The 51,897-nt window shown below is 46.1% G+C and carries 44 protein-coding genes and 4 tRNA genes; 31 read left to right on the plus strand and 17 right to left on the minus strand.

Features of this window, described 5'->3' with window-relative positions; genetic code table 11:
- The 3 genes from V5298_RS06365 to V5298_RS06375 form a co-directional block, all read right to left on the minus strand.
- Positions 1-730, minus strand: a 730-nt coding sequence (locus V5298_RS06365) for a DUF4340 domain-containing protein (protein WP_332930635.1), incomplete at its 3' end; no start/stop codon positions are given.
- The gene (locus V5298_RS06370; RefSeq protein WP_332930636.1) at positions 731-3,613 is read right to left on the minus strand and encodes a Gldg family protein; all 2,883 of its coding nucleotides are present in this window, start codon (positions 3,611-3,613) and stop codon (positions 731-733) included.
- The gene (locus tag V5298_RS06375; protein WP_332930637.1) at positions 3,606-4,520 is read right to left on the minus strand and encodes an ABC transporter ATP-binding protein; all 915 of its coding nucleotides are present in this window, start codon (positions 4,518-4,520) and stop codon (positions 3,606-3,608) included. The genes V5298_RS06370 and V5298_RS06375 overlap by 8 nt, the downstream gene beginning before the upstream one ends.
- Positions 4,521-4,634: 114 nt before the next feature.
- Between V5298_RS06375 and V5298_RS06380 the strand changes: the two genes are divergently transcribed.
- Complete coding sequence (locus V5298_RS06380; RefSeq protein WP_332930638.1) at positions 4,635-4,871, plus strand: hypothetical protein; 237 nt, start codon at positions 4,635-4,637, stop codon at positions 4,869-4,871.
- Positions 4,872-5,063: 192 nt separating this feature from the next.
- On the opposite strand, the gene katG is transcribed toward V5298_RS06380, so the two are convergent.
- Positions 5,064-7,304, minus strand: a complete 2,241-nt coding sequence (gene katG / locus V5298_RS06385; protein ID WP_332930639.1) for a catalase/peroxidase HPI — start codon at positions 7,302-7,304, stop codon at positions 5,064-5,066.
- A 308-nt stretch (positions 7,305-7,612) separates the two neighbouring features.
- Here katG and V5298_RS06390 point away from each other — a divergent pair, with 308 nt between their 5' ends.
- Positions 7,613-8,635 (plus strand): zinc-binding alcohol dehydrogenase family protein, encoded by a 1,023-nt coding sequence (locus tag V5298_RS06390; protein WP_332930640.1) that lies wholly within the window; start codon positions 7,613-7,615, stop codon positions 8,633-8,635.
- 131 nt (positions 8,636-8,766) lie between these two features.
- Positions 8,767-10,386 (plus strand): methyl-accepting chemotaxis protein, encoded by a 1,620-nt coding sequence (locus V5298_RS06395; RefSeq protein ID WP_332930641.1) that lies wholly within the window; start codon positions 8,767-8,769, stop codon positions 10,384-10,386.
- A gap of 13 nt (positions 10,387-10,399) precedes the next feature.
- Here the strand turns inward: V5298_RS06395 and V5298_RS06400 are convergent, their stop codons facing one another.
- The 4 genes from V5298_RS06400 to tsaA form a co-directional block, all read right to left on the minus strand.
- A complete protein-coding gene (locus V5298_RS06400) occupies positions 10,400-11,335 on the minus strand; it encodes a phospholipase A (protein ID WP_332930642.1) in 936 nt (311 codons plus the stop codon).
- Positions 11,336-11,351: 16 nt separating this feature from the next.
- On the minus strand, positions 11,352-12,191 hold the full coding sequence (locus V5298_RS06405) for an MBL fold metallo-hydrolase (RefSeq protein ID WP_332930643.1): 840 nt from the start codon (positions 12,189-12,191) through the stop codon (positions 11,352-11,354).
- A gap of 65 nt (positions 12,192-12,256) precedes the next feature.
- Complete coding sequence (locus V5298_RS06410; RefSeq protein ID WP_332930644.1) at positions 12,257-13,963, minus strand: proline--tRNA ligase; 1,707 nt, start codon at positions 13,961-13,963, stop codon at positions 12,257-12,259.
- Positions 13,964-14,089: 126 nt separating this feature from the next.
- On the minus strand, positions 14,090-14,806 hold the full coding sequence (tsaA, locus tag V5298_RS06415; RefSeq protein ID WP_332930645.1) for a tRNA (N6-threonylcarbamoyladenosine(37)-N6)-methyltransferase TrmO: 717 nt from the start codon (positions 14,804-14,806) through the stop codon (positions 14,090-14,092).
- Between the two features lie 309 nt (positions 14,807-15,115).
- On the opposite strand from tsaA, the gene V5298_RS06420 reads away from it, so the two are divergent.
- Genes V5298_RS06420 through V5298_RS06440 form a run of 5 tightly spaced genes read left to right on the plus strand, consistent with a single transcriptional unit; the run spans position 15,116 to position 19,614 of the window.
- Entirely contained in the window at positions 15,116-16,057 is a 942-nt protein-coding gene (locus V5298_RS06420) for an ABC transporter ATP-binding protein (RefSeq protein WP_332930646.1), read from the plus strand.
- The gene (locus V5298_RS06425; protein WP_332930647.1) at positions 16,054-16,788 is read left to right on the plus strand and encodes an ABC transporter permease subunit; all 735 of its coding nucleotides are present in this window, start codon (positions 16,054-16,056) and stop codon (positions 16,786-16,788) included. Before V5298_RS06420 ends, V5298_RS06425 begins: the two co-directional genes overlap by 4 nt.
- A 2-nt stretch (positions 16,789-16,790) precedes the next feature.
- The gene (locus V5298_RS06430; protein WP_332930648.1) at positions 16,791-17,669 is read left to right on the plus strand and encodes a GldG family protein; all 879 of its coding nucleotides are present in this window, start codon (positions 16,791-16,793) and stop codon (positions 17,667-17,669) included.
- A 5-nt stretch (positions 17,670-17,674) separates the two neighbouring features.
- On the plus strand, positions 17,675-18,640 hold the full coding sequence (locus V5298_RS06435; protein ID WP_332930649.1) for a Gldg family protein: 966 nt from the start codon (positions 17,675-17,677) through the stop codon (positions 18,638-18,640).
- On the plus strand, positions 18,637-19,614 hold the full coding sequence (locus tag V5298_RS06440; RefSeq protein ID WP_332930650.1) for a DUF4340 domain-containing protein: 978 nt from the start codon (positions 18,637-18,639) through the stop codon (positions 19,612-19,614). The genes V5298_RS06435 and V5298_RS06440 overlap by 4 nt, the downstream gene beginning before the upstream one ends.
- 2 nt (positions 19,615-19,616) lie before the next feature.
- On the opposite strand, the gene V5298_RS06445 is transcribed toward V5298_RS06440, so the two are convergent.
- The gene (locus V5298_RS06445; protein ID WP_332930651.1) at positions 19,617-20,171 is read right to left on the minus strand and encodes a DUF1415 domain-containing protein; all 555 of its coding nucleotides are present in this window, start codon (positions 20,169-20,171) and stop codon (positions 19,617-19,619) included.
- On the minus strand, positions 20,168-21,022 hold the full coding sequence (gene folD, locus V5298_RS06450) for a bifunctional methylenetetrahydrofolate dehydrogenase/methenyltetrahydrofolate cyclohydrolase FolD (protein WP_332930652.1): 855 nt from the start codon (positions 21,020-21,022) through the stop codon (positions 20,168-20,170). Before folD ends, V5298_RS06445 begins: the two co-directional genes overlap by 4 nt.
- 226 nt (positions 21,023-21,248) lie before the next feature.
- Here folD and V5298_RS06455 point away from each other — a divergent pair.
- From V5298_RS06455 to V5298_RS06505, 11 genes are all read left to right on the plus strand, one after another.
- Positions 21,249-21,325: transfer RNA gene (locus tag V5298_RS06455), tRNA-Pro, on the plus strand.
- 23 nt (positions 21,326-21,348) lie between these two features.
- A tRNA-Arg gene (locus V5298_RS06460) sits at positions 21,349-21,425 on the plus strand.
- A 75-nt stretch (positions 21,426-21,500) separates the two neighbouring features.
- Positions 21,501-21,576: transfer RNA gene (locus tag V5298_RS06465), tRNA-His, on the plus strand.
- 99 nt (positions 21,577-21,675) lie between these two features.
- Positions 21,676-21,752 (plus strand) — tRNA-Pro (locus tag V5298_RS06470).
- A 280-nt stretch (positions 21,753-22,032) separates the two neighbouring features.
- On the plus strand, positions 22,033-23,340 hold the full coding sequence (gene tig, locus V5298_RS06475) for a trigger factor (protein ID WP_332930653.1): 1,308 nt from the start codon (positions 22,033-22,035) through the stop codon (positions 23,338-23,340).
- A gap of 96 nt (positions 23,341-23,436) precedes the next feature.
- A complete protein-coding gene (gene clpP / locus V5298_RS06480; RefSeq protein WP_332930654.1) occupies positions 23,437-24,063 on the plus strand; it encodes an ATP-dependent Clp endopeptidase proteolytic subunit ClpP in 627 nt (208 codons plus the stop codon).
- A 75-nt stretch (positions 24,064-24,138) separates the two neighbouring features.
- The gene (gene clpX, locus V5298_RS06485; RefSeq protein ID WP_332930655.1) at positions 24,139-25,413 is read left to right on the plus strand and encodes an ATP-dependent protease ATP-binding subunit ClpX; all 1,275 of its coding nucleotides are present in this window, start codon (positions 24,139-24,141) and stop codon (positions 25,411-25,413) included.
- Positions 25,414-25,608: 195 nt separating this feature from the next.
- Entirely contained in the window at positions 25,609-27,963 is a 2,355-nt protein-coding gene (gene lon / locus V5298_RS06490; RefSeq protein ID WP_332930656.1) for an endopeptidase La, read from the plus strand.
- A gap of 312 nt (positions 27,964-28,275) precedes the next feature.
- Positions 28,276-28,548, plus strand: coding sequence for a nucleoid-associated protein HU-beta (gene hupB, locus V5298_RS06495; protein WP_216030080.1), 273 nt, complete (start codon positions 28,276-28,278; stop codon positions 28,546-28,548).
- A gap of 245 nt (positions 28,549-28,793) precedes the next feature.
- On the plus strand, positions 28,794-30,686 hold the full coding sequence (locus tag V5298_RS06500; RefSeq protein ID WP_332930657.1) for a SurA N-terminal domain-containing protein: 1,893 nt from the start codon (positions 28,794-28,796) through the stop codon (positions 30,684-30,686).
- Between the two features lie 397 nt (positions 30,687-31,083).
- Entirely contained in the window at positions 31,084-31,395 is a 312-nt protein-coding gene (locus V5298_RS06505) for a hypothetical protein (protein ID WP_332930658.1), read from the plus strand.
- Positions 31,396-31,451: 56 nt separating this feature from the next.
- Here the strand turns inward: V5298_RS06505 and V5298_RS06510 are convergent, their stop codons facing one another.
- The 3 genes from V5298_RS06510 to rpsT all read right to left on the minus strand — a co-directional run bounded on the left by V5298_RS06510 (position 31,452) and on the right by rpsT (position 34,481).
- Positions 31,452-33,170 (minus strand): lysophospholipid acyltransferase family protein, encoded by a 1,719-nt coding sequence (locus V5298_RS06510; protein ID WP_332930659.1) that lies wholly within the window; start codon positions 33,168-33,170, stop codon positions 31,452-31,454.
- 80 nt (positions 33,171-33,250) lie between these two features.
- A complete protein-coding gene (locus tag V5298_RS06515) occupies positions 33,251-34,051 on the minus strand; it encodes a UDP-2,3-diacylglucosamine diphosphatase (protein WP_332930660.1) in 801 nt (266 codons plus the stop codon).
- A gap of 169 nt (positions 34,052-34,220) precedes the next feature.
- Positions 34,221-34,481: a 30S ribosomal protein S20 gene (gene rpsT, locus V5298_RS06520; protein ID WP_332930661.1), complete on the minus strand. Its 261-nt coding sequence runs from the start codon at positions 34,479-34,481 to the stop codon at positions 34,221-34,223.
- 269 nt (positions 34,482-34,750) lie between these two features.
- On the opposite strand from rpsT, the gene murJ reads away from it, so the two are divergent.
- The 11 genes from murJ to V5298_RS06575 all read left to right on the plus strand — a co-directional run bounded on the left by murJ (position 34,751) and on the right by V5298_RS06575 (position 48,822).
- A complete protein-coding gene (murJ, locus tag V5298_RS06525; protein ID WP_332930662.1) occupies positions 34,751-36,310 on the plus strand; it encodes a murein biosynthesis integral membrane protein MurJ in 1,560 nt (519 codons plus the stop codon).
- Between the two features lie 90 nt (positions 36,311-36,400).
- Positions 36,401-37,339: a bifunctional riboflavin kinase/FAD synthetase gene (gene ribF / locus V5298_RS06530; RefSeq protein ID WP_332930663.1), complete on the plus strand. Its 939-nt coding sequence runs from the start codon at positions 36,401-36,403 to the stop codon at positions 37,337-37,339.
- Positions 37,340-37,390: 51 nt separating this feature from the next.
- Entirely contained in the window at positions 37,391-40,210 is a 2,820-nt protein-coding gene (ileS, locus tag V5298_RS06535; protein WP_332930664.1) for an isoleucine--tRNA ligase, read from the plus strand.
- A complete protein-coding gene (gene lspA / locus V5298_RS06540) occupies positions 40,203-40,703 on the plus strand; it encodes a signal peptidase II (RefSeq protein WP_332930665.1) in 501 nt (166 codons plus the stop codon). Before ileS ends, lspA begins: the two co-directional genes overlap by 8 nt.
- Before the next feature lie 10 nt (positions 40,704-40,713).
- Entirely contained in the window at positions 40,714-41,169 is a 456-nt protein-coding gene (gene fkpB, locus V5298_RS06545; RefSeq protein ID WP_332930666.1) for an FKBP-type peptidyl-prolyl cis-trans isomerase, read from the plus strand.
- A gap of 14 nt (positions 41,170-41,183) precedes the next feature.
- The gene (gene ispH, locus V5298_RS06550; protein ID WP_332930667.1) at positions 41,184-42,128 is read left to right on the plus strand and encodes a 4-hydroxy-3-methylbut-2-enyl diphosphate reductase; all 945 of its coding nucleotides are present in this window, start codon (positions 41,184-41,186) and stop codon (positions 42,126-42,128) included.
- A gap of 128 nt (positions 42,129-42,256) precedes the next feature.
- Positions 42,257-42,877: a pilus assembly protein PilV gene (locus V5298_RS06555; protein WP_332930668.1), complete on the plus strand. Its 621-nt coding sequence runs from the start codon at positions 42,257-42,259 to the stop codon at positions 42,875-42,877.
- On the plus strand, positions 42,874-43,713 hold the full coding sequence (locus V5298_RS06560; protein WP_332930669.1) for a PilW family protein: 840 nt from the start codon (positions 42,874-42,876) through the stop codon (positions 43,711-43,713). Before V5298_RS06555 ends, V5298_RS06560 begins: the two co-directional genes overlap by 4 nt.
- Positions 43,713-44,285 carry a PilX N-terminal domain-containing pilus assembly protein gene (locus V5298_RS06565; protein ID WP_332930670.1) on the plus strand — a complete coding sequence of 191 codons (573 nt, stop codon included), beginning with the start codon at positions 43,713-43,715 and terminating at the stop codon, positions 44,283-44,285. The genes V5298_RS06560 and V5298_RS06565 overlap by 1 nt, the downstream gene beginning before the upstream one ends.
- A gap of 11 nt (positions 44,286-44,296) precedes the next feature.
- The gene (locus V5298_RS06570) at positions 44,297-48,355 is read left to right on the plus strand and encodes a pilus assembly protein PilY (protein WP_332930671.1); all 4,059 of its coding nucleotides are present in this window, start codon (positions 44,297-44,299) and stop codon (positions 48,353-48,355) included.
- A 14-nt stretch (positions 48,356-48,369) separates the two neighbouring features.
- Complete coding sequence (locus V5298_RS06575) at positions 48,370-48,822, plus strand: type IV pilin protein (RefSeq protein WP_332930672.1); 453 nt, start codon at positions 48,370-48,372, stop codon at positions 48,820-48,822.
- Here V5298_RS06575 and V5298_RS06580 read toward each other — a convergent pair whose 3' ends face one another.
- From V5298_RS06580 to V5298_RS06595, 4 genes are read right to left on the minus strand one after another with little or no spacing between them, the layout of a single operon-like run.
- Positions 48,823-49,371 carry a hypothetical protein gene (locus tag V5298_RS06580; protein ID WP_332930673.1) on the minus strand — a complete coding sequence of 183 codons (549 nt, stop codon included), beginning with the start codon at positions 49,369-49,371 and terminating at the stop codon, positions 48,823-48,825.
- Entirely contained in the window at positions 49,368-50,453 is a 1,086-nt protein-coding gene (locus V5298_RS06585; protein ID WP_332930674.1) for a hypothetical protein, read from the minus strand. The genes V5298_RS06580 and V5298_RS06585 overlap by 4 nt, the downstream gene beginning before the upstream one ends.
- Positions 50,443-51,051, minus strand: a complete 609-nt coding sequence (locus V5298_RS06590; RefSeq protein WP_332930675.1) for a prepilin-type N-terminal cleavage/methylation domain-containing protein — start codon at positions 51,049-51,051, stop codon at positions 50,443-50,445. Before V5298_RS06590 ends, V5298_RS06585 begins: the two co-directional genes overlap by 11 nt.
- Positions 51,045-51,557 carry a prepilin-type N-terminal cleavage/methylation domain-containing protein gene (locus V5298_RS06595; RefSeq protein ID WP_332930676.1) on the minus strand — a complete coding sequence of 171 codons (513 nt, stop codon included), beginning with the start codon at positions 51,555-51,557 and terminating at the stop codon, positions 51,045-51,047. Before V5298_RS06595 ends, V5298_RS06590 begins: the two co-directional genes overlap by 7 nt.
- A gap of 105 nt (positions 51,558-51,662) precedes the next feature.
- Between V5298_RS06595 and V5298_RS06600 the strand changes: the two genes are divergently transcribed.
- Positions 51,663-51,897, plus strand: a 235-nt coding sequence (locus tag V5298_RS06600; RefSeq protein ID WP_416351153.1) for a hypothetical protein, incomplete at its 3' end; no start/stop codon positions are given.

Here is a 51,897-nt window from a genome sequence, read left to right on the forward strand (position 1 = left end):
GAATATTGGCAAGGGTATCGGCCAGGTTGTTCACCGCATCACTATCAAGGTAGATGCCATCGGCTAAACCCACAGCTTGCCATGTTTTTGACTGTGTGGCGTCGGTGGATGCGTCTTCCTTACTGTCACTGTTATTGGCTTTAGGTTGCAGGGTTAAGCCATTAACGGCAATCTGGGCAATGGAGGATTTATCAATGTTAAGGAGTGATTTATCTTCCCAACCGCCCTTTTGTACCGGCACCTCATAAGACGACATCTCGATGGTGTAGATATCATCACTTTTTTCTTCCCTAGCATGAATAATACGCATACTCGGAGAAGTCCCTAGATAGATCCGCGCCAGGTTCTCACCCTTCGATGCCAAGGTAATGCGTCGTTCAAATTTATTGTCAGACACTTCAAAGCGTTCCTGGGCATTAGCACTGGTGGCTACCGGACGGGTTACCTGCACTGTTGCTAATTTATTCAACAGTTCGGTGATTTTTGTTTCGTTCGCAGGAAAGTTATCCTGTTGGGGAAGTACCCAATGATCATCCTGTTTGCGCAAATGGATTTCTTCATCCTCATCTGCGCCTTCCAGAACCATATTGTCGATGCTGTCTGGGTCAAAATTAACAAAAGCAACGGGTTTTGGTTTCGCCGTAACATCTGGTTTGCCGAGACTTATGCCCACGGCCAGAAGGATCTGAACAATCAGTAAGGCGATGAGAAAATTAACGGTGTTTTTCATTTATTTTACCTCCGCCAATATTGCGTCGTATTTACGGCTATCCGATGCCGCTACACTGCGGCGCCAACCCCAAATAAGGATAAGTGCGAATATCGCTAGCCCATAGTTAGCCCATTCCCACCAACGTTGCTCATCGGGTGTCATGGGAAGTAGGGTCCGTGCCAATTGGGTTTGCCCTCTCAGGGCGAGTAATCCCCGATCTTCTAAGGACCAATCAATGGTGTTTTGTACAAAATCCAACGGCTTGGTGTAGTAGGTATTTAGACTTTGAGATACCAGGTTCACCGCCGCATCCGATGCAAAGGTATTGCTTGCTACCACTGTGAGTCGGGCAGATGACACAGAACGGTTGATGACACTGCCAATGGCCGATTTAGTCTCGTTTTTATCTGCTTTTTCTGCATCGTCTTTATCCTTGTCAGCCTCGTCTTGACTATTAAGAAGAGGGGAGGGTTTATCTTTATAGAAGGAGGTAAAACGTCCCTCGATGGCAACGCCTAGAAGATAGGCATCGTGTTCATCTGCAGGCGCAAACCCTGAATCGGGATGTAATTCATAGTTGGGGATGAGGTTGAGATCATCCGAGGTCCAGCTGTTTTTTGAACTGCTGAGAAGTTTGGTAACCTGCCGATCTTTATTTTTGTCATCATCAATATGAATTGGGGAGGCCCAGTTGAGGGTTAATTGCCCCAAGGATGCCGTGATAGGATTATCGGGGTTAAGTCCGTCCCCTCGCAAATCAGGGAAGTGCGGGTAAGGAAGCATACGGATCTCCTGAATAGGAAGACCGCCGATATAGCGCTGTACCGGTACCGGAAGGGCGGTATTTTGTGGGTCAAGCACCATGGTTTCGTCAATCTTGATACCATAATGGGCTAACCAATCTTCCAATCCTGAGGTTTGTTTGCTGGCGGTTAAACTTTGAGCCGCCTGTACATTAAACGGCGAGGTCATCAGCACCACGCTTCCCCCTTGCATTAAAAATTGGTCGATGGCAAAGCGTTGTTTGTCATCTAAATCAGAAGGGGAGAGCACTAAAAGCAAATCACTGTCTTCGGCGACCTGACCGTCGCTAAGATCCTCTTCTTTGACACGGACATTTTCTTTGAGCACTTTTTCCAGAGCGCTATAGCCTTGTCCGTTAGCACCATAGGCGGCAGGTTTCACCACCGAGATGGTTTTTAACATGCCTGGTGTTAACCGCTGTAAGGCATTATCCAATGATCGTTTAAGGGCATTCTTATCTAAGCTTTCAGGCAAGGGAACCTGCACGGTTTCGCCGTTACTTTCAAGTACCATATAAAACCAAAAGGGTTTGGGATCTAGCAAACTGGCTACTTGAGGCGTAAAGCCATAATTTTGTTTTAATTCTCCCGCCAGTTCGCCGTTGTTGGCACCGGGATCGTCAAACTCAAGGGTCAGTTTGTCACCGGCCTGTTTTTTCCAGTCGTCCAATAGGGGATCTAGATCGGCCCGTAGGGATTGCAGTGACGAAGGCAAGCTGTCATTGGGAGAAATATAGCCGTGGAAGGTTACCTTGTTGTCTATCATATCAAAGGGGTTGCCGCTAGATTGATAGCTTCCGGCAACCTTACGTATTGCCCGAGTAATTTCATATTCTGGATTTTTGAGCACCACATCGAGGACTTTCCCGGTTTGGGATTTCACCTCGATAAGATCGCGAAAGCTTAAGGTTTCAAATTGATCACCGTAGGAAATCACTAAGTCAAAATAAGCACTGACAACGGCAGATTGATAGCGATCGGCGGTTTGAAAGGGCACAGGTTTAATACCAAAGCGGGAGGCTGCTTCTTCTTTGGCATCTTTATCCTGTGTCGGATCGACAAATTCAACATCAACACGGCCACCACTATTGACGGCATATTCTTTCAGCAAGTCTTGCAGTTGGGGAACCAATGGTGCAAGTAATGGATGGGTTTTAGCCGAAAAGTAGCCGCGAATATGCAGGGGCTCCTGAAGGGAAGCAAGCTGGTTTTTGGTGGCTGCAGATAACGAGTATTGTTGTCCCTCAGTGATGTCTGCTCGGGCCCAGGTCACGGCGCTTAGCCAGCAATTGGCGACGATGAAATTGGCTATAGTGAGCACAACGAGGTACTTATACAAACGGTGCTGACGTGAAACGGGATTTCCAGCCCAACGTAGACGTTCCAGGGAATAGAGGTTAAGGGTTAAAAATACCCCCATAATTGACACGTAATAATACAGGTCACGAATGTCTAATACGCCACGAGTAATAGACTCAAACCGACTGCCTGTCCCCAATAAGGTCAGCACGCTGCTTACTTGACCGCTGAACAAGTTGGTGAGTGTCGTTGAGCCAACAAAATAGAAGAGACCACACACAATCACCGTAAGAATAAGCGCCACAACAGGGTTATCGGTGCGGCCACTCATGTACAGACCAATGGAAACATAGGCGGCGGCGAGGAATATGGTTGCGAGATAACCGCCCACAACCGGTCCCCAATCCAAGGGGCCTAACAATGATACGGTGATGGGAAGCGGCAGAGTAAGAATAAGGGCGAGGATCACCAGGGCCATGGTGGCTAAAAATTTGCCCATAATTAATTGCAGTGGTGATACCGGTGAGGTCAGCAGGCTCTCCAGAGTGCCGGCTCGACGCTCTTCAGACCAGGCGCGCATGGTTAATGATGCAACAAGGAATATCAGTAACAGCGGCAGCCATTGGAAAAGGGGCCTTACATCGGCAATATTGCGTGCAAAAAAGGTTTCAACCCAGAAAAAGACAAATAAGGTTGCGGCCATAAACCCACCTAGAAAAAGATAAGCGGCGGGTGTTGAGAAAAAACTGCGAAATTCTTTTCGGTTAATTTGCATCAGTGTGGATGAATAGTTAGACATGTTTTACCTCTTCATTAACCTGTGAGAAAAGGGTTTCAAGGTCATGACGTTCTGTGGTGAGTTCATACAGTGCACAATTTGCACCGTTAACCGTACGGGCAATGAGGGGCGCATTGTCGGGCTGGGTAGCTATACGGTAACGTTTGCGATCTGCTGACGAGGGCAGTTCTTCCACCTCGTTCACTTGGGGTAAATCACACAAGATCTGTTTAATATCATTGTTGACCGTCAGTAACAGCGCGTCATTTTTTTGCAGTTCGGCAAGTTTTGCGTTAACCACAAGACGACCCGCCCGCAGTATGAGTACCCGTTCACATACGGCCTGTACTTCCTGCAAAATATGGGTCGATACAATCACGGTAGCGGTTTTGGCCAGCTCGCAAATTAAGCTGCGCATGTGTCTGATTTGGGTAGGATCCAAGCCATTAGTGGGTTCATCAAGGATGACAATTTCAGGCTCGTGTAAGATGGCCTGGGCCACACCTACCCGCTGTCGGTACCCTCTGGATAAGGTTTGAATACTTGCGGTGGCCTTGTCTTTAAGGGCAGTACGGCTAATGGCTTTGGCAATGGCCGCTTTGCGCGCTGTTGGTGGGATATTATGCAGCGAGGCCTGATAATCGAGGTAGTCGATGACGGTCATTTCTGGCCATACCGGACAATTCTCGGGTAAGTAGCCCATTTTCGCCTGAATGGCTTTGGTTTGTTTGCCAACGGCCAAGCCATCAACCAAAATTTCGCCGGCTGTGGGTTCGAGATAGCCGGTGAGCATTTTCATAATGCTGGTTTTACCTGCGCCATTATGGCCAAGTAAGCCGACGATTTCGCCGCGTTCTATATTAAAGCTAACATCGTTAACAGCGTGAAAATCGCCATAACGACGTTCCAGGTGCTTTACCTGAATCATGGAGTTTCTCCTAAGTTAGCATTTTACATTTTATGTTGGACAGTATTTGTCTGACCGCCCCCGAAAGGTCGGTGAATGACGTTTTGTGGATAGTTGTCTAAGGCTTGATTGACAATGACAGGTGAACAGTTAATGGTGTCAATAACACGGGCAAGCGGGGTTGCCGGAAAAAAAAGAGAAGAGAAATTAACACAATTACGATTTATTCTATTCATAAGCCATCTAATCAAGCAAACTCACCAGAAACATGTCCGTATGATGAAATTTCTAAAAAAAGGGTTAGTAATCGACCGCCGTGTTGTTAATCAACTGTTTATGAAATGGGCGATACCAACGCGTTTGCCAAAATAATCACGGATGCATGGAATTTCAACGGTAGGGAGATCGGTTTACGGCTAATGGGATGGTGGGCAAGGCAAAGCGTCATTAATGACAGGGATTTTTAAAGGGTGACGGTGACTGTCTCTGCAAATAAAAATCCGGTATCCCAAATGGCATACCGGATTTTACTTACACTGAATGGGCTAATGTTTCAGCGTGTCATTACACATCGTGTTTTAAATCAAAACGATCATTGCGCATTACTTTAACCCAAGCTTTAACAAAGTCGGCAACAAATTTCTCTTTTGCATCTGCCGAGCCATACACTTCAGCAATGGCACGCAGTTCGGTATTAGAACCGTAAATCAAATCAACCGGAGTAGCGGTCCATTTTAATTTGCCGGTTGCCCGATCCACACCTTCGTAAAGGCTGATATCACTTTCGGATTTCTGCCACTTTATTCCCATATCCAACAAGTTAACGAAGAAATCGTTGGTTAGTTGACCGGGACGGTTGGTGAGAATGCCGTGATCTGAACCATCGGCATTGGCATTTAAGGCTCTCATTCCGCCAAGTAATACCGTCATTTCAGGAACGGTTAAGTCCAGTTTGTCAGCCATGTCTACCATTTCTTCGGTAGGGGAGCGGTGGGTACTTGGCGTATAGTAATTTCTAAACGCATCAGATTTAGGCTCAAGCAAGGCAAAGGAATTGACATCCGTTAATTCCTGGGTCGTGTCTGCACGGCCTGGAATAAACGGTACTTCAATCTCTATACCCGCATCTGCCGCCGCTTTTTCAATTGCGGCATCACCGGCCAGTACAATCATGTCAGCCAAAGAGACTTTCACATTTTTCGATTTCTTGTTGAAATCAGCTTGAATGTCTTTTAGCTCAGCAAGCACTTTTTGTACTTCTCTGGGGTTGTTGATTTCCCAATCTTTTTGCGGTGCCAGAGCAATACGTGCTCCATTTATACCACCACGCATATCTGTGGCACGGAAGCTAGCTGCTGCTGCCCAAGTCACACGAACCAGTTCGGGTACGGTAAGGCCGGTATCCAAGATTTCGTCTTTAAGCATGTCCGCTTGTTTGGCAGAAATCAGGTCATAATCCACATCTGGAATAGGATCTTGCCAGATCAAGTCTTCATCAGGCACTTCATCACCAAGGTAACGTGCTTTAGGACCGAGATCCCGGTGGTTCAGTTTAAACCAGGCTTTAGCGAAGGCCAGTTCAAATTGTGCCGGGTCATCGCGGAAGCGTTCGATGATTCTTCTATAGATAGGATCTTCTTTAAGCGCTATATCAGTTGTAAACATGATTGGTGAATGGCGTTTACCTTCGATGTGCGCATCGGGAGCCATATAGGCAGAGGCTTCAGAAGTGGGGATCCACTGCGTAGCTCCAGCAGGACTTTTGGTTTTCTTCCACTCAAAGCCAAGCAGGTTATCGAGGTAATTAGTTGTCCACTGGGTAGGCGTTACCGTCCAAGAACCTTCGAGACCACTTGTCATGGTGTCTTCAGCATTACCTTTACCGCATTTATTGATCCAGCCAAGGCCTTGCTCTTCAGTAGGTGCCGCAGCGGGCTCTTTACCAAGGCAATCTGCAGGTTTCGCGCCGTGGGCTTTACCAAAGGTGTGACCGCCTGCAATAAGGGCAACAGTTTCTTCGTCGTTCATCGCCATACGACCGAAAGCCTGGCGGATATCTTTGGCCGCGGCAAGGGGATCAGGGTTGCCATGGGGGCCTTCTGGGTTAACATAAATCAAGCCCATTTCAGTAGAGGCCAGAGCGTCTTTTAAGTTACCGTTTTCATCACGACGTTGGTCGGTAAGCATTTCTTCTTCGGGGCCCCAATACACATGATCAGGTTCCCAGTCATCAGCTCGTCCACCGCCGAAACCAAAGGTTTTAAAGCCCATGTCTTCCAATGCCACGTTCCCGGTTAAAGCGATAAGGTCGCCCCAAGAGATGCTACGGCCATATTTTTGTTTAAGGGGCCACAGCAAACGTCTGGCTTTATCAAGGTTGGCATTATCAGGCCAGCTATTTAAGGGGTTAAAGCGTTGTTGCCCCCCGCTGTTTCCACCTCGGCCATCAATGGTTCGATACGTTCCCGCCGCGTGCCAGGCTAGACGTATAAAGAATGGACCATAGTGACCATAGTCTGCGGGCCACCAAGGTTGTGAGGTGGTGAGGGTCTTGCGGATATCCGCTTCCACTGCTTTAAGATCCAGCTTTGCAAATTCCTCAGCATAGTTGAAGTCGGGGCCATAAGGGTTGGATTCACTGGCTTGATCACGCAGTGGGGTGAGGTCAAGTTCATCAGGCCACCAAAATTTGTTACTTTTTGGGGTTGTGGACATGACTTCTGTGGTGTCATGTGTCGCAGCAGCTGAAAGGGCAGGCAACCCCATTGCAACGGCGACAACTATGGTTAAATGCTTAAGTTTCATATGTTGGTATCCTCTCGTTTTTACTTTTAGTACCTTGATGTAAGCAAGGTAAATATGGTTGACAAAACGAAAAGGTGATAATGGCTTTATTCGATTACGTTAATCTATTTTTAACATGGATTAATCGTTCGGTGGTCAAATTGCTATGCGAGAGGCAATAACTGTGAGCTATTGCGGGATTTTTTTGAGCTTTTCTTCCCAAGCAGGTAGGCTTATCTTTAATCGATTTTTGCGTGGCAGATACCTGCGTCAGTCTATTTTCTTTATTCTTACGTATCTGTATGTAAATGACTTGGTGAGGATGTTTTATGCGAGCGTATGGTTATAAACAAGCATCAGAAACCCTTTCTGATACAACTATTCAGGCTGTGAATATTGCCAAACCCATTCCGGCTGGAAGGGATGTGTTAATTCAGATCCACGGCGTATCGGTAAATCCTGTAGATACAAAAATAAGAAAATCGGTCTCGCCGCCGGCGGATGAACTAAAAATATTGGGATGGGATGCTGTGGGTGTGGTCGCCGATGTGGGAAGTGGTGTCAGCATGTTTAAAAAAGGGGATCGTGTGTTCTACGCCGGGGATGTTTCACGTCCTGGAAGTAACGCCGAATATCAGCTGGTGGATGAACGTATTGTGGGCCGAGCGCCGTCCTCACTGTCAGACGAACAAGCCGTCGCTATGCCGCTGACATCATTAACGGCGTATGAACTGTTGTTTGACCGCCTTAACGTTACCAAAGGAAAGGAAAGCCAAGGGCAAACCATACTGATCACTGGCGCTGCAGGTGGCGTGGGATCGGTGTTAGTGCAATTAGCCCGTCAGCTTACCGGTTTGACCATAGTGGGGACGGCATCTCGTCCAGAAAGTCAGGCTTGGGTCAAACGCATGGGCGCCCATCATGTGATTGATCATAATGGGTCACTAACTGAACAATTTACTGAGCTCGGGTTATCCGGTGCCGATTACATCGCTAGTTTGACCCACACCAATGTCCATTTCGAAGCGCTAGCGGACATTGTAAAACCCCAAGGAAAAATTGGCTTAATTGATGACCCGGGTAGTTTGGATATCGGCTTGATAAAGCGTAAAAGCGTTTCCTTGCACTGGGAGTTCATGTATACCCGCTCGTTGTTTAATACAAAGGATATAGGTAAACAACAAGCGATCCTCAACGAGATCAGTCAAATGCTTGATACGGGTACGTTGATTTCTACCCTTGGACAACATTTAGGCCCGGTGAACGCCCAGAATATTATTAAAGCCCATCGGTTATTGGAATCGAATAAATGTATCGGAAAGCTGGTGTTGGCGCCTTTTGAATATGCCTGATCCCTCTTTTTACTAGGACTCACCTTTAGGGTGGGTCTTTTTCTGTTGTTGGTTTTCTTCTGTCATTCAACTGTCATAGTTTACTTTTCTAATGTTGTGCTCCATGTCCTAGCAATATCAGGATCTTTCCTTTGAAACATACCAGCATCAGCAAACTGCTAATGACGCCTGTCTTAGCGACAGTTTTTTTACTGATCACCCTTAACCTCGTCTCATTGTATAAATCCTACATGGTACTGAAACAATTTGAAGAATTAGAAAACAGTTTGATTCAGTCTGAGCGCGATGTAACGACGATTTTAATCACCTTTAAAACCCAGGTTCAAGAATGGAAAAATACCTTGATACGAGGCCATGATAAGGAGAGTCGTGAAAAGTATTGGCAACGGTTTGTGGCGCAGGAAAAAGCGGTACAAGACGGCTTTAATCACTTACTTAAAGAACCACATATTCGTGATGGGATAAAAGCAGATATTCGGGCATTTTTAAAAGCCCATGAAACTATGTCTGTGCGCTATCGTGAAGGCTTTAATGCCTATGTGGCTGCAAACTTTAATGTGCAGGCCGGCGATAGTAGCGTGAAAGGCATCGATCGAGAACCGGCGCGTATGCTGGCATCGGTTACCCATGATATTGCCGAGCAGTCTGCCAACACCTTAGCGGCTTTGAAAACGAATACGCGCATTGCGCTTTGGAGCATAATGAGTATCGCGCTGGTACTCATTATTCTTGCTATCTACTATTTGGTTAGACGTTTGCAGGCGCAAATCATCAACCCGGTAAAAGAAATCGCTGCCTGTTTAGCTGGTCTTGCGCAATGCAATTATGCTTATGATTTAACTTATCGCAGTGAGCATGAATTAGGTATATTGGCCGATGCGGCGAGAGGGTTACAAAGTAAATTACGTGATTCTGTGGCCCAGTTGACCGTTGCCCAGCAAGACGTTGAAAACGCAGTGGATAACTTAGGGGAGGTGAGTCGGGGGATCGCTAACGGCGCAGAAGAACAATACACAACGAGCCAGACCTTGGGAAACAGTACCGAAAAGCTTCGAGAGATCGTGCAGAGTTTGGCGACTATTGCCAATCAGGTTGCTGTGGCAACGGAGCGTTCGCAACAAAATATTGGCCAGTGTTATTCTACCTTTGAGCATGCCAATACGGGGTTTAGTCAACTTGCCGTGACGGTAAATAATGCCGGTGATATCGTCAATGCGTTGAAAAGCCGCAGTGCGAATATATTAAAAGTGGTCAATGTCATTAATGAAATTGCTGATCAAACAAACCTGTTGGCGTTAAATGCAGCCATTGAAGCGGCGCGGGCAGGGGAACATGGACGTGGATTTGCGGTTGTGGCCGACGAAGTTCGGGCGCTGGCGGCGAAAACCCAGCAATCCACACGAGAAATCAACGACATACTCGGTGCCTTTGAAGGGGAAGCGGGGAATGCGGTAAGTGCCATGCAGGTGGGTGTGTCCTTAGCGAATAAAAATAAACAGGAAGCGGCCAAGGCATTGGAACGATTGAATTTTGTGGTCACGGATATTCAGGAAACCGCGAGTGTGGTAACTGCGCTTAATCACGCCACCACAGAGCAAGAACGGGTGTTAAAAGGGGTTGAAGAGGTGGTTAGCTCATCCATCGAGGCTTCCGAACGCTATCATGGATTATCAAGGCGTAGCGATATTTCCGATACCATGGGCCAGATGGCAATGAATGTGAAGCAGGTTGTTAGCGCCTTATCGCGATAGGGCGCGTTGGGTTTTACAAAAAGGTAAGCTGAAATCCAAGACCTATACGTTCCTGACTTCGATTGTAATCAATCATCGAATCGCCGTAGCCATTAAAATATTGCAATAAAAGGTCGTAACGATCAGTTAACGGGTAAGTGAGATCCACTTGAATACTGCCTCGGTTGGTACCGAAATTAAGATTGTTTCTTAACAACGCCATTATTTTGAAATTGCCCAACCGTGTGCCGTAACCCAATTCCATACGCCCGTAATAGTCGGAGATATCGGGGTTATCATCACCGGAGGTATCAGACTCATCTTCTTTTTCATCTTCAGGGATACGATACCAGGCTTTCAGGTAATAGACGTTATCGTAGTCGCTAAAAAGTACTGAGGCAAAAAGACGATTCCAACTTCGGGAACGATCCCCACTTTGTCCGTTAGACATGTGGTTAAAGCCCAGCTGTAACGAATTAAAATCGTAGCCTAAAATGGAAATGTCTGCCCGCCGTTGATAAAACAACTCTGGTTGATAATTGGTTTCTCTAAACGGCTTTGAGACCTCGCTGTTATAGAGCTGCCAAAAGGACGTGACGGTAAACCCAAGGTACATACCGTTGGCGGTATCATCTTGCAAATAAAGGGGCAATTTCACGCTGAGTTGAAATTTGGCTTCTTTGTTATCCACATTTTCCGGCGTAAGATCCTGATTACCTGCCGAATTTGGATTCGTTACATAGGTAAACGGCAATATATAATTTGGCTGGAGTTGGGTAATGGAAAAGCGATTATCCAATGCTTGTGAATCGGCTTGTAGTCTTGAGCTTAAAATACTCGACGATGGGAGCTGTGATTGTACGGATTCAGCATTTGCTTGTTCCTGTTCCTGAGTTTGTTCCTGCGCCACGGTATAAAAACTTACCAATAGGAGTAACAAAGTCACACTGATGCCTGTTCGTGAGGTCACGTTCTATCCTTGTGGTTTACAAATTTAACGTTAGGCCTTCCGATGCCGCGAAAAGCTCAACGTCAGACTCGGCAATGGTGATGTATTCGCTGCAGTGGGCGACAACGTTATCAATATCATCGTCAGTTCGCTCGGGATCGTGGCTATAAAGCGCCATGCGCTTAGCATTGGACGCCATGGCCAATTTTACCGCTTCCTCTGCTACAGAATGGCCCCATCCTGATTTAGCTGGCATATCTGACAGCATGTACTGGGCATCATGAATAATAATGTCAGCATCCCGGGCAAATTCGACAAAAGTAAGAAAGTCGGTTTCTTTTTTATACGGTGGATAAAGTTCGTTATCGGTAATATAGGCAACTTTCACCCCATTTTCGACGATGGTATAAGCGCTGCCTTTGCCGGGATGGTTCATGGGTAATCGTGTTATCGTTGCGTTACCGATGGTCCAAGAATCTATTTCTTCAGGAATGGGCTTTAAACAAATATTGGATGTTAATGCACTGGATGGAACAGGAAAAACCGACCCTTGCATTTGTTTTAATATTTGATCGTATTCCGGTAACGAGGTCAGGCCCGGCGTGATATTGATTTCTCTTCCTGCTTGATAAATAGGCGCAAAAAATGGAAAGCCCTGAATGTGATCCCAGTGATTGTGAGTCAGTAAAAGGTGGATAGGCGTTTGTTGACCTATGAGCTTGTTGCCTAATAATCGAATGCCAGTACCCGCATCCAGAATAATATCCGTGCCGTCAGATAGGCGTATATGAACGCAGGCAGTATTGCCACCATACCGGACGTATTCCGGCCCGGGGGTTGGAATTGATCCTCTTACGCCGTAAAAGGTAACTTGCATGCTTTCTCCTGATGCCCAAAAAAGTAAACCGGGCATAACGCCCGGCGGCTATCCATCTAGTAAGTTTATAGCGTGGCGACAAACTCGCCAACTTTATCGAGTTCCAGCAAGGTTTTTTCGCCAGTTCGGCGGTTTTTATATTCTACTTGCTGATTGTCTAGGTTGCGTTCACCTATCACAATACTGTGGGGAATACCGATAAGTTCAATATCGTTAAACATCACCCCAGGGCGTTCTTTTCGGTCATCGAATAACACTTCGATGCCTTGTTCACTTAAGGTGGCATACAGGGCTTCTGCCGCATCTTTAATGCGTTGGGATTTGTGCATGTTCATTGGAATGATGGCAAGGGTGAACGGTGCAATGGACTCCGGCCAAATGATGCCATATTTATCATGGTTTTGCTCGATGGCGGCGGCGACGATACGGGAAACCCCGATACCATAACAACCCATCATTAGGGTTTGATGTTTGCCGGTTTCACTTAACACACCACAATTCATGGCTTTTGAATATTTATCACCTAACTGAAAGATATGGCCAACTTCAATGCCGCGTTTGATTTCTAACACGCCGTTGCCACAAGGGGAGGGATCGCCGGCAACCACATTGCGAAGATCGGCTACCGTCACATCTTCTGCCCAGTTGGCATTGACGATAAAGGTATCGGTTTGACCGCCACCACAGGTGAAATCTGCTAAGGCTGCAGCAGAATGATCCACCACTGCCGCTACCGGTAAATCCAACGGGTTAGCAAACATTGGGGCGCAACCTAAAATTGCCGCTGCTTTTTCTTCACTCGCGATGACAAGGGGAGACGCCACCTGAGCGAGTTTTTCGGCTTTGATTTCGTTGAGGGTGTGATCATGACGCAGTACCAGCGCTACCCAGCTTTCTGGTTGGCCGTCAATGTCTTCACCTTTGACCAATACAACCTTAAGCGCATTGGCGCTATTTAATTGGTGGGCATCGAAAAAGGCCGCTAGTCCTTGATCCTTGGGTTTATTCAAGGTTTCTGTGGGGGCGCCGCTAGGCGTTGCTTTGCGCTTAGGTGCAAGCGCTTCGGCTAATTCCACGTTGGCGGCATAATCTGATGCAGAAGAAAAGGCAATGGCATCTTCACCTGAATCCGCCAGGACATGGAATTCATGAGACGCTGAACCCCCTATGGAGCCGGTATCGGCGATGACCGCACGATAGTCGAGACCAAGACGCTTGAATATATTGCAGTAGGCGGCGTACATTTTTTCGTACGTTTCCTGTAGCGAGCTTTCGTCAAGATGAAAGCTATAGGCGTCTTTCATGGTAAATTCACGACCACGCATAATACCAAAACGGGGACGTACTTCGTCTCGGAATTTGGTTTGAATTTGATAAAGATTGATAGGCAATTGCTTGTAACTGCTGATTTCATTGCGTACCAACGAGGTGATCACTTCTTCGTGGGTGGGCCCTAACACGAAATCCCGCTGATGACGGTCTTTAATTCTAAGCAGCTCAGGACCGTATTCTTCCCAACGTCCAGACTCCTGCCACAAATCAGCAGGTTGAACGACGGGCATCAACACTTCAATGGCGCCGGCTTTATTCATTTCATCGCGAACAATGTCGGCGACTTTATTTAAAACCCGCAGGCCACTGGGCAGCCATGAATACAAACCTGCTGCGAGTTTACGGATCATACCGGCTCGTAACATAAGCTGGTGGCTGGCAATTTCGGCATCCGCAGGAGTTTCTTTTTGCGTTGACAACAGATATTGGCTAGTGCGCATTACGGTGACTCATCCTATAACATCAAATATAAACCGCGCCATTCTAGCAGTATAAAAATAGGCGCAAAAGCCGTTTTTCTGGTTTATTGATGATGACGGGGATTTAGGTGATTAACTTCAGATAATTTAACGAATACGGGTTATGTCGAGAACATAAACGGTATTGTTTTTAACCTGCCAACTAATATCGGCATCATACAAAGCCACTTTATAGACTTTATCATCAACGTCTTGGCTTTGCCGGTAGGCGGGCCGCGGATCTTGAGATAATACGGCGCGGATCAGTGTGGCTAAATCCGGATGCTGGCCTTGCATCTTTTCACACTGCCGTTGCGCGGTGTGGGTAAATACCACCGAGCGGTTGGGAATGGTGCCGTAGCTATCGAGTTTATCCTGGGCATCGGGCAAACAGTCGGCATAGCGAATATAAGGCTTAATATCCAATATGGGCGTGCCATCAAGGAGATCCACACCATACACGGTTAACGAAGCCATGCCATCAGTGACTTCAATACCGCCATTTTTTACCACCGACAAACCGATATTGTTTGGTCTGTGGGTACTGCGACTGGCAAACACGCCCAGTTTGGCATTGCCGCCTAATCGGGGCGCTTTAACGCCAGGCTTCCAGCCGCGGTGGGCGGTGGCATGAAAATGAAATAGGAGCCATAAATGGCTAAATTCCTCAATTCCCTTAAATCCTTGGGGGTTGGCATAGGAGGCATGAAACTGTATTACCCCTTTTGCCTGTGCCAAATTCGGTTGTCGGGGAATGGCAAACTTTTGTTTGAAAGGGGTGGCGATGGTGCCAATGGGCGCGATGGAAGGCATGGGAATATTCACAGATTCATACAGATAAAATTAAACCAAGTAATGTCACAATTATCACATATTTTACGGTTAACGTATCTACCAGAAGTCGATTCAATGACGTGACATACGTTATTTAGACTTCTTCGTTTTCGTCCCTGGAATACGAAATTTTCGACCCTGCCTCATGTGCAGGGTTTTTTTTGGCTTTTTGTGATGTGAACAAGTGCTTGAAGTGCGTGAATGTGTCACTATTAATGGAAGGGGGATGGCGCCTATTACATCGTCAACACATAATGCCATCCGTTATCGCATATTATAACCAGTAGCAAATGGAACGCTATGATCGCTGTAGAAAATCTAAGCCGTTGCTTTCACGGTTTGACGGCCGTAGATGATTTAACATTTACCATCAAGCCGGGTGAAATTGTGGGTTTTCTCGGGCCGAATGGTGCAGGGAAATCCACCACGATGAAAATGCTCACGGGGTTTCTTGCCCCATCATCTGGCTCGGTAACCATTGAGGGGCTTAGCATGGCCTCTCATGCTAAAAAAATACAGCAACGTATTGGTTATTTACCTGAAGGTGCGCCGTTATATAACGATATGACGGTTTTTCAGTTCTTGTACTTTATTGCTTCGGTAAGGGGCTTAAAAGGCGCTAAGCGACGAGAACGGTTGAAAGATGTGATAAATAAAGTCGCCTTGCAAGGGGTACTAAACCGGCGAATAGAGGAACTGTCGAAAGGTTTTCGGCACCGTATTGGGCTGGCACAAGCCCTGGTTCATGATCCAAAGATCCTTATTTTAGATGAACCCACCGATGGCTTAGATCCCAATCAGAAACACCAGGTTAGGGAACTTATCCGGGCGTTATCGAAAGACAAAATTGTCATTATTTCCACCCATATTCTTGAGGAAGTCACGGCGGTTTGTAATCGGACAATGATCATTGCCCAGGGTAAATTACGCTTTGACGGAACACCGGAAGCGCTTCAGCAACGCTCTCGATATCATCAAGCCGTTACCTTACACTTCAGTTATGCCGCCGATATTTCCGGGTTAGCCGAAATAGAAGGGGTTGACGAAATGGAAGTGGATCGCCGCACTGGTGATGTGACGCTGTTTCCTGAGCCCGGTAATTTGATCATGAATGCGGTGGTAGAGCATGTTAATCATTTTCGTTTACCGGTTGATAAATTTACTGTAGAAACAGGACGTTTAGATGAAGTATTTAGAGAAATAACCCTCGAGGAAAATACACAAGGAGTGGTGACTGAATGAGTCGATGTTTTGCAATAGCCCAGCGGGAATTTGGTAGCTTTTTTGCTACCCCGGTGGCGTATGTCTATCTTATCATTTTTCTGGTGCTAAACAGTGTGCTGACCTTTTTTGTCGGTGATTTCTATCACCGTGGGCAGGCAGACTTATTTCCTTTTTTTAGTTTTCACCCCTGGTTGTATTTATTGTTAGTGCCGGCCTTTGCCATGCGTAGTTGGTCAGAAGAACGCAAATCAGGCTCCATTGAACTGCTGATGTCGCTGCCGGTTTCAGTGGCTGAGGCGGTGATGGGAAAGTTTTTCGCATATTGGTTAATTCTAGCACTTGCCCTCGTTATGACGGTGCCGTTGTGGTTGACTGTCAATTATTTAGGTAAGCCTGATAATGGTGTTATTCTCGCGGCATACATAGGTAGCTGGTTAATGAGCGGGGCGTTTTTGGCCATCAGTATTTGTATTTCGGCGTTAACACGCAGCCAAGTCGTGGCGTTTATTCTGGCAGTTATGATGTGTGCCCTTTTCGTGGTCAGTGGCTTTGAAATGATACTTGATACATTCAGAAATTGGGCCAGTACCACCATTATCGATACGGTGGCCTCACTGAGTTTTCTTACCCATTTTGATGTCATGTCCAGAGGCGTACTTGCCGCCGATGATGTGGTCTATTTTTTGTTGGTCATTGCTGTGTGGCTTTATGCCTGTTGTATCATTGTTGATGAAAACAGGGCGGCGTAGTGATGAAAAAACTCGATGCAATCATAAGTGTCACCCTGTTAGCCATTCTGTTTGTATTGCTGGTTTACATTAATAACGCCTATCTGGGACGTTATCGTGCAGATTTAACAGAAAATAAGATTTTTTCGTTATCCGCGGGCACCCAGCAGGTGATTAAATCTTTAAATGAGCCGGTGACCTTGTATTTCTTTTTTTCCGATACGGATACTACGGGCATGACGTCACTGCGCAATTATGCCAACCGTGTTGAGAGCCTGTTGCAAGAATATGTGCAGGCATCCGATGGCAAGATAAAGCTAGAGATCATGGATCCGCTGCCGTTTTCTGAAAGTGAAGATAAAGCCAATCAGTTTGGCTTGACCGGTGCTGCCATTGGCCATTTAGGGGAGACGATTTTTTTTGGTTTGGCGGGCACGAATTTATTGGATGATCAGTTTACTATTCCGTTTTTTGATCCTAAAAACGAACAATTTCTTGAATACGATATTACTAAGCTGATTTATCAGTTGACCGAGCCGGATACCATGACCTTATCCATCGTAACGGATTTGCCTGTGGCGGGCGGTCAAGATCCTGTCACCGGCCGTTATGTGGGCCCCATGGTTTTTTATCAGCAATTGTCCCAGCTTTATGATATTCACCTTGTTAGCGCCAATGATGCAGCCATTGCAGATGATACGGATGTGGTTGTGCTTATTCATCCCCAAGACCTGTCAGACAGTTTGCTGTATTCCATTGATCAGTTTGCCATGCACAAGGGGCGAATTTTAGCCTTTATTGACCCTCATTACGAAGCCGATGCGGTGGCGTCATTGCGTTTCCAGCAAGCGAATCCGTCGTCCCTGCCGCTATTAAAAGCCTGGGGGGTTAAAGCGATCTAACTAACGTGGTACTGGACGCTCAACTGGGGCTGGATTTTCGTGATGAATCCGGCACCCGGATAAAACATTTTGGTATATTAGGGTTAACGGCCCAGCAGCTGGATCGTAATGACGTCACGACGGCAAATCTGGAATCCTTAAATGGGGCTTCGTTTGGTGCCTTAGAGGCCATTTCAAAACCTGGGCTAACCATGACGCCGTTAATGCAATCCTCTACCAATGCCGGGCTAACCAATGCCGATGACTACGCGGCCACATTGAGGCCCGTTTCCTTGCAACGTGGTTTTGGCGGAAATACGCAAAATTATACCCTGGCAGCGCGCTACACTGGTAAAGTGCGCTCTTATTTTCAAAAGCCGGAATCTCCGGTTTTGGCTGAAAAATACAAAGGGGAAACCCGTGATCTCAATCTGATTGTTGTTGCCGATGCCGATTTACTTTCTGATCGCTTTTGGGTGCAACAATCTCCGTTTTATGGCGATACCTTAATAACGCCTTTTGCCAATAATGGTGATTTTGTTGTCAATGTGATTGAGAATCTCACCGGAAGTAATGCACTTATTGGTATTCGCGCGAGGGGCACCTTTGCAAGACCCTTTACCCGAGTGAAAGAGTTAGAAACCCAAGCGGAAGAAAAATACCGCGAACAAGAAGAATTACTGCAACAGCAATTAGCAGACAATGAGTCAAGGTTACGGACACTACAGGAGAAGACCGGTCAAGGTGGGAATATTGTCTACTCTGAAGAGCAGCAAGAGGCCATTGATGAGCAAATTGCTAAGCGGGGGGCCATTCGTCAATCCTTGAGGGAAGTGCGTTATAAGTTGGACAGGGAAATTGACCAGTTAGGAAACAGATTGAAAATTGCAAACATTGTTGTTGCCCCATTTTTACTGATTATACTGCTTACTTCGTGTGCCTATGTATGCAAACGACGGGCGAGTAAGTTTTACACCTCGGAGTCGTCATGAGTTTACGGATCCTTATTCTTGCGCTACTGACCTTCGGCGCGGGAAGTTTTGTCTGGTGGGTAGAGTATCAGACCCAACGGGAAGAACAGCAACATTCTGCCGAGCAATCTTTGGCCAAAGACATTGCCGCTGCGGCCAAAGACATTCAAAGAATCAAAATAGAAGATCACAGTGGTGTGCTTTTTTCCGCCGTTAAAGAAAATGATCAATGGTTATCTACACATTTAGATTCCATCATGACATTTCCCTCTGATACCGCAAAGTTAGCCCAGTTTGCCAGTGCACTTACCGACGTTGAGGTGGTTGAGTCGAAAACTGCCGATGCAGACAACTACTACCGCCTTGGCGTAGAAAGTGTGCGCAGTGAAGATGCACAATCGGTACTTGTGGAAATCGGTGGACAGCGGGAAGTCTTCTCACTGTTGGTGGGGCATAAAGCAAAAGGGCGACGAGGTAGCTATGTGCGCCAGCCTGAAGAAGAAACCAGTATGTTGGTCAGTGAGCGTATTCCTTTGCCCCAAACATCAGGAGACTGGTTAAGCCGTGACGTGATGCCCTTTAAAGAAAAAATGGTGGCAAAAATCGAAAGAGAAAGCAATAACTTGCCGCCCCTACAGTTTGTGCCAACAGAAAATGGGGAATGGTCTATTCCTTCTATTGATGAAAATCAGCTTTATCATCCCTCAGCAGTATCTGAAGCGGTGGCTGGGTTGATGCATTTTGATTTTGAAACCGTAAAGCCATTTCTGCAGCACGAATGGAATGAAGTCACCATTGCACAGCAGTGGGTTTTTACCTTGCATGATGAAAGTAAAGTCTGGCTGTATGTTTCAGCCCCTGATCCTAACGGGCAATCTCAATTGTGGATCCATACCCCAGATTCGCCCCAATGGATATCAGAATGGGTATTTATGTTGTCTGAATATCAGGTACAGCCCTTTTCTGTGTCGTTAGCAAATTTACTGCAATCCTAATCTTAATTAGGCATTGCTGCCTTTTTTATCTGACTAAGTAAGGCGTCGAAATGGGCAGAGCCTAGGGCATTAGCTTTACGAATGTTGCGTTCGTATATCGCACTGGCATCATCTTTATCTTTCATCGCAATGTCGATATCTGCTTCGCGGATAATATGCAACATGGGGTAGGGGCTTCGGTTGGTGTAGTTTGCCGGCGAATCTAATGGTTCGTCAGCAAATACATAATGGGGATGGAAACTGGCGAGTTGAAACTCACCGCTAAATCCGCTGCGCTCGATTAACGCTTCGGCCATCCCCAGTAAATCAAGATAGGTGTCAAATACCTCAAGACCATGGGGCAATATAATCAGTGTCGTTGTAATGTGGTCGGCTTGCTGTAATTGTTTGCACGCATCAAAAAGCGTTTCGAGTATCTCAGCAAAGTCGGGATTGGTCTGCACCACGTAAGCAATTTTTTCGGTAATAAATACCGGTTTTGCAAAGGGGCAAAAATTATAGCCAATGACCACTTTTTCTAACCACGCGCGGGTGACACGGATTATATCACTGTTCATGAATGGTATTTTACATAAGCTTCAAGGGTATTTTCTATCAAACTTGCCACTGTCATTGGGCCGACACCACCGGGAACGGGCGTGATCCAGCCTGCACGGGTGCTGGCTTTTTCAAAATCCACATCACCGACCAATGAGCCATCAGATAAACGGTTAATACCCACATCAATGACTATCGCCCCTTCTTTAATCCAGTCACCAGGAATGAAATTGGGTTTACCCACGGCAACCACCACAAGATCAGCCCGACGCACATGGGCTTGTAAATCCTGGGTGAATTTATGACAGGTTGTCACCGTACAACCGGCTAGTAATAATTCTAACGACATGGGCCGTCCCACAATATTACTGGCGCCAACAATCACCGCATCTAAGCCTTTCACCGGACGTTTAGTGGCTTCGATCATGGTCATGATCCCTTTGGGCGTACAAGGCCGCAGAGCTGGGATACGCTGGGCTAATCGTCCGATGTTGTAAGGGTGAAAGCCGTCCACGTCTTTTTGCGGCAAAATTCGTTCTAGGATGAGCTCGGCATTTAAGCCCGCAGGTAAAGGTAATTGGACTAGAATACCGTCTATTTCGTCATCGTGATTGAGTTCGTCAATTAATGACAGCAATGCCTCCTGACTTGTGTCTGCCGGAAGATCAAAAGAACGAGAAACAAAGCCAACCTCTTCACAGGCTTTACGTTTGTTGGCAACATATACCTGAGAGGCTGCATCACTGCCCACAAGGACAACGGCAAGGCCTGGACAGCGTTTATTGGCTTCTTTTAAGGAATCTACATAAGCAGCAACATGCTGACGAACTTGTTTGGCAATCACTTTGCCATCGATAAGGTGAGCACTCATTCATCGTTTCTCGTAAAAATCAGTTGCCTATATTGTTTCATAACTTGTTAGTCCATGACAAAGTGAAAATAGGGGGTAATGTAAGAATAATTGGCTAAAAAAGAGATAGATTGGACGTATTGTGAGCGGTTAGCATTTTTGCTGAAAAAAGTGTTTGACGAGGTTGGGTCTTGTCGGTACTATGCGCACCCCGTAACGGTAGTGAAGTTCACAACCGCTACACAGTCGGTGAGTGGCGCAGTTTGGTAGCGCACTTGGTTTGGGTCCAAGGGGTCGCAGGTTCAAATCCTGTCTCACCGACCATTTTGTAAGCTTCGATTCGTCGAGCGTCCGTAGCTCAGCTGGATAGAGCAACGGCCTTCTAAGCCGTGGGTCGCAGGTTCGAATCCTGCCGGATGCGCCATCGGCGAGTTGGCAGGAACTACTGACATTGCTAAAGCGATGAAGTAGAATAAGTTTGCAAAGCACTTTTACAGTGGTGGGCGTAGCTCAGTTGGTAGAGCCCCGGATTGTGATTCCGGTTGTCGTGGGTTCAAGTCCCATCGTCCACCCCACTTTCTCCCTTATTCAGGGTGAAAAAAGTGCATATCCTCTTAATTCGGTTTTATTAGCCGTCTAGACGCATATCATTTCGTCTTTGTTTTCTTTTTGTTCGGTGAGTGGCGCAGTTTGGTAGCGCACTTGGTTTGGGTCCAAGGGGTCGCAGGTTCAAATCCTGTCTCACCGACCATTTCCCCTAAATTCATACTATTTATTGAAAAAAATCATGCAAGTGACCTTGTAAGTGCTTTTTTATTCAAATTTCCCGCGATTTGTTTTAGTTCCCTCTCGACTCTGCTGAAACCTACTTGTATACTACCGCGTCTTTTTTTAACCAATGTGTTTAAACAACGGTTTAGCACTGTTGAATAATCACCTCTAACCCGGGCGTAAAACGCCTAGATATGGCAAGGACGGGAAAGGGGATACAAACAAAGCGTCATTTTAAGACGCACAGTTGAGGTAACATAATGCAAGTTTCAGTCGAGACGACCCAGGGTTTAGAACGCCGTCTTACTATTACCGTACCTGCAGATTCTGTAGATTCCGCGGTTAAATCGCGTCTTCAACAATTAGCAAAAACGCAGCGTATCAACGGTTTTCGTCCGGGTAAAGTACCGGTAAGCGTTATTAAAAAGCGTTTTGGCGCGGCCGTGCGCCAAGAAGTTGCTGGTGACGTAATGCAGCAAAACTTCTATCAAGCCATTGTTCAGGAAAAAATTAATCCTGCTGGTATGCCTAAATTTGAACTTGTCAAAGATGAAGACGGTCAAGATTTAGAGTTTGTTGCTGCTTTCGAAATATACCCGGAAGTTGAAGTTAAAGGTGTTGAAGAAATTGAAATTGAGAAGCCAGTGGTTGAAATTACCGATGCTGACCTCGATAACATGATGGAAACACTGCAAAAGCAACATGCAACGTGGAAAGAAGTACGTCGCAAAGCGAAAAAAGATGATCGCATTGTTATCGACTTTACCGGTACAGTAGACGGTGAAGAATTTGAAGGCGGAAAAGCGGAAGACTTTACCCTTGAATTAGGTAAAGATCGCATGATCCCCGGCTTCGAAGAACCACTGGTTGGTGCGAAGAAGGGTGAGGATGTTACAGTTGAAGTGACCTTCCCTGAAGACTATCATGCAGAAGCGCTAAAAGGTAAAGCTGCCGTATTTAGTGTGTCGGTTAAGAAAGTCGAAGGGCAAGAGTTACCTGAAGTCGATGAAGAATTTGCGAAATTGTTTGGTGTGGACGAAGGCGGTGTTGAGGCACTGAAAGCGGAAGTACGTAAAAACATGGAACGCGAATTGAGCCAAACGCTGAAAACAACGTTAAAAGAAGACGTTATCAGCAAGCTCATCGAGAAAAATGAATTTGACGTACCAGAAGCACTTATCGAGCAAGAAGTTAACGCATTGCGTGAACAGGCAAAACAGCGTTTCAGCCAACAAGCGGGTGGCGCGCAAAATATGCCAGAATTGCCGGCAGAGCTTTTTAAAGACAATGCATTGCGTCGTGTACGCATTGGCTTGTTACTGGGTGAAATCATTAAGCAAAATGAACTCAAGGCCGATGACGATAAAGTGATGGCATTAATTGAGACTTCTGCTTCTGCTTATGAAGATCCTCAGGAAGTTATCGACTATTATAAAGGTAACGAAGAACTGATGAACCAAATGCGCAATGTCGCATTGGAAGAGCAGGCGATAGAATGGGTATTGGAAAACGCCAAAACTCAGGACGTCACCAAAGCTTTTGACGAGGTTATGAACAAGCAGGCGTAATTGTTACCCCTGATTGACTTATCCTGTCAGCAACTGCTTAAATGCTCGGAAACTTCCGAGCATTGTTGTTTTTAACGCTAAGAAATCAAGGTAGATATGATAAACCCATTTGAACCACAAGATGCATTAGTCCCCATGGTCGTCGAGCAGACGTCTAAAGGTGAACGTTCCTACGATATTTATTCCCGTCTACTGAAAGAAAACGTCATTTTCTTGGTGGGGCAGGTGGAAGATCACATGGCGAATCTGATTGTCGCACAGATGCTCTTCCTAGAAGCTGAAAACCCAGAGAAAGATATTTATTTGTATATTAATTCTCCTGGCGGTTCTGTTACGGCAGGCATGGCAATTTATGATACGATGAACTTCATCAAACCTGATATCAGTACCGTGTGTATTGGTCAGGCGGCCAGTATGGGCGCATTTTTGTTGTCTGGTGGCACAAAGGGCAAACGTTATTGTTTACCTAATGCACGGGTGATGATACATCAACCTTTGGGTGGATTTCAGGGGCAGGCGTCCGATTTTGAAATTCATGCAAAAGAAATTCTCAGTATCAAAGAGAAGATGAATCGTTTGATGGCCCAGCACACAGGACAAGATTATGACACTGTCGCGAAGGATACAGACAGAGATAATTTCCTGAGTGCCTCTGAAGCCAAGGAATATGGCCTGATTGATCAGATTTTAACAAATCGATCTGACGCAGCCGCCACTAAGTAGTATAGTTATAGTAATCCTGAATTTGCGTAGTAACGCGTTTTATTGTTTATTCAGGAAAGGCAGAGGCAAAAAGTAATGAGTGACAAACAGAACGGTGACGGAGACAACAAGCTTTTATACTGTTCCTTTTGTGGCAAAAGCCAACATGAAGTCAGAAAGCTTATAGCGGGTCCGTCCGTTTTCATTTGCGATGAGTGTGTCGAGCTGTGTAATGACATTATTCGCGAAGAAATAAAAGAAATAGCACCGAAGCAAAAGCAGGATGCGTTACCTAAACCCCAGGAAATTCACGCGCATCTGGATGACTATGTAATCGGGCAGGAGCACGCTAAAAAAGTGCTGTCTGTAGCAGTATATAACCACTATAAACGTTTACGTAATGGTGATGTTCACGACGGTGTGGAACTCGGAAAAAGCAATATCTTGCTTATCGGTCCTACTGGTAGTGGTAAAACATTGCTTGCAGAAACATTGGCGAGGTTGCTCGATGTACCCTTTACAATGGCTGATGCCACCACCCTGACTGAAGCGGGTTATGTGGGCGAAGACGTTGAGAATATCATTCAGAAGTTGTTGCAAAAATGCGATTACGACGTCGAGAAAGCACAACGGGGTATTGTGTATATCGATGAGATTGACAAGATTTCACGTAAATCCGACAATCCTTCTATTACCCGGGATGTGTCCGGTGAAGGTGTGCAACAAGCATTACTGAAACTGATTGAAGGTACTGTTGCATCCGTGCCGCCCCAGGGTGGTAGAAAGCATCCTCAGCAAGAATTTTTGCAAGTGGATACCTCGAAAATTCTGTTTATTTGTGGTGGTGCCTTTGCCGGTTTAGACAAGGTCATTGAGCAACGGGCGAATAAAGATACGGGTATCGGCTTTGGCGCTTCAGTGAAGTCTAAAGACAACGAGCGGAAGGTTAGTGACTTATTTAAGAGAGTCGAACCGGAAGATCTGGTTAAATACGGACTGATCCCTGAATTTATTGGTCGTTTACCGGTGGTAACCAGCTTAGAAGAGCTTAGCGAAGATGCGTTGATTCAGATTCTCCGTGAACCTAAGAACGCCATCACCAAGCAATATGGCGCATTGTTCGCCATGGAAGATGCAGAGCTGGAATTTAGAGATGATGCCCTTCAGGCTATTGCCCGTAAAGCCATGCAACGTAAAACCGGTGCACGTGGATTACGCTCCATTGTAGAAGCAGTACTGCTTGATACCATGTATGATCTTCCCTCAATGGAAAATGTCAGCAAAATCGTTATTGATGAGTCTGTAATTAAAGGCGAATCCAAACCGATTTTGATGTACAAAAATGAAGAGAAAAAAGCTGCGTCAGAATAATGACCGGTAATGGATAATAAGAAGGCCCAGCTGGGCCTTTTTTTTTGATTTTTCTTTGGGGATTTAAATAAAAAGGTTGCACCCTTTTTAGAAATCGATAATGGTAAACAAACAGGGATGATACCGCTTTTTTGTTTGAACTTTGCCGTAACATCCCCATATAAAAAATACTTTTGAATTAAACAGAGAACACGTATGACAGTAGAGCGTGACGATCGCATTGAGATCCCCGTACTTGCCTTGCGGGACGTAGTTGTATATCCCCATATGGTCATACCGCTATTTGTCGGCAGAGAAAAATCCATTCGCTGTCTTGAAGCTGCTATGGAAAATGATAAACAGATTTTTCTTGTCGCGCAGAAAGACGCCAGTGTGGATGAGCCAGAAGCGGATGATATTTTCCAAATTGGTACCCTAGCAACCATTCTGCAACTTTTAAAATTACCCGATGGCACGGTGAAGGTGTTAGTAGAGGGTAATGTACGTGGAGAAATTCACGCCTATCAGCAATCAGAGCCGTTTTTTACCGCCGAAGTCTCCACCGTTAAAGATGAGTCTGTTGCTGAGAATGAACAGGAAGTCCTGATTCGCTCAGCGGTGTCTCAGTTTGAAGGCTATGTCAAACTTAACAAGAAGATACCGCCGGAAGTTTTGACTTCGTTAAATGGTATTGATGATGCTGCACGCTTAGCTGACACCATGGCAGCGCACATGCCACTAAAATTGGCTGAAAAGCAAAAAGTGCTGGAGATGAAAGGGATTAATGATCGCCTTGAATATCTGATGGCACTGATGGAAGGCGAAATCGATCTACTTCAGGTTGAGAAGAAAATTCGCACCCGCGTGAAAAAGCAAATGGAAAAAAGTCAGCGGGAGTATTATCTCAACGAACAAATGAAGGCTATTCAGAAAGAACTCGGTGAGCTTGATGATGCCCCCGATGAATTTGAAGCGCTGAATAAAAAAATAGAAGCGGCAAAGATGCCCAAAGAGGCCGAAGAAAAAGCCCGGGCAGAACTGCAAAAATTAAAAATGATGTCGCCCATGTCGGCAGAAGCCACAGTGGTACGAAGCTACATAGAGTGGCTGACTAATGTGCCCTGGCATAAACGTAGTGCGGTTAAAAAGGATTTATCCTTAGCGGAGAAAATTCTCGATGAAGATCACTACGGCCTGGAAAAAGTAAAAGAACGCATCGTTGAATACCTGGCCGTGCAAAAACGGGTGAAAAAGCTCAAAGGGCCAATTTTGTGCCTTGTGGGACCACCTGGGGTGGGGAAAACCTCGCTGGGCCAGTCCATTGCTAAAGCCACGGGCAGAAAATATGTGCGTATGGCCTTAGGCGGCGTGCGTGATGAAGCGGAAATTCGCGGCCATCGTCGTACCTACATTGGTTCGTTGCCCGGTAAACTGATTCAGAAAATGGCCAAAGTAGGGGTCAAAAATCCCCTGTTTTTGCTCGATGAAATCGACAAGATGTCTTCGGATATGCGTGGCGATCCGTCATCGGCATTGCTTGAAGTGCTCGACCCGGAACAAAACAGTAGTTTCAGTGATCACTACCTTGAAGTGGATTACGACTTATCGGATGTTATGTTCGTAGCCACCTCAAATAGTATGAATATTCCCGGTCCATTGTTGGACAGAATGGAAGTGATTCGTTTATCTGGCTACACCGAAGATGAAAAGTTAAATATTGCGATTAATCACTTGATTGCCAAACAGATGGAACGCAATGGATTAAAAGCAAAAGAACTGGATATTACGGATTCTGCCATCATTGGTATTATTCGCTACTACACCCGTGAAGCAGGGGTACGTAACCTTGAGCGAGAAATATCCAAAATCTGTCGTAAAGCAGTAAAAGATATTCTGCTCAGTAAGAGTAGCGAAAAGGTGGTGGTTACCCAGGAAAATCTAAAAGATTACCTTGGGGTACAACGTTTCGATTATGGCAAGGCCGATAAAGATAACCAAATTGGACAGGTTACAGGCTTGGCATGGACTCAAGTGGGTGGTGACTTGTTGACCATTGAAACCACTGCCGTGCCGGGTAAGGGGAAAATGACCTCTACCGGTTCCCTTGGTGATGTAATGCAAGAATCTATTCAAGCGGCCATGACCGTGGTAAGAAGCCGGGCAGAAAAGTTACGTATTAATGAAAACTTTTATGAAAAGCGGGATATTCACGTTCATGTTCCTGAAGGTGCCACACCTAAAGATGGACCGAGTGCGGGTATTGCGATGTGTACTGCTTTGGTGTCTACATTAACTGGTAACCCGGTACGATGTGATGTGGCCATGACAGGTGAAATTACACTTCGAGGCGAAGTGCTGGCTATTGGTGGATTGAAAGAAAAACTACTAGCAGCGCACCGAGGTGGTATTAAAACCGTCATCATTCCAAAAGATAACGAACGTGATTTGGAAGAAATTCCTGACAATGTTAAGGCGGATTTAGCCATTCATCCGGTAAAATGGATAGATGATGTACTGGATATTGCCTTACAAGAGCCCGTTGAATCGTTTCAGGTTGTCGCTAATAAGTGACGGCGGATGTAGGCTGAACCGCAATAAATTCGCGGGTTTCAGCCTTTCTCTCTAGGAATAGTTCAAAAAATAGACGTTGAACCGTAATTTTCACTATTTTTTTTGAATTTAGGGCTTTCAAGTCTTAGAAGTTGTGTTACCTTTACAACGTACTCGCTTGAAGCCTTGTCTATAAAGGGATTGCAGCGATTCATTAAACCTTAATCAATATAACAGTTAGCTTGATTGTAATAAGCAAGCTTGTTATAACGTTCCGACGACAATGACTGTTTTCGGACAAGAGTATAATAACAATCGAAGGGGATTATAATTGTGAACAAGTCTCAACTCATCGACCAAATCGCTGCTGGTGCAGACATTTCTAAAGCAGCTGCAGGCCGTGCATTAGATGCATTTACTGATGCGGTAACTGAAGCGCTTAAAGAAGGTGATCAAGTTGCACTGGTAGGTTTCGGTACTTTTGCGGTACGTGAACGCTCTGCGCGTAGTGGCCGTAATCCTCAAACTGGTGAGACTATTCAAATCGCAGCTGCTAAAGTTCCTTCTTTCAAAGCTGGTAAAGCATTGAAAGACGCTTGTAACTAAGCAGAACAAGATTCGACAAAAGGCGATGGTTTTAACCATCGCCTTTTTTATTTTTCCATCCTTAAAATTTAATCAATAATGGTTAATAGGCTTTAAGTCGCCACTAAATAGTTTAGATTAACGAAAAAGGCGGTGGAAAAGTCGCGTTTAAGGAATGGAGTCGATATAATCTTGCCTTATTTTTCCCTGCACCCATATAAAAAATCAGCGGGAAACGCAGTTAGCAACGGAGTTGAAATTAAGTCATGTTAGAAAGAATTAGAGAAGGTTCTCAAGGCCCCTGGGCAATGCTTATCATTGGTCTGGTGGTACTGAGCTTTGTCTTTGCCGGTATTGGGAGTTATCTGAATAGTTCTGGCCAGACAGTGGCTGCCACGGTTAATGGCGAAGATATTAGCTTAAGTGAACTGGAGCGTGCTTATCAAGCGCAGCGCAGTCGAATGGAATCTCAGTATGGCGACAGCGTTACCGCATTGTTCAGTGACGAAGGTTACCTGAAGCAATTTCGCCGAAGTGTACTGGATGACTTAATCAACGAGAAGCTGGTGCAGCAGAAGGCCGAAGAAATAGGTTTGCGTATCAGTGATGATCAAATCCGCAAAACCATCGTCAATATGCCTGAATTCCAAATTAGCGGCAAATTTAACAATGATCGCTATCTTGCTTTGTTACGCCAAAATGGGTTTCAACCGAGTGATTTTCGCGATTATTTGCGCACACAGTTAACCCGCGAGCAACTCACCCGTGCATTAGGTATTTCAGATTTTGCTTTGCCCGGCGAAGCCAAGCAACTGTATTCCATGCAGGCGCAAACCCGTGATGCACGTTACTTCATCGCTAATGCCGCTTCTTTTGCTGATAACGCCAGCGTTTCTGATGAAGAAATTCAAAGCTATTATGATGCTCATATAACGGCATTTGATACGGAAGAAGAAGTGAACGTCGCTTATGTCACCTTATCTGTGGATGATCTAAAAGAAGATGTGACGGTTACCGACGATGAGATTGCCAAATGGTATGAAGAAAACCAGGATCTATATCGTAAAGATGAGCAGCGCCGTGTTTCCCATATTCTGATTGAACGGGGCGATGATGCCGCGGCTGCAAAGGCGAAAGCTGAAGCATTGCTAAAAACCATCAATGAAGGGGCTGACTTTGCCACAGTGGCAAAAGAGAATTCTGATGACACGTTTTCTGCTGAAAATGGCGGGGATTTGGATTATATCACCCCAGGCTTAATGGAAGATGCTTTTGATAAAGCGGTTTTTGCATTACAAAATGTGGGTGATGTATCAGATGTTGTGGAGACAGAATACGGTTACCACATCATCACCTTGACCGATATTAGACCCGAATCGCTGAAAACCTTGGATGAGGTTGCCGATGATATTCGTGATAACCTGCAAAGCGACAAGGCCACAGAGCTTTTCTATGACCTTCAATCCCGTATGGCGGAAGTGGCCTTTGAAGTGCCTGACAACTTAGACGAAGTTGCGGCCATTGCCAATCAACCAATCAAAGAAACGGGGTTATTTGCCCGTAGTAAGGTGCCCGCAGAGGTGGATTACCCTCAAGTTATCAGTGATATCTTCTCTCCTGAACTTATTGAAGAGGGCGTTAACAGTGATGTGATTGAGCTGGACGATAATAATGTCATGGTTGTGCGGGTAAAAACCCATGAGCCACAACGAACCAAGTCATTGGATGAGGTGAAAGGAGACATTCTGGCCTCGTTACGGGACGAAAAAGCACAACAAGCCGCACAGGCTTGGGCCGAAGAACAATTAGCCGCACTCGCTCAAGGCAATACCATTGATGAGGTGCTGGCGGAAAAAGGCATTAGCTGGAAAACCGCTGAGAATGTCAATCGTGCTAATAGCGAGTTACCACATAAAGTGGTTGAGACCTTATTTACCCTTGCACCTTCATCAGAAGGCGCACGGGAAGTCACGTTACTTGGCACAGGGGATGTTGCCCTTGTGGAGCTAACGGCGGTTAATTCAGCGCCTACGGTTGATGAGGTCACCCTTGCCGATATTCAACAACGTCTCGGCGCTTCCTATAGCCAATCGCTTTACGATGGCTATGTCAGCGCGCTGCGCAATGAAGCGGATATCGCGATCAACGCGAATCAGTAAGGGATATCAAAACCAAAAAAGTGCGCTTAATGCGCACTTTTTTTTGGGCGAAATTTAGGTGTGGGTTAACACCATCATCACCGAGTAAAAAAGCGCTATAGCCGTTGATATAACAAGAATGTATATGAACCCTTGTTTTCCTTCAGCCACACTCCAGTTGTTGATTTTTAAATACCCAAACCATATAAGGCTTAGTACCAATGGGATTAAAACGATAAATTTTATCACGGATAAACGTTCCTTTGCTGTCGCAAATATGATGCGGAAAAAAAGACATAGCGTCCAGTGGTTCTAGATTAAATTAGTAACTTGTTGATTTTAAACGCTAAGAATGCATGGTGTAAAACTTGCTTAATACTAAGTCAATCTTCATTTTGTGACGAGTAACAGCATCAGTATGAAACTGCGTATAGGTTTAGCGTTCGTTGTGATCATTGGCGTTAACGTAAGTGTCGCGTGTGCCGCAGATAGAGGAAGGAATATGGACGTATTAACGATTGATACAACACCCAAAACAGCAACGGATATTCGCCCTTTGCAAGACACTATTTATACACAACCTCTTTATCTTCTTCGCAGTGACAACATAGATAGTAGCTTGGTGCGTTTTGATAAGTCGGGTGCATTGGTGATGACAGCAAAAGATTCTGAAGACAACCGGATGGGTTATCGAAGCCCTACCAAAGCACCCGCAAAAAAACACCACTAATCCCGCTTTTGGCTGCTAAAGAAAGTGCCGCAGCCAAAAAGGGAGGCATGAATGTGTCAGGCAGTTTTTGCCATATCCACATGTTGCAAGTAGCGTTTACGCTTTTTGTCGGTTAATTTTTCCAAATCCACCACAACCAATCCGTCAATACATTCATTGAAATCCGGATCCACATTAAAATCCAGAAAGGCAACCCCACCTTGTTTGGCAACTTCGGTATATTGCTTGTACAGGGTAGGGACATTAACGCCCATATTGGCTAATAAATGCTTTAACTCAGAAAATTCTTTTTTGTAATCGTTGCCGGTAAAGGTTTCCAACATATCGCAAGACACCTGATACGGCATACGAGACGTGGCCTTGCCAAACTGTGGCGGGAAGTGGGTGCGATAAAACTGCACCAGTAAATCCTTTGCCGGTTGGGGATAGGCGTTACTAATGGAAACCGCACCAAATAAATAGCGGTACTTAGGGTAACGAGCTAAAAACGCACCAATACCAAACCACAGGTAGTCTAAGCTACGTTTTCCCCAATAGCGGGGCTGCACAAAACTGCGCCCAAGCTCCAGTCCTTGAGCAAAAAGCCCGTGATTGTCCTTGTGGTAATCAAAGAGGGTTGCCGAGTATAACCCTGTGGGATGATCGGGTTGTGATAAAATTTCGGCATCGCCAAACCGGTACGCCCCTGCGATTTCCAAATCATTTTCATCCCACAACACTAAATGATAGTAATGAGAGTCGTAAGGATCCATATCTCTTCGTCGGTTTGTACCTTCACCTACGGCACGAAATGCGATTTCCCGTAGGCGCCCGATTTCTCGCATAATTGGCGAACACCCTGTGTGTTGATACAGATAAATGTGTTTGCCGTCCGTGGTATGACCGAGTAATTCGCACTGTTTAATGGCCCGAGTCAATTCTTGTCTGTCTTCCGGCATGGCAATGGGAGCCTGAGTGGCTAATACGCCTTTGCGATTATTGCCTATACGGTACAAGTGACGTTTGAAGAGTTTCACTTGTTCTTTCACCGGTAGGGTGAGCTGAGCATAAGCTTCACAGGGAATGAGTTCACCGATCCGCATAGGCAGATGTTTTTTACGCTGCTTAAACATTTCTTTGACCAGCAATACGGTGGCCAAGGGCTTGTAAATCATAGACACGCCGTAAAATAGCGGTGAGTTTTTCGCGTCGATATACACTGGCAGTACAGGGGCTGAGGTTTGTTTAGCAATGCGAAGAAAGCCCGTGTGCCAGCGTGTATCTCGCACTCCCTGTGGCCGTAAGCGGGAGACTTCGCCGGCGGGAAAAATCAAAATGGCACCTTCACTATTTAAATGATCATGGATCGCATGAAGGTGTTGCTTAGGTGTGCCACCTTGCATGTTGTTCACCGGCAGCAACATGTTGTGTAGGGGTTTAATGGCCATGAGCATTTCGTTGGCCACCACTTTTAAATCGTGACGCACTTCGCTCACCAGTTTTATTAATGCCAAGCCATCTAAGGTGCCGATGGGATGATTGGCAATAATAACAACCCGTCCAGTAGAAGGAATACGCTCTTTTTCGACATCCCGTGTGGAATAGCTGATATTGAAATATTCCAATACCTGTTCGACGAAATCGATATCTTCATAATGGGGATAAGTTGCAGTGAACTCGGACATCTCCCGTTCATGAAGAAGATGGCGCAACACAAAAGAAAGGGATTTAAATAGCCAGGGCTTATCCACAACCTGCGGATAGTGGCGCGTTAATACATCATCAACGGTAAACATAATCAATCTCGTTGTTTTGGACGAACGATAACAGCCTAATATGACGTTTTTTCTGTACTTTGTTGTCAGTTACATGACAGCTACGCTGCTTTCGAGGTTTTTGCGCGGGGCTTTAGCTGAGTAACGGACATATGTTGTTGCATTTGTGTTGTCCAGCAAATTAACGACAGGTTGCCCTGATTGTCTTCACCTAGCGCAGAGCAATTTTCTATCCAGTCGCCGTCATTGACATAGTGAATACCATTTTCAATGTGTTCTTCCGGGTGGTGAATGTGGCCGCAAATTACGCCGTCCAGTTGCATTTTTTCTGCCCGTTGACAGCAAGCTGTGCGGTAGCGAGCGATGGCGGTATTCGCCCCTTTAATGTGTTGTTTAATATAGCCGGCCAGGGACCAGTAGTGGTTGTTTTGCCATTGTCTGAAGCGGTTATACCAACGATTAAGAAATAACAGCAGATCGTAGCCTTTGTCGCCAATCCAGCCGTGAAATTTGCCTAAGGTCACGTCGCCATCAAACTGGTCGCCGTGTAAAACCAGGTAGTTTTTTCCCTTCGCGGTGGTGTGAACAAACTCTCGGCAGATATCGATATTGCCAAATTGCATGCCACTGTAAGACTGAAGGGGTTCATCATGATTGCCTGGTAGATAAATCACTTTGGTTCCTTCACGGCTCATACGCATAAAGGTTTGTAATACCTGATTGTGAGCATCTGGCCAACGAAACTGTCGGGTCATTTCCCACATATCCACGATGTCACCCACTAAATAGAGGGTATCTACGGTCACATGATTGAGAAAATCGAGAAGATACTCGGCTTTACAATCTTTGTTGCCCAAATGAATATCCGATAACCAAAGTGCGCGATAGTGAGTGAGTTTCATATACTTTCCAAAGTGACGACTTTGAAATGGAATATTAGGGGGGTTACTTGACAGCTTTGTGTCTATTGATTGACAGCTAAGTGACGATTGGGTGACGAATTAATGACAGAGGCAAAAGCGGAGGCAAAAAAAAAGCGCCTAACGGCGCTTTTTATATTGAAAAACAGTTTTACAGCGCTTTAATTTGCGCCGCTAAACGACTCTTGTGACGAGCCGCTTTGTTCTTGTGAATCAAACCCTTGGTAGCCATTCTGTCAAGGATCGGTGTAGCAGTAGCCAGTGCAGCTTGTGCACCTTCTTTATCACCTGCAGCGATTGCAGCTACGACTTTTTTGATGCTTGTACGAGTCATGGAGCGACGGCTGGCATTATGCTGACGACGCTTTTCGGCCTGAATTGCACGTTTCTTAGCAGACTTAATGTTAGCCAAGGTGTAACTCCCAAAATAAATTCATGTCTAAAAAATAGGGTGCGGATTATGCTTATCTATTGAATAAATGTCAAACTATTTTCCTTTAAAAGTAAGAATAATAGTGTTCCAGAGGCATAAAGGCACGTCCTGCGTGAGATGGGCGCAAGTATAGCAAGGCGTCAAATGGAATTCACCCTCCTAAAGCATAAATTTTTAAGAGTGTTTCCCCCTGTCTTCTGCATCCGCTATAGTGTGCGTCCAATTATTTGTTGTTCAGTGAAAGTGTCGTGTCAGGGAAATTGTTAAAATCAGGCCTAATCGTTAGTGTGATGACATTAATCTCGCGGGTATTAGGGCTAGTGCGAGATGTGGTTGTGGCGCGCCTAATGGGTGATGGTGCCGCTGCGGATGTGTTTTTCTTTGCCAATAAAATTCCCAATTTTTTACGCAGACTGTTTGCTGAAGGTGCCTTTGCCCAAGCGTTTATTCCTGTGCTGACCGAAGTGAATCAACAACAGGATGAGGCCGAACTCAAAGCCTTTATCGCGAAGGTGTCAGGCACCCTAGGTGCCATTGTTTTTGTTGTGGCAATACTTGGCGTTGTTGGCTCGCCGGTGGTCACCGCGCTTTTTGGTACAGGCTGGTTTATCGCTTGGCTTGAAGGGGATGAAGCGGGGAGTAAGTTTGAACTTGCTTCTACCATGTTGAAAATCACCTTTCCTTACATTGCATTTATTTCTCTTACCGGATTAGCCGGGGCTGTCCTTAACACCCTGAACAAATTTGCTGTGGCGGCGTTTACGCCGGTTCTCCTGAATGTTTGTATCATTGCTTGTGCATACGGGTTAACGCCGTATATCGCGCAACCGGCTTTTGCCCTCGCCTGGGGAGTCTTTATTGGGGGCATTGTACAATTAGCTTTTCAATTGCCTTTTCTATATCGTGCGGGCGTGTTGGTAAAACCGAAATGGGGTTGGCGAGATCCAGGCGTGGTTAAAGTCCGAACCCTGATGATCCCCGCGCTTTTTGGTGTGTCGGTAGGGCAGATAAACCTGCTGCTTGACACTTTGATTGCCAGTTTCCTTACTACCGGCTCCATCAGTTGGCTGTATTATTCTGATCGCTTGCTGGAATTTCCATTAGGATTGTTTGGCATTGCCATCGCCACGGTGATTTTACCCACATTGTCGCGCAATCATGTGGCCAACAACCCACAAGCCTTTAGTGGCAATATGGATTGGGCCATACGCATGGTCTGTGTGTTAGGTATACCGGCAGCTGTGGGCCTGGCCTTTATGGCAGAGCCTATTCTTACGGTTATTTTTCAGCGCGGCGCGTTTTCTGAGCAAACCGCCAAGATGGCTTCTTATTCTTTGATTGCCTATTCCTTTGGCTTGATAAGTTTTATGCTCGTAAAAGTCTTAGCGCCGGGTTTTTATTCCCGTCAAGATACCAAAACGCCCGTTAAGTTCGGGATTTGGTGTATGGCGGCCAACATGGTCTTTAATCTTATTTTCGCTATTCCGTATGGCTATATTGGTTTGGCCATTGCAACGTCACTGTCGGCGACACTCAATGCCGGTTTGCTTTATGTTACCCTTCATCGAAAGGGCGTTTATCGGGCCAAACCGGAAACCGTGGGATTCGTTTTGAAAATTATCCTTGCCAGTGTTGCCATGGCCGCGGTGATTCAGTATTTCAATTTGGGCGATAAATTTTATGCATTGTCGCTGGTTAAACAAATCGAACATGTGTCTATGACCATAGGTGCCGCGGTGTCCGCGTTTGTTTTATTATTACTTGTATTCGGCGTGAGACTTCGACACTTTAAAGCAATTGGCGGATAAACCATGCGCAACGATTGGTATTACGGTTCGGGTCGTTTATAATCGCGGGCTTTATAAATAAAGCGTCAGTTATTAGGAATTCAGCAGCAAGTGGAATTAATTCGCGGTCTACACAATTTGCGCCCTGATCACAGTGGGTGTGTACTGACCATTGGGAAGTTTGACGGCGTGCATTGCGGGCATCAGGCGGTATTGGCCAATGTCCACGAAAAAACCAGAGAACTGGGGCTCCCCTCAACGGTAATGGTCTTTGAGCCCCAGCCCGAAGAAGTGTTTAGCCCGGAATCCGCGCCAGCGCGACTGAGTACACTAAGAGAAAAGTACACCCTGTTGAAAGAACAAAATGTGGACAGACTTTTGTGTGTACGTTTTGACAAGCACTTTGCTAAGCAGTCGGCTCAGTCGTTTATTGAAGAGTTATTGGTGGCACGTTTAGGTGTGCGCTTTCTTGTGGTGGGCGATGATTTTCGCTTTGGACGCCAGCGACAAGGCGATTTCGCCATGTTACAACAAGCCGGTAAAAAACTGGGGTTTGATGTCGCCAGTACGCAAAGTTTTATGGTGGATAAATGCCGGATAAGTTCCACCGCGGTAAGAGAAGCCCTTGCCCGGGGCGATTTTAACCGTGCCAATTCCATGTTAGGTCGTCCTTTTGTCATTGAAGGCCGGGTTGTGCACGGAGAGAAAAAAGGTAGAACCATAGGTTTTCCCACGGCAAATGTGCTTTTAAAGCGTTCCCGTTCACCCATTGACGGTGTTTTTGCGGTGCATGTGGACGTGGATGGCAAACGTTTCAACGGCGTAGCCAATGTTGGAACAAGACCTACGGTGGAAGGAAAACGGACTCAACTTGAAGTGCATATTTTCCGTTTTAACGGGGTATTGTACGGAAAACAAATTCACGTATATCCGGTAAAGAAACTTCGAGACGAGAAAAAATTTGCCTCTTTTGAGGTGTTAAAACAGCAAATTCAGCGAGATGCAGAGATAGCCAAGGCTCTCTTTGCTAATTCTCTGACACAAATTTAATCAAATTGTTGCGAAATATCGCAACGACAGGTGGACGGAAATAACGAGTTTATGAGCGATTACAAACCCACATTGAATTTACCGGAGACGCCATTCCCTATGCGAGGCAACCTCGCAAAAAGAGAACCGGCAATGCTTAAAAGCTGGCAGGAAAAGAATTTGTACACGCAAATTCGTGAAGCGAAAGCCGGCAAAAAACCGTTTATATTGCATGATGGCCCTCCTTATGCGAATGGTGATATTCATATTGGTCACGCGGTAAACAAAATCCTCAAAGACATTATCGTTAAATCCAAAACCTTGTCTGATTTTGATGCGCCCTATGTGCCCGGATGGGACTGTCACGGTCTGCCCATTGAATTGATGGTGGAGAAGAAAGTGGGTAAGCCGGGTGTGAAGGTATCAGCGGCTGAATTTCGTCAAAAATGCCGTGAGTATGCGCAAAAGCAAATTGATGGCCAAATGGCCGACTTTAAACGCTTAGGTGTGTTTGGTGAATGGGATAAGCCCTATAAAACCATGGAATTTAGTTCTGAAGCCGACATAATTCGTGCGTTAGGACAAATTGTTGAATCAGGCCATCTAGAAAAAGGGTTCAAACCGGTTCACTGGTGTACAGATTGTGGTTCGGCCCTTGCTGAAGCGGAAGTGGAGTATAAAGACAAGGTTTCTCCTGCTATTGATGTCAAATTTCCGCTGGCGGATACGGCGAAAATTGCCAACGCGTTTGGGGTAGAGGAAAGCGCGCTTTGCGCGCACCATGCCTCGGCGGTGATTTGGACAACCACGCCTTGGACACTGCCAGCTAACCGCGCAATTAGTTTGCATCCTGAATTGACCTATAGCTTGATTGAAATTGCCGGTGGAGATTGGATTATTCTGGCCGAAGATCTGGTGGAAAGCTGTATGTCTCGCTATGGCATAGACGCATTTACCACGGTGGCGACTTGTTTAGGACAAGCACTGGAAAACCTAGTGGTTCAGCATCCGTTTTTGGATATTACCGTGCCGTTTATCTTAGGCGAACATGTTACCACAGATTCGGGTACTGGCTTAGTGCATACAGCGCCTGCCCATGGTGTTGACGATTTTAATGTGGGTAAAAAATACGGTATTGAAGTGTATAACCCGGTGGGAAATAACGGGGTTTATAAAGAAGATACGCCGATTTTTGCCGGCCAATTTGTGTTTAAGGCAAATAAATCCATTGTCGAAAAGTTAGAAGAAAACGGCAATCTGTTGTTAAACGTCAACTACGAACACAGTTATCCTCATTGCTGGCGTCATAAAACGCCGATTATTTTCCGTGCCACCCCTCAGTGGTTTATCAGCATGGATAAAAAAGGGCTGCGTCAAGCTTCGTTAGAACAAATCGAAAAAACCAAGTGGATCCCTGAGTGGGGCCAAAATCGTATTGAAAAAATGGTGGAAGGCCGTCCGGACTGGTGTATTTCCCGTCAGCGGACTTGGGGCGTGCCTATTCCGTTATTTGTGCACAGTATCAGCGGTGAGTTGCATCCTCAAACTGCACAAATCATCGAAACCGTGGCCAAGGCCGTGGAAGAAAAAGGGATTCAAGCTTGGTGGGATTTGGACGATGCCCAATTACTGGGTGACGATGCGGATCAGTATGACAAGGTATTAGATACTCTTGATGTATGGTTTGACTCTGGGGTGACCCATTATTTTGTTGTCGACCGTCGGGATGATATTCCTGCCAGTGCGGATCTGTACCTTGAAGGGTCGGATCAACACCGTGGCTGGTTTATGTCCTCCTTGATGACATCGACGGCCATGCACGGCCATGCACCTTATAAAGAAGTCCTTACCCATGGTTTCACTGTGGATGCCAAAGGCCGAAAAATGTCTAAATCCGTAGGCAACGTGGTGGCACCTCAACATGTAACCAATAAATTAGGCGCCGATATTTTGCGTTTGTGGGTGGCGTCAACGGATTACCGCGGTGAAATTGCGGTAAGTGATGAGATCCTTAACCGGGCCGCCGATGCGTACCGTCGTATACGTAATACCGCCCGCTTCTTACTGGCGAACCTTAACGGTTTTGATCCAAAGGTTGATGCGGTAGAACCGGCGAACATGGTGGCACTGGATCGTTGGATTGTGGCGCGTACTGCCCAACTACAACAAGAAATTATCGAAGCCTACAGTCAATACGACATGTTGGTGGTATCGCAGAAGTTAACCCATTTTTGTTCTATCGAATTGGGCAGTTTCTATCTGGATATTATCAAAGATAGACAGTATACGGCGAAAGGCGACAGCAATGCCCGTCGCTCTTGTCAAACCGCCTTGTACCATATTATCGAAGCGTTGGTACGCTGGATGGCGCCTATCACCAGTTTTACTGCTCAGGAAATCTGGGAAGCGTTACCGGGAGAGCGCAGTGAATTTGTATTCACCGAATCTTGGTATGAAGGGCTCGATGGCTTTGCTACCACCGGCGATTTTGACGATGCCTTCTGGCATGACGTGATGGCGGTAAAAGATGCGGCGAATCAGGCCATGGAGCAGGCGCGTAAAGACGGTTTGCTGGGTGGTTCACTGGAAGCTAACATTACCTTGTACGCCGACGAAAAACTCTTCACCTTGCTGTCAAAACTGGAAGATGAACTGCGTTTCGTATTGATTACGTCTTCGGCGGTACTTGCACCGCTTGTTGATAAGCCTGATACGGCTAAAGACACCACGGTGAAAGGTTTGTCTATCGAAGTGGCAAAAAGCGATGCCAAAAAATGTGTTCGCTGCTGGCATCATCGCGATGATGTAGGGACACATGACGCGCATCCAGAATTGTGTGGTCGTTGTGTTACCAACGTCGATGGTGAAGGGGAAACCCGACAGTATGCCTAAATTACTGACTGATACCGGATTACGGTTTCTCTGGATAAGCGTTGTTGTTGTTATACTTGATCTTTGGAGCAAGTATGAAGTGATCGGCAAGATGTCATTGTCCGAATCAATACAGGTATTGCCCTTTTTTAATCTGACGTATGTTCGTAATTATGGCGCGGCATTTAGTTTTCTCCATGATGCCTCCGGCTGGCAGCGATGGTTCTTTACTGCCATTGCGGTTGCGGTCAGCGTGGTGATCCTGTGGTGGTTAAAGCAAGCAGGAAAACAACAGCGCCTGTTACCGGTGGCGTTTTGTTTTATTCTTGGCGGCGCGGTGGGGAATGTCTACGATCGTTTAATGCACGGGTATGTCATCGATTTTCTCGACTTTTACCTTGGGCAGTGGCATTGGCCAGCCTTTAACTTGGCAGACAGTGCGATTTTTATCGGCGCAGCATTATTAATTATTGATATGCTAAGCGCAAAGAATGACAACGGCGGCGAGAAGTAGGAGCAGGCAGATGAGCGAAAACATTATCGATGCACAATCTGAAGTGATTATGCATTTTGATCTTAAACTGGAAGATGGTTCCGCCGCTGACAGTACACGAATAAACAACAAACCGGCAAAATTGGTTATGGGCGATGGTAGCCTGACACCGAATTTTGAAGCCTGTTTGCTGGGACTGAAAAAAGGCGAGAAAAAAGCATTTACACTGGCCGCTGATGACGCCTTTGGGCAGCCGAATCCTGACAATATTCATCACATGGAACGTAGTCGTTTTAGCAGCGATTTAGAATTAGCCGAAGGCACCATAGTGGCTTTTTCCCAACCCGATGGTAGCGAAGTTCCAGGCATTGTCAGAAGTGTGGCCGGTGATTCAGTAACGGTTGATTTTAACCACCCGCTTGCGGGGCAAACGGTTATTTTTGATGTGGAAATTATTGATGTGTTGCCCGCGCAAAATAAAGGCTAACACAGGAGTCAATCATGCAAATACATCTTGCTAATCCTCGTGGTTTCTGTGCTGGCGTAGACCGTGCTATTACTATCGTAGAACGGGCATTGGAAATGTTTAATCCGCCTATCTATGTTCGCCATGAAGTCGTGCATAATAAATTTGTGGTGGATGGCTTAAAAGAGCGTGGTGCGAAATTCGTTGACGAACTCGACGAGGTGCCCGATGACAGTATCGTTATTTTCTCGGCGCATGGTGTGTCGCAAACCGTGCGTAAAGAAGCCGCCGCCCGAGGATTAAAGGTTTTTGATGCCACCTGTCCCTTAGTCACTAAGGTGCATATGGAAGTAACCCGCGCGAGTAAAACGGGTACCGAGTGTATTTTAATTGGTCACGCGGGGCATCCTGAAGTTGAAGGCACAATGGGGCAGTACGACAATCCAGAAGGGGGAATTTACCTGGTGGAGTCGAGCGCCGATGTGGCAAACCTGACGGTAAAAGATCCACAGCATTTATATTTTTGTAGTCAAACCACGTTGTCGGTGGATGATACCGCCGATGTGATCGATGCGCTACGGGCTAAATTTCCAGCAATAAATGGTCCCCGTAAAGATGATATCTGCTATGCAACCCAGAATCGGCAAGATGCTGTACGGGATCTGGCTTCAGATTGTGACGTCTTATTTGTTGTGGGGGCACAAAATAGCTCAAATTCCAATCGGCTTCGGGAACTGGCGGAAAAAGTCGGTGCCAAGGCATTTCTAATTGCCGATGAAAACTGTATTCAAAAATCCTGGCTAGATGGCGTGCAACACATTGGTGTTACCGCAGGTGCTTCTGCACCGGAAGTCCTTGTTCAGCGCGTTATTGCCCAATTAAAAGCGTGGGGAGCACAGTCTGCTTCTGAGCGGGCAGGCCGGGAAGAAAACGTGGAATTCGCCGTGCCTAAAGAGCTGCGGGTTAAACAGGTGGGCTAGTCATTAGACTGCCCCCGTCTTGTCTTATCATATTCAATACGCTGCATTTAAAGCTGATACTTATTTTTCTATTCCGATAAACTAACATAATTGCGGGATAAGTTTATTTGGGAATAGGTAATAGGGTTATGCGCCAATATGCGTTGGAACAGCATCAATCCGGTGTCGGCTTCATTGAGGTTTTAATTACGCTATTTGTACTCGCAATTGGATTGCTAGGAGTAGCCTCATTACAGTTTGTCGGTTCTTTTGCGAATCGCGATGCCATTAGTCGTACTCAGTCGGAGCTTGTAGCAGAACAGGTTGCAGAGCGGCTTCGTTCGGCTGCGCGTCCTGCGACGGCCAGTGATAGCTTGGTTGTCAATAATGCTTATTTCGATGCTGACAATTATAATTTTTCTACCTTGTCATGCGCCGACGACGATCTTTATGCTTGTCATTGTCTAAGTCTCCCATCCAGTATTTCAGATTGCGAAAGCAACACCTGCACTGAAGCCCAGATGGCTGAATACGACGGATGGGCATTGTCCTGTGCCGCCGTGCAAACCAATGATTCGGTGACACTACAGGTGAGCTGTACGGACAGCATTGCCAGCGATACTGATACCTGTTCTAGCGGCTCTCGTATTCATATTATCCTCACCTGGCCGGTTGCAAATACCGACAAACAAAAATACACACTAAACGCCCGATGTAATTCCGATTCCTCCGACAGCAACGCCTGCGTTGTTAAGGATATTACTTTATGAGGCAACGGGGTTTTACACTTGTTGAGTTGATGATTGCATTGGTCTTAGGGCTGGTGATCAGCGGTGCAGTTATTCAGACCATGGTGAGTTCCAGAGTGACCAATTCTCTCAATCAGGTGGTGGCACAGGTGCAAGAATCCGGTCGCTTTGTGATGAAAAGGCTGAATCGGGATCTTATGGAAGCCGGGCGATATGATGATGTGGTCGCACAGGTTGACAGTACCTACGACAGCTTGGTTGAGGCGGCATTTATTCAAAACAAACCCATTGGACTGGCTGGCGACTATATTGGCAATAGCACACTTGGCGCCACGCAAGGTTCCGGTGGTGGCAACGACGAACTGGTGATTAACTTCCTTGGCAACGAAGATTGTACGGGCAACCGTTTTGGCTACGCAACGGATACCGAGTTTCATGTGGTTAATAAATATTATGTGTCAGACGGTCAGCTATTTTGTACCGGCTACGATGGCCGCGTCTTGCGTGGATTGCGTTCAGCAGTGGTAAGTTCCCGTTCTGTTGTCTTGATGGACAATGTGGAAAGTTTTCAGGTGCAGTACGGCGTTACTGATGATATCTCTACATCGCAAGGGCAACCAGTGCGCTACGTAACGGCATCTGATTTAGCCACCTTGCGAAGTAACGATCAACAAGTGGTTGCGCTACGCATTGGTGTATTGATTAAAAGTGATGATGCTTTGGTGAGTAATTTGGCCGTTCGGGATATTGCAGTACTCAATGAGTCAGAAGTGACCACCGATAGTAGTCACTATTTTCAGGTATTTACGCAAACACTGGCACTACGAAATATGAAAAATTTTGTGAGGAGTCTGTAATGAAATCCATCGTACGCCAGGAAGGCGTCGTGTTGATTTTGGCTTTGCTGGTTTTGTTGTCACTGACGATTTTGGGGGTCAGTGCGGTTTCTTCCAGTTTAAGCCAAAACAAAATGGCAGTATCAATGCAGCGATCCGGTCAGGCTTTTGATGCAGCAGAAGCTGCGCTGGCCGGTGTGATTTTTGAATCTGAAGATGAAGTTTTACTGACTGATGATACAAAAACTGATCCACTGACCGAGGCTCGCCAAGGGACAGTGTTTGATCCGGATACCGATACGTTAAGTTGTTTCGATGATGAATGGACTGATCGGCAAGTAACATCAGATGTATTAGCTGTGGGTATTGAACATACAAGCACGGGTGATTACCAAACGGATATGAATACAACAAGCTGGTCAAAAACGGCTTTCGTTCGCGAGCAAGCCTGTGACGGATCTAGCACTGTTATTGGTGGAAGCAATATCACTTGCCACGTGTTTGTGATTAAAGGATGTGGAAAGGTCGAAGAGCGTGCAACGGTTGTTGCAAATACGGTTACCGCTGCGGTGCTTGCACCGGCTTCGCAGTAGGAGAAAAAACAATGAATAAAATGTACCGCTATGTAATATCGATTGTGTTGTGGAGTTGTATTGGATTCGCAGCATGGGGAGATGACTTGGATATCTATTTGGGAACGACGGACTCCTCAGTCACCTACAACCCCAATGTGTTGTTTATCATGGATACCTCGGGCAGTATGACATCAAAGGATGGGACTTCTGAAAGTCGTATGCTGCGTGTGCAGGACGCTTTAAAAGAAGCACTGCAATCGGCCACCAATATTAATGCCGGTTTGATGCGCTTTTCTGATTACGGCGGGCCGATTTTATACCCCGTACAGGCCATTGATGACTCCGTGGATCCTGAGTTGATTACGTCTACCGCTGACAGTGGCGATGATGCCTACGAAGTGGCAGGTTCTGTAAATGTTTCATCCAATTACGTTTACTTAACCTATGGCGTGACGCCAGTCACAACAGGTCTTCGCTTTACCGAAATGAACATTCCTCAAGGTGCCACTATTACCGGCGCATTACTACGGTTCACCTCTGCTCAGGTTAATTCTTCTGCTTCTACCTTAACGATTTCTGGCGAATTGAGCGAAGACAGCGAAGAATTTGAAAGTACCACGGGTAACATTTCCTTACGTACGAAAACAAGCAGTGAAGTGGTGTGGGATACAGACAATGCATTTCCTATTTCAGGTGAAGTGGTGAGCACACCGGATTTTTCTGAAGTGATCCAAGAAATTGTCGATCAACCGGGCTGGTGTGGTGGACAAGCGCTATCGCTTATCATTGAAGGCTCAAGCCTTGATACTTCCAGTTCCCGTAAGGCTAGAGCGGCGGATTATGGCTCCACAGGTTCGCCGCAGTTAGTGGTTACTTACGATGAGTCTACTGCCACCGGATGTGTGAGTGGTGAGGGGAATTATCAGGTTTCATCCGAGTCGAATAATGCTGAGGAAAAGAACAACGGTAAGGAATCAACGGGCACAGAATTAACCATGAATTCCAGTAGCAACGCCTATATTGGCTTGCGCTTTACCAATGTGAATATACCTCAGGACGCGGAGATTGCCGAAGCTTACATGGTGCTGACTCCCTATGGCAGCAACAGTGGAACTGCGTCAATGAATATTCAGGCGGCTGCCACCGATGATGCCGATGATTTTTCCTCATACACTCGATATATGCTCAAAAATATGGCTAAGACTAGCAGTGTCAGCTGGTCAATGCCCAGTTTCAGTCATAAGGTGGAGCAACAATCGCCGGACTTGAGCGGTGTACTTGAGGAAGTTTTCAGTCGAAGCGGCTGGTCTGCCGGCAACGATATTATGTTGATTTTAAGTGATTTTGTGGGCGATAGGGGGGCGTATTCGTATAGTGGTAGCCAATCATTAGCTCCCCAGCTATACATCCGGTACACCGGCTCCGCCACACCGGGCGTTACCTCGACGGTACGTGAAACCCTAATTAGTAAAGTAGATGAGCTTTCAGCAAGTGGCTATACACCTATTGTGGATACCTTGTATGAAGCTACGCTCTACTATGGCGGGCAAGATGTGGATTATGGCTTAACGCGAGGAACCTCAAGTACATCATCAACGGTGCGTAAAGCCACTCGGGTCAGTCATCGCAGCTCTTATTTAGGCGATGATCCTGTGCGTCCGTCGGGTTGTGATGAAGATAACCTGAGTGACGCCGATTGCGTTAACGAATATATACCAAGTGGCGCAACCTACATTTCGCCGGTGACCGACTTACAGTGTCAAACAAACAACCATATAGTCTTGCTTTCTGACGGTGAGGCAAACTACAACCACAGTGTGACTAAGATCCAAACCTTATTGGGCAGTAGTTGTTCAGGCAGTGGTGGTGAGAAGTGCGGCCTCGATTTAGTCAGCAATATCAGTGACAGCGACACATCGGTCATCGATAGGCGGGTAATTACCCATACCATTGGATTTGCAGCAAATTCCTCGGCCAACGATTTCTTGAATCAATTGGCGCTTTACAGTGGTGGTGGTTTTTACGAAGCCGACGACAGTGAAGAGTTGCTAACGGCGTTTCAGACTATCCTAAGTTCAGTTACCGATACGAATGCTACATTTGTGTCTCCTGGTGTGGCGGTGAACGAGCTAAACCGGCTTACCCATAATGATGAACTTTATTTTGCTGTGTTCAAACCGTCTGAAACGACCATGTGGCCGGGTAACTTAAAAAAATATAAGCTCAGTGGTGATACCATTTTAGATTCGAAAGGGGCTGAAGCGGTAGATTCATCCACTGGCTATTTTAGTGACACCTCTCAAAGCTATTGGTCTGCCACTGTTGATGGAAATGAAGTGGGGGACGGGGGCGCCGCAAATGAGTTGACCACTTCCCGGAATATTTACTTTTTTGAGGATGCCGGTTCTATTATTAGCAGTGCTAACGAGCTAAGTGAAAGCAACACAAACATTACCTATACCGATTTGGCCATCACCAGTTCTGATTCGTTGCGTACAGAACTATTAAAATGGGCGCGGGGAATTGATGTAAAAGATTCTGATGGCGACGGTAGCTCGACAGATGCCCGTCAGCAAATGGGTGATCCTTTACATTCTCAACCGGTGATTGTTAATTACAGTGATACGGATTCGGCGGTTTTTGTAGCGACCAACCAAGGTTTTTTACATTCCGTTGATCCTGAAACTGGCAGCGAGAATTTCGCGATTATTCCAAAAGAATTACTACCGAATCTTTATGATTTTTATCTCGACACCTCGTCTTATACTCATGTCTATGGGTTAGATGGCGATATAGTAACGCGCAGCGTCGGAGATGATATTTATTTGTATCTGGGCATGCGCAGAGGCGGACGCAACTATTATGTGTTTGATGTTACAAATAAAACCGCGCCAAAATTGAAGTTTGCCATTCGCGGCGGAGAGACAGGGCTAGAAAAACTAGGTCAAACCTGGTCCTCTCCTACCATCACCAAAGTCATGATCGGCAGCACGGAAAAAAATGTGATGATTGTGGGCGGCGGATATGACGATGGGCAAGATACCAAAACCACCCGAGATGCAGATTCAATGGGCAACGCCGTGTTTATGTTTGATGCAGACACCGGCGACCTCTTGTGGCATGCCAGTAATGAAGACGCTGATCTCAATTTAGAGGATATGCAATACAGCATACCTGGCCGTATTTCTGTAATCGACCGTGATAACGACGGCTATGCTGATCATATGTATGTTGCTGATATGGGCGGGCAATTGTTCCGGCTGGATATCTACAATGGAAATTCCGGTAGCGACTTTATTAAAGGGGCACGTATTGCTGACTTTGGTGGGTCCACGGAAGCGGAGAACCGTCATTTCTACTATGGGCCGGATGTGGCTCAAGTGTCGCTGGGTGATGAATTGTATTATGGCGTGGCGATCGGATCTGGCTGGCGTGCATCACCATTAGATGATGTGGTAGAAGACAGGTTCTATTTCTTGAAGGATACCGGGGTTTTCCAACATGATAGTGATGGCAATTATGAGTTTGACACAGATGTCACCGAATCCTCATTGTACGATGCCACTGAATCTTTGCTAACCAGTTCTGATACCAGTACCCAGGAGATGGCCTCAACGTTATTCGCCACTAAATCTGGTTGGTATATCAGTCTGGAAACAGCCGGAGAAAAAGTGTTGTCTTCGCCGTTAATCATTGATTACAGCATATTTTTCACAAGTTATATACCGTCCTCAAGTTCTGAGAGTGAATGTGCGCCGCCTACCGGTAGCAGCCGAGCATATTTAGTTAACATGTTTAACGGCAATGCAGTCACTGATCTGAATAACGACGGTGAGACTGACAGTTCAGATCGCTATGCGGATTTAGAGCAAACGGGCATAGCACCAGAAGCTACAATTCTTATCGATGATGTGACAAATCCGGTAATTTGTGTGGGTACCGAATGTGCTTCAACGGTTATTACAGTGGATGATGACGGCGATGAGGAGGAATGTACGTCGGTATTTTCCTGTTTGGCGGAAAACATTCTTGGTAAGTTTGAACGAGTGAAACAAAACAGCTGGTCCACGGATACAGAAAGGGAATAGCAAAGGACATGGTTATGAAAAACAGAGGGTTTACCCTCATCGAACTGATGGTTACTGTTGCCATTGTGGGAATACTGGTGGCAATAGGATATCCAACTTACCAAAATGTTATCCAAGGGAGCTACCGTAAAACCGCACAATCGGATTTAATGGCCTTTGCTGCTGCCATGGAGCGGCATCATGCCGGTACTTTTTCCTACGAAGGCGCCGCCAGCGGAGACGCCGACACTGGCAGTCCCACGGTGTTTTCTACCTGGTCACCGGCGTCTGAAACCGAATCTAATAAGCGTTATACCTTAACCATTGATAGTGCCAGTGCGGTGGATTTTGTACTTAAAGCCACTCCCGTTAGCGGCTCCAGTCAGGCGACAGACGGTGCGTTATGGTATTACAGCGATGGTCGAAAAGCCTGGGATGAGGACAATAGCGGTAGTATCAGCAGTGATGAGTATTGTTGGTCGTGTTAATTACGGGCCGGGTTGAATTTGATTAAGTTGTAATAGCTTGTCAATGCGTGTATCAACGAGAGGGTGAAGTATTGCCACTTGGGTGTGGATGGTCACTGATGTGCCATCTTCTGTATACCAATTTACGCCAATAGTGGCGCTTTTCATTAAAGGGTAGGGCGCGCCACCGCTTTGTGCACTGGCAAAGAGGGTTCCTTCATGGGTGTACTGAGGCGTGGTTGTCCAAGTCACCGTGTATTGTTGATTGGGCATATGCAGGCCAATATTACGCTCAACCACACCCGCGGTGAGGCCAGAGGCAAAATCAGTGGTTAAAGTTTGAAAAAAATCGACACTTTTAAGACCATTTTGATCACGTGCAAGGATCTGCGCTTTGAAATTGGAGGCGACAGAATACGCTTCATGTCGTTGCTGTATCGCCCGTTCAGTGATTTGTAAACCTTCTAATAGATGCAAGCTTCCTAAAAGCGTGGCACTGGTGACAATCATGGTAAGAAGCACTTCAATGAGTGCCCAACCTGAACATTGGAATGCTGAAGCTATCTTCATCGTTTTCGACTTCCCGGTACACGAGCAAGTTGTTGCAGTTGGGGCATTTGCTGCAATTTAAGTAACAGGGGGTAATCATATTTCACCTGGATATCACTGTTGCTAGTGGCGCTATGATTTAGGATCAGGCTCCCTTCTATTATGCTTGAATCGTGCATGATTACCTGCTGTGAAAACAGACTCGTTTTTTGCAAACTCACAACAAGGCCATAAATTTTGGCTTCATCTTTTAATACAATATCGCCATTTTCAATAATGAGAATAATCGGTTGCGCCGGCGAGCCTATTTCCTCTACGTCAGACAAGATACAGCTTCCTTCTACCCAGATAAAAAGGGCGTAGGGGTCTAATGATGTGCATGAGGTCGTTATCTGCCAAGGAATTGCTTTGAGGGTGTCATCACTGATGTCATCAATGTGGGTACCGAATAAATAATCCAACGCATCAAGGGGAAGGTAACTATCGTTATCTTTGATATCCGTATTTTTAAGGGCTGATTGACTTAATACTGACCCAAGGCAGTGGGTCTTGTCGATGATAAGCGGATCACAGCTGACACGGGTTCCCTGGGACAGATCAATAACCTGATTGGCCCACAGTGAGTAGCTGTATACAGGATGGGCCGTTGACGAGGGCAGATACAAGGTGAAACTTGCCCCATTGGTAATGCCGTTTACAAGAATAAGGCCCGCAGGGGGAATATTTAACAGTAGAGGAAAACGGACAATATCCTGTTGCTGAGATACTGAGAAAAGGCCATTTGTCTGTTTTACCGTGACCGTAGCCACATCAACTTCGACGCCGTTAATTATTTCATGGCTAATGTTAGATAATGACGCTGCCAGATCGGCAGGAAGATCCGAACTCCAGGAGGGAAGGTGTAGCAATCTGGCTGCATATTGAGCTTGGGTAAGCTGCACCGAGCCCTGTAATGTCTCTTGTTGCTCAGACCATATTCCTTGCTCATTAAGGCCAATAATGAGCAACGCTAGGGCACTGGTCACTGAAATGACTGTGGTCATTAATAAAACCGAGGTGCCTAACCAAATGCCCCCCATGACCTTTTTGGGTTTAATCACCATAGGGGAGCACCGTACTAAAATGGGTTGTTCGCATTATCTGAGGCTGTGTGGTCAACGCCAGAGTTAAATCGATATGCAGTGAGATACCGTGATCATAACTGCTCTGGGTAAATGTCAGTTCCTTCACAGACACCAAGGAGCTCTGAGTCAGATCCTGCCAGCCTGTTTGTGAACATGTCTTGCCATCAATACGCATTTCCAGCGCATTGTCACGTAATCGAAAGCCCTTTCTCTCATCACCGGGACTGGTATCTAGCACGCCGTTATTGTTTGCATCAAAGGCAAATAGCAGGCACGACTGGGGGAATTCGTCCGGGTGTTGAGATACCTCGTAGGATACAACAAAAGTATGGGCCTTTTTCTTTTCACTAAAAAGCACATTTCGGGCATCGCCGTGAAAGCCGCTTGCTGACAGATGATAGGTGATTAGTGCTGTGATGCGATTGACTTCTTGTTCCATTAAAAGCCCGTTCAGGAGCATGCGTTGTGAGTGATAAATGCTGGCGGTAAGACTGGCGGAACCTGCGAGAACCGCTAACCCCAACGTTAACGCAATCATCAGTTCAATTAAGGTGAAGCCATCTGAGCGCACTAGCATTTGTCATAAGCTCCGTATTGAAATTCCACGATACATGCTCTTACCCGGCCTAAGTTACTGAGTATGAGCTTGCCTGTTAGGTGGTAGGACTTAAACGTGAGCGTGCCAGCATACCCCTCACTGGTGCCAATACCGCCGGTAAATTGGGTATGTGTGGCCGGACTCAAGGTGTTTTCGGTAAGGGTAATATTGGGATGGGAGACATAGGATAATGCCGGAAGTTCGCCGGGTGAAATGCAGTCCCCAGATACCTGACAATTACACACTGCCGTTGTGGTGGCTAAGCACCAGTTTGTGCCTGAGGCAACAACTACAACCACATCCTTACCGGAGTATACCGACAACGCCTGGGCGCGGCGAAATTGACTCAGCCCTCCGTCGAGGACTTTGGACAGCTGCATTAACGCCAGTTGTTGTTGCATCGCTGGCAACGACATGGCCAGCAGTATGGCGGATATGGCTAGCCCAATGAGCAATTCTACAAGTGTAAAGCCGTGTCTTTCCATCGAGAACTATCCTTTTTGTCAGCAGGATTACATTGCTGTTTTGGTAAAGTGTTCTCATCTTAAACGGCGGGCCCATTGACGTAAGCTGTACCTAAGGAAGGAATTATGATGAAAAATACCGGTTGGACATTATTATCTCTGCTTATAACGTTAACTATCGTAGCCATTCTCTCGTTGGCTACAATGCCAGGATTTACCCATATTATTCAGCAGCAAGACGTCAACAAAGCGAGAAATCAGTTATTGCGATGGCAAGGAGAGCAAATTAACTATCGATTGAAAAACAGCCAGTATGCACAACAAAGCGCGTTATCTGTCCCTGATGTGCCAAGTTATACTT

Source organism: Alteromonas sp. 14N.309.X.WAT.G.H12, from assembly GCF_036697315.1.
Lineage (GTDB): Bacteria > Pseudomonadota > Gammaproteobacteria > Enterobacterales > Alteromonadaceae > Alteromonas.

What these genes read in the sequence shown, in the direction of transcription:
- V5298_RS06370 (WP_332930636.1), bottom strand. Translation starts at nt 3,613, where the DNA reads ATGTCTAACTATTCATCCACACTGATGCAAATTAACCGAAAAGAATTT.
- V5298_RS06375 (WP_332930637.1), bottom strand. Translation starts at nt 4,520, where the DNA reads ATGATTCAGGTAAAGCACCTGGAACGTCGTTATGGCGATTTTCACGCT.
- V5298_RS06380 (WP_332930638.1), top strand. Translation starts at nt 4,635, where the DNA reads ATGACAGGTGAACAGTTAATGGTGTCAATAACACGGGCAAGCGGGGTT.
- katG (WP_332930639.1), bottom strand. Translation starts at nt 7,304, where the DNA reads ATGAAACTTAAGCATTTAACCATAGTTGTCGCCGTTGCAATGGGGTTG.
- V5298_RS06390 (WP_332930640.1), top strand. Translation starts at nt 7,613, where the DNA reads ATGCGAGCGTATGGTTATAAACAAGCATCAGAAACCCTTTCTGATACA.
- V5298_RS06405 (WP_332930643.1), bottom strand. Translation starts at nt 12,191, where the DNA reads ATGCAAGTTACCTTTTACGGCGTAAGAGGATCAATTCCAACCCCCGGG.
- V5298_RS06410 (WP_332930644.1), bottom strand. Translation starts at nt 13,963, where the DNA reads ATGCGCACTAGCCAATATCTGTTGTCAACGCAAAAAGAAACTCCTGCG.
- V5298_RS06420 (WP_332930646.1), top strand. Translation starts at nt 15,116, where the DNA reads ATGATCGCTGTAGAAAATCTAAGCCGTTGCTTTCACGGTTTGACGGCC.
- V5298_RS06425 (WP_332930647.1), top strand. Translation starts at nt 16,054, where the DNA reads ATGAGTCGATGTTTTGCAATAGCCCAGCGGGAATTTGGTAGCTTTTTT.
- V5298_RS06430 (WP_332930648.1), top strand. Translation starts at nt 16,791, where the DNA reads ATGAAAAAACTCGATGCAATCATAAGTGTCACCCTGTTAGCCATTCTG.
- V5298_RS06440 (WP_332930650.1), top strand. Translation starts at nt 18,637, where the DNA reads ATGAGTTTACGGATCCTTATTCTTGCGCTACTGACCTTCGGCGCGGGA.
- V5298_RS06445 (WP_332930651.1), bottom strand. Translation starts at nt 20,171, where the DNA reads ATGAACAGTGATATAATCCGTGTCACCCGCGCGTGGTTAGAAAAAGTG.
- folD (WP_332930652.1), bottom strand. Translation starts at nt 21,022, where the DNA reads ATGAGTGCTCACCTTATCGATGGCAAAGTGATTGCCAAACAAGTTCGT.
- tig (WP_332930653.1), top strand. Translation starts at nt 22,033, where the DNA reads ATGCAAGTTTCAGTCGAGACGACCCAGGGTTTAGAACGCCGTCTTACT.
- clpP (WP_332930654.1), top strand. Translation starts at nt 23,437, where the DNA reads ATGATAAACCCATTTGAACCACAAGATGCATTAGTCCCCATGGTCGTC.
- clpX (WP_332930655.1), top strand. Translation starts at nt 24,139, where the DNA reads ATGAGTGACAAACAGAACGGTGACGGAGACAACAAGCTTTTATACTGT.
- lon (WP_332930656.1), top strand. Translation starts at nt 25,609, where the DNA reads ATGACAGTAGAGCGTGACGATCGCATTGAGATCCCCGTACTTGCCTTG.
- V5298_RS06500 (WP_332930657.1), top strand. Translation starts at nt 28,794, where the DNA reads ATGTTAGAAAGAATTAGAGAAGGTTCTCAAGGCCCCTGGGCAATGCTT.
- V5298_RS06505 (WP_332930658.1), top strand. Translation starts at nt 31,084, where the DNA reads ATGAAACTGCGTATAGGTTTAGCGTTCGTTGTGATCATTGGCGTTAAC.
- V5298_RS06510 (WP_332930659.1), bottom strand. Translation starts at nt 33,170, where the DNA reads ATGTTTACCGTTGATGATGTATTAACGCGCCACTATCCGCAGGTTGTG.
- V5298_RS06515 (WP_332930660.1), bottom strand. Translation starts at nt 34,051, where the DNA reads ATGAAACTCACTCACTATCGCGCACTTTGGTTATCGGATATTCATTTG.
- ileS (WP_332930664.1), top strand. Translation starts at nt 37,391, where the DNA reads ATGAGCGATTACAAACCCACATTGAATTTACCGGAGACGCCATTCCCT.
- lspA (WP_332930665.1), top strand. Translation starts at nt 40,203, where the DNA reads ATGCCTAAATTACTGACTGATACCGGATTACGGTTTCTCTGGATAAGC.
- fkpB (WP_332930666.1), top strand. Translation starts at nt 40,714, where the DNA reads ATGAGCGAAAACATTATCGATGCACAATCTGAAGTGATTATGCATTTT.
- ispH (WP_332930667.1), top strand. Translation starts at nt 41,184, where the DNA reads ATGCAAATACATCTTGCTAATCCTCGTGGTTTCTGTGCTGGCGTAGAC.
- V5298_RS06555 (WP_332930668.1), top strand. Translation starts at nt 42,257, where the DNA reads ATGCGCCAATATGCGTTGGAACAGCATCAATCCGGTGTCGGCTTCATT.
- V5298_RS06560 (WP_332930669.1), top strand. Translation starts at nt 42,874, where the DNA reads ATGAGGCAACGGGGTTTTACACTTGTTGAGTTGATGATTGCATTGGTC.
- V5298_RS06565 (WP_332930670.1), top strand. Translation starts at nt 43,713, where the DNA reads ATGAAATCCATCGTACGCCAGGAAGGCGTCGTGTTGATTTTGGCTTTG.
- V5298_RS06570 (WP_332930671.1), top strand. Translation starts at nt 44,297, where the DNA reads ATGAATAAAATGTACCGCTATGTAATATCGATTGTGTTGTGGAGTTGT.
- V5298_RS06575 (WP_332930672.1), top strand. Translation starts at nt 48,370, where the DNA reads ATGAAAAACAGAGGGTTTACCCTCATCGAACTGATGGTTACTGTTGCC.
- V5298_RS06580 (WP_332930673.1), bottom strand. Translation starts at nt 49,371, where the DNA reads ATGAAGATAGCTTCAGCATTCCAATGTTCAGGTTGGGCACTCATTGAA.
- V5298_RS06585 (WP_332930674.1), bottom strand. Translation starts at nt 50,453, where the DNA reads ATGGTGATTAAACCCAAAAAGGTCATGGGGGGCATTTGGTTAGGCACC.
- V5298_RS06590 (WP_332930675.1), bottom strand. Translation starts at nt 51,051, where the DNA reads ATGCTAGTGCGCTCAGATGGCTTCACCTTAATTGAACTGATGATTGCG.
- V5298_RS06595 (WP_332930676.1), bottom strand. Translation starts at nt 51,557, where the DNA reads ATGGAAAGACACGGCTTTACACTTGTAGAATTGCTCATTGGGCTAGCC.